The sequence below is a fragment of the Stackebrandtia soli genome, assembly GCF_965137155.1.
GTDB classification, from domain to species: domain Bacteria; phylum Actinomycetota; class Actinomycetes; order Mycobacteriales; family Micromonosporaceae; genus Stackebrandtia; species Stackebrandtia soli.
On the sequence record NZ_CBCRZX010000011.1, the window covers coordinates 1 to 57,671 of the forward strand.

49 protein-coding genes are annotated in these 57,671 nt (G+C 65.5%); 26 read left to right on the top strand and 23 right to left on the bottom strand.

The window, feature by feature from the left end; all coding sequences use genetic code 11:
* Positions 1–473 precede the first annotated feature (473 nt).
* Entirely contained in the window at positions 474–1,760 is a 1,287-nt protein-coding gene (locus ACM9NP_RS09055; RefSeq protein ID WP_415646182.1) for an MFS transporter, read from the top strand.
* Positions 1,761–1,900: 140 nt separating this feature from the next.
* On the opposite strand, the gene ACM9NP_RS09060 is transcribed toward ACM9NP_RS09055, so the two are convergent.
* From ACM9NP_RS09060 to ACM9NP_RS09070, 3 genes are all read right to left on the bottom strand, one after another.
* Positions 1,901–2,683 (bottom strand): GNAT family N-acetyltransferase, encoded by a 783-nt coding sequence (locus ACM9NP_RS09060; protein WP_415646183.1) that lies wholly within the window; start codon positions 2,681–2,683, stop codon positions 1,901–1,903.
* A 57-nt stretch (positions 2,684–2,740) separates the two neighbouring features.
* A complete protein-coding gene (locus ACM9NP_RS09065) occupies positions 2,741–4,111 on the bottom strand; it encodes an MFS transporter (protein WP_415646184.1) in 1,371 nt (456 codons plus the stop codon).
* A 78-nt stretch (positions 4,112–4,189) separates the two neighbouring features.
* Positions 4,190–4,546 carry an ArsR/SmtB family transcription factor gene (locus tag ACM9NP_RS09070; protein WP_415646185.1) on the bottom strand — a complete coding sequence of 119 codons (357 nt, stop codon included), beginning with the start codon at positions 4,544–4,546 and terminating at the stop codon, positions 4,190–4,192.
* Positions 4,547–4,765: 219 nt separating this feature from the next.
* Here ACM9NP_RS09070 and ACM9NP_RS09075 point away from each other — a divergent pair, with 219 nt between their 5' ends.
* A complete protein-coding gene (locus ACM9NP_RS09075) occupies positions 4,766–5,332 on the top strand; it encodes a DUF4291 domain-containing protein (protein WP_415646186.1) in 567 nt (188 codons plus the stop codon).
* A 37-nt stretch (positions 5,333–5,369) separates the two neighbouring features.
* Here the strand turns inward: ACM9NP_RS09075 and ACM9NP_RS09080 are convergent, their stop codons facing one another.
* Complete coding sequence (locus ACM9NP_RS09080; RefSeq protein ID WP_415646187.1) at positions 5,370–5,870, bottom strand: PH domain-containing protein; 501 nt, start codon at positions 5,868–5,870, stop codon at positions 5,370–5,372.
* Between the two features lie 297 nt (positions 5,871–6,167).
* Between ACM9NP_RS09080 and ACM9NP_RS09085 the strand changes: the two genes are divergently transcribed.
* The 3 genes from ACM9NP_RS09085 to ACM9NP_RS09095 all read left to right on the top strand — a co-directional run bounded on the left by ACM9NP_RS09085 (position 6,168) and on the right by ACM9NP_RS09095 (position 9,244).
* The gene (locus ACM9NP_RS09085; protein ID WP_415646279.1) at positions 6,168–6,554 is read left to right on the top strand and encodes a DUF1304 domain-containing protein; all 387 of its coding nucleotides are present in this window, start codon (positions 6,168–6,170) and stop codon (positions 6,552–6,554) included.
* Between the two features lie 52 nt (positions 6,555–6,606).
* Complete coding sequence (locus tag ACM9NP_RS09090) at positions 6,607–7,635, top strand: NADP-dependent oxidoreductase (RefSeq protein WP_415646188.1); 1,029 nt, start codon at positions 6,607–6,609, stop codon at positions 7,633–7,635.
* A 373-nt stretch (positions 7,636–8,008) separates the two neighbouring features.
* Positions 8,009–9,244 carry an MFS transporter gene (locus tag ACM9NP_RS09095; RefSeq protein ID WP_415646189.1) on the top strand — a complete coding sequence of 412 codons (1,236 nt, stop codon included), beginning with the start codon at positions 8,009–8,011 and terminating at the stop codon, positions 9,242–9,244.
* Positions 9,245–9,337: 93 nt separating this feature from the next.
* On the opposite strand, the gene ACM9NP_RS09100 is transcribed toward ACM9NP_RS09095, so the two are convergent.
* Complete coding sequence (locus ACM9NP_RS09100; RefSeq protein WP_415646190.1) at positions 9,338–10,126, bottom strand: peptidoglycan DD-metalloendopeptidase family protein; 789 nt, start codon at positions 10,124–10,126, stop codon at positions 9,338–9,340.
* A gap of 302 nt (positions 10,127–10,428) precedes the next feature.
* Between ACM9NP_RS09100 and ACM9NP_RS09105 the strand changes: the two genes are divergently transcribed.
* Positions 10,429–10,884, top strand: a complete 456-nt coding sequence (locus tag ACM9NP_RS09105; protein ID WP_415646191.1) for a VOC family protein — start codon at positions 10,429–10,431, stop codon at positions 10,882–10,884.
* Positions 10,885–11,048: 164 nt separating this feature from the next.
* On the opposite strand, the gene ACM9NP_RS09110 is transcribed toward ACM9NP_RS09105, so the two are convergent.
* The gene (locus tag ACM9NP_RS09110; protein ID WP_415646192.1) at positions 11,049–11,582 is read right to left on the bottom strand and encodes a hypothetical protein; all 534 of its coding nucleotides are present in this window, start codon (positions 11,580–11,582) and stop codon (positions 11,049–11,051) included.
* A 1,421-nt stretch (positions 11,583–13,003) separates the two neighbouring features.
* Positions 13,004–14,032 (bottom strand): hypothetical protein, encoded by a 1,029-nt coding sequence (locus ACM9NP_RS09115; RefSeq protein ID WP_415646193.1) that lies wholly within the window; start codon positions 14,030–14,032, stop codon positions 13,004–13,006.
* A gap of 272 nt (positions 14,033–14,304) precedes the next feature.
* Between ACM9NP_RS09115 and ACM9NP_RS09120 the strand changes: the two genes are divergently transcribed.
* The 3 genes from ACM9NP_RS09120 (at position 14,305) to ACM9NP_RS09130 (ending at position 17,942) form a co-directional block, all read left to right on the top strand.
* Positions 14,305–16,137, top strand: coding sequence for an alkyl/aryl-sulfatase (locus ACM9NP_RS09120; RefSeq protein ID WP_415646194.1), 1,833 nt, complete (start codon positions 14,305–14,307; stop codon positions 16,135–16,137).
* Between the two features lie 279 nt (positions 16,138–16,416).
* Entirely contained in the window at positions 16,417–16,875 is a 459-nt protein-coding gene (locus ACM9NP_RS09125) for a hypothetical protein (protein WP_415646195.1), read from the top strand.
* Positions 16,863–17,942: a hypothetical protein gene (locus ACM9NP_RS09130; RefSeq protein ID WP_415646196.1), complete on the top strand. Its 1,080-nt coding sequence runs from the start codon at positions 16,863–16,865 to the stop codon at positions 17,940–17,942. Before ACM9NP_RS09125 ends, ACM9NP_RS09130 begins: the two co-directional genes overlap by 13 nt.
* Before the next feature lie 54 nt (positions 17,943–17,996).
* Here ACM9NP_RS09130 and ACM9NP_RS09135 read toward each other — a convergent pair whose 3' ends face one another.
* A complete protein-coding gene (locus ACM9NP_RS09135) occupies positions 17,997–18,494 on the bottom strand; it encodes a DUF2975 domain-containing protein (RefSeq protein ID WP_415646197.1) in 498 nt (165 codons plus the stop codon).
* A 673-nt stretch (positions 18,495–19,167) separates the two neighbouring features.
* Between ACM9NP_RS09135 and ACM9NP_RS09140 the strand changes: the two genes are divergently transcribed.
* Positions 19,168–21,048, top strand: a complete 1,881-nt coding sequence (locus ACM9NP_RS09140; protein ID WP_415646198.1) for a WD40 repeat domain-containing protein — start codon at positions 19,168–19,170, stop codon at positions 21,046–21,048.
* Positions 21,049–21,264: 216 nt separating this feature from the next.
* On the opposite strand, the gene ACM9NP_RS09145 is transcribed toward ACM9NP_RS09140, so the two are convergent.
* A complete protein-coding gene (locus ACM9NP_RS09145) occupies positions 21,265–22,287 on the bottom strand; it encodes a zinc-dependent alcohol dehydrogenase family protein (protein ID WP_415646199.1) in 1,023 nt (340 codons plus the stop codon).
* A gap of 216 nt (positions 22,288–22,503) precedes the next feature.
* On the opposite strand from ACM9NP_RS09145, the gene ACM9NP_RS09150 reads away from it, so the two are divergent.
* Together ACM9NP_RS09150 and ACM9NP_RS09155 are read left to right on the top strand one after the other, a co-directional pair.
* Entirely contained in the window at positions 22,504–23,412 is a 909-nt protein-coding gene (locus ACM9NP_RS09150) for a helix-turn-helix transcriptional regulator (RefSeq protein WP_415646200.1), read from the top strand.
* Positions 23,413–23,440: 28 nt separating this feature from the next.
* Positions 23,441–24,115: a flavodoxin gene (locus tag ACM9NP_RS09155; protein ID WP_415646201.1), complete on the top strand. Its 675-nt coding sequence runs from the start codon at positions 23,441–23,443 to the stop codon at positions 24,113–24,115.
* A 246-nt stretch (positions 24,116–24,361) separates the two neighbouring features.
* Here the strand turns inward: ACM9NP_RS09155 and ACM9NP_RS09160 are convergent, their stop codons facing one another.
* Genes ACM9NP_RS09160 through ACM9NP_RS09190 form a run of 7 tightly spaced genes read right to left on the bottom strand, consistent with a single transcriptional unit; the run spans position 24,362 to position 34,303 of the window.
* Positions 24,362–25,843, bottom strand: a complete 1,482-nt coding sequence (locus tag ACM9NP_RS09160) for an ABC transporter substrate-binding protein (RefSeq protein WP_415646202.1) — start codon at positions 25,841–25,843, stop codon at positions 24,362–24,364.
* A gap of 27 nt (positions 25,844–25,870) precedes the next feature.
* Positions 25,871–27,361: an ABC transporter substrate-binding protein gene (locus tag ACM9NP_RS09165; RefSeq protein ID WP_415646203.1), complete on the bottom strand. Its 1,491-nt coding sequence runs from the start codon at positions 27,359–27,361 to the stop codon at positions 25,871–25,873.
* Positions 27,362–27,403: 42 nt separating this feature from the next.
* The gene (locus tag ACM9NP_RS09170; protein WP_415646204.1) at positions 27,404–28,288 is read right to left on the bottom strand and encodes an ATP-binding cassette domain-containing protein; all 885 of its coding nucleotides are present in this window, start codon (positions 28,286–28,288) and stop codon (positions 27,404–27,406) included.
* Positions 28,285–30,051, bottom strand: a complete 1,767-nt coding sequence (locus ACM9NP_RS09175) for a dipeptide/oligopeptide/nickel ABC transporter permease/ATP-binding protein (protein WP_415646205.1) — start codon at positions 30,049–30,051, stop codon at positions 28,285–28,287. The genes ACM9NP_RS09170 and ACM9NP_RS09175 overlap by 4 nt, the downstream gene beginning before the upstream one ends.
* The gene (locus ACM9NP_RS09180; RefSeq protein WP_415646206.1) at positions 30,041–31,024 is read right to left on the bottom strand and encodes an ABC transporter permease; all 984 of its coding nucleotides are present in this window, start codon (positions 31,022–31,024) and stop codon (positions 30,041–30,043) included. The genes ACM9NP_RS09175 and ACM9NP_RS09180 overlap by 11 nt, the downstream gene beginning before the upstream one ends.
* Before the next feature lie 39 nt (positions 31,025–31,063).
* On the bottom strand, positions 31,064–32,560 hold the full coding sequence (locus tag ACM9NP_RS09185; protein WP_415646207.1) for an ABC transporter substrate-binding protein: 1,497 nt from the start codon (positions 32,558–32,560) through the stop codon (positions 31,064–31,066).
* Positions 32,561–32,611: 51 nt separating this feature from the next.
* Positions 32,612–34,303 (bottom strand): ABC transporter family substrate-binding protein, encoded by a 1,692-nt coding sequence (locus tag ACM9NP_RS09190; protein ID WP_415646208.1) that lies wholly within the window; start codon positions 34,301–34,303, stop codon positions 32,612–32,614.
* 119 nt (positions 34,304–34,422) lie between these two features.
* Here ACM9NP_RS09190 and ACM9NP_RS09195 point away from each other — a divergent pair, with 119 nt between their 5' ends.
* The 3 genes from ACM9NP_RS09195 (at position 34,423) to ACM9NP_RS09205 (ending at position 39,020) form a co-directional block, all read left to right on the top strand.
* Positions 34,423–35,796, top strand: a complete 1,374-nt coding sequence (locus ACM9NP_RS09195) for a GntR family transcriptional regulator (protein WP_415646209.1) — start codon at positions 34,423–34,425, stop codon at positions 35,794–35,796.
* Positions 35,797–37,344: 1,548 nt separating this feature from the next.
* Entirely contained in the window at positions 37,345–38,313 is a 969-nt protein-coding gene (locus ACM9NP_RS09200; protein WP_415646210.1) for a squalene cyclase, read from the top strand.
* Positions 38,314–38,465: 152 nt separating this feature from the next.
* Positions 38,466–39,020, top strand: coding sequence for a hypothetical protein (locus tag ACM9NP_RS09205; protein ID WP_415646211.1), 555 nt, complete (start codon positions 38,466–38,468; stop codon positions 39,018–39,020).
* Between the two features lie 365 nt (positions 39,021–39,385).
* Here ACM9NP_RS09205 and ACM9NP_RS09210 read toward each other — a convergent pair whose 3' ends face one another.
* On the bottom strand, positions 39,386–39,577 hold the full coding sequence (locus tag ACM9NP_RS09210) for a hypothetical protein (protein WP_415646212.1): 192 nt from the start codon (positions 39,575–39,577) through the stop codon (positions 39,386–39,388).
* A gap of 572 nt (positions 39,578–40,149) precedes the next feature.
* On the opposite strand from ACM9NP_RS09210, the gene ACM9NP_RS09215 reads away from it, so the two are divergent.
* Positions 40,150–40,815, top strand: coding sequence for an SDR family NAD(P)-dependent oxidoreductase (locus ACM9NP_RS09215; RefSeq protein ID WP_415646213.1), 666 nt, complete (start codon positions 40,150–40,152; stop codon positions 40,813–40,815).
* Positions 40,816–40,835: 20 nt separating this feature from the next.
* A complete protein-coding gene (locus tag ACM9NP_RS09220) occupies positions 40,836–41,912 on the top strand; it encodes a PQQ-dependent sugar dehydrogenase (protein ID WP_415646214.1) in 1,077 nt (358 codons plus the stop codon).
* Between the two features lie 295 nt (positions 41,913–42,207).
* On the opposite strand, the gene ACM9NP_RS09225 is transcribed toward ACM9NP_RS09220, so the two are convergent.
* Together ACM9NP_RS09225 and ACM9NP_RS09230 are read right to left on the bottom strand one after the other, a co-directional pair.
* On the bottom strand, positions 42,208–43,038 hold the full coding sequence (locus ACM9NP_RS09225; RefSeq protein WP_415646215.1) for an NmrA family NAD(P)-binding protein: 831 nt from the start codon (positions 43,036–43,038) through the stop codon (positions 42,208–42,210).
* 452 nt (positions 43,039–43,490) lie between these two features.
* Complete coding sequence (locus tag ACM9NP_RS09230) at positions 43,491–44,285, bottom strand: hypothetical protein (RefSeq protein WP_415646216.1); 795 nt, start codon at positions 44,283–44,285, stop codon at positions 43,491–43,493.
* A gap of 197 nt (positions 44,286–44,482) precedes the next feature.
* On the opposite strand from ACM9NP_RS09230, the gene ACM9NP_RS09235 reads away from it, so the two are divergent.
* A complete protein-coding gene (locus ACM9NP_RS09235) occupies positions 44,483–45,367 on the top strand; it encodes a hypothetical protein (protein ID WP_415646217.1) in 885 nt (294 codons plus the stop codon).
* A 169-nt stretch (positions 45,368–45,536) separates the two neighbouring features.
* A complete protein-coding gene (locus tag ACM9NP_RS09240) occupies positions 45,537–46,142 on the top strand; it encodes a hypothetical protein (RefSeq protein WP_415646218.1) in 606 nt (201 codons plus the stop codon).
* A 124-nt stretch (positions 46,143–46,266) separates the two neighbouring features.
* On the opposite strand, the gene ACM9NP_RS09245 is transcribed toward ACM9NP_RS09240, so the two are convergent.
* The gene (locus ACM9NP_RS09245) at positions 46,267–47,055 is read right to left on the bottom strand and encodes a DeoR/GlpR family DNA-binding transcription regulator (protein WP_415646219.1); all 789 of its coding nucleotides are present in this window, start codon (positions 47,053–47,055) and stop codon (positions 46,267–46,269) included.
* A 161-nt stretch (positions 47,056–47,216) separates the two neighbouring features.
* Between ACM9NP_RS09245 and ACM9NP_RS09250 the strand changes: the two genes are divergently transcribed.
* From ACM9NP_RS09250 to ACM9NP_RS09270, 5 genes are read left to right on the top strand one after another with little or no spacing between them, the layout of a single operon-like run.
* Positions 47,217–48,557 carry an MFS transporter gene (locus ACM9NP_RS09250; protein ID WP_415646220.1) on the top strand — a complete coding sequence of 447 codons (1,341 nt, stop codon included), beginning with the start codon at positions 47,217–47,219 and terminating at the stop codon, positions 48,555–48,557.
* Between the two features lies 1 nt (position 48,558).
* Positions 48,559–49,443, top strand: coding sequence for an alpha/beta fold hydrolase (locus ACM9NP_RS09255; protein ID WP_415646221.1), 885 nt, complete (start codon positions 48,559–48,561; stop codon positions 49,441–49,443).
* Positions 49,440–50,729: a RuBisCO large subunit C-terminal-like domain-containing protein gene (locus tag ACM9NP_RS09260; RefSeq protein ID WP_415646222.1), complete on the top strand. Its 1,290-nt coding sequence runs from the start codon at positions 49,440–49,442 to the stop codon at positions 50,727–50,729. The genes ACM9NP_RS09255 and ACM9NP_RS09260 overlap by 4 nt, the downstream gene beginning before the upstream one ends.
* 1 nt (position 50,730) lies before the next feature.
* On the top strand, positions 50,731–52,011 hold the full coding sequence (locus tag ACM9NP_RS09265) for a four-carbon acid sugar kinase family protein (protein ID WP_415646223.1): 1,281 nt from the start codon (positions 50,731–50,733) through the stop codon (positions 52,009–52,011).
* A gap of 22 nt (positions 52,012–52,033) precedes the next feature.
* On the top strand, positions 52,034–53,074 hold the full coding sequence (locus ACM9NP_RS09270; protein ID WP_415646224.1) for a zinc-dependent alcohol dehydrogenase: 1,041 nt from the start codon (positions 52,034–52,036) through the stop codon (positions 53,072–53,074).
* 295 nt (positions 53,075–53,369) lie between these two features.
* On the opposite strand, the gene ACM9NP_RS09275 is transcribed toward ACM9NP_RS09270, so the two are convergent.
* Complete coding sequence (locus ACM9NP_RS09275) at positions 53,370–54,242, bottom strand: CPBP family glutamic-type intramembrane protease (protein ID WP_415646225.1); 873 nt, start codon at positions 54,240–54,242, stop codon at positions 53,370–53,372.
* Positions 54,243–54,703: 461 nt separating this feature from the next.
* On the opposite strand from ACM9NP_RS09275, the gene ACM9NP_RS09280 reads away from it, so the two are divergent.
* The gene (locus ACM9NP_RS09280; RefSeq protein WP_415646226.1) at positions 54,704–55,096 is read left to right on the top strand and encodes a hypothetical protein; all 393 of its coding nucleotides are present in this window, start codon (positions 54,704–54,706) and stop codon (positions 55,094–55,096) included.
* 275 nt (positions 55,097–55,371) lie between these two features.
* Here the strand turns inward: ACM9NP_RS09280 and ACM9NP_RS09285 are convergent, their stop codons facing one another.
* Entirely contained in the window at positions 55,372–55,815 is a 444-nt protein-coding gene (locus ACM9NP_RS09285) for a hypothetical protein (RefSeq protein ID WP_415646227.1), read from the bottom strand.
* A gap of 490 nt (positions 55,816–56,305) precedes the next feature.
* Entirely contained in the window at positions 56,306–56,872 is a 567-nt protein-coding gene (locus ACM9NP_RS09290; protein WP_415646228.1) for a dihydrofolate reductase family protein, read from the bottom strand.
* Between the two features lie 105 nt (positions 56,873–56,977).
* On the opposite strand from ACM9NP_RS09290, the gene ACM9NP_RS09295 reads away from it, so the two are divergent.
* Positions 56,978–57,601, top strand: coding sequence for a TetR/AcrR family transcriptional regulator (locus ACM9NP_RS09295; protein ID WP_415646229.1), 624 nt, complete (start codon positions 56,978–56,980; stop codon positions 57,599–57,601).
* The last annotated feature ends 70 nt before the right edge of the window (positions 57,602–57,671 follow it).

Genomic DNA, 57,671 nt, shown 5'->3' on the forward strand with positions numbered 1-57,671 from the left:
CCGCTTGGTTGGGCAAATTGCGAAAACGCGCCTAATTCGAACATTTGCCCAACCAAGCGGAGAGTCCAACCAACCAAGCGGGAGGCAGATCCGGTAGGGGCCCCAGTGCGAGTGGTCGGTGTTTGCGTGCGGGCGCGTGGCCGGATGATGGGGCCAGCCGAAACCGCGTTACGCCTGGTCCCACCTGACCGCATGCTCGCCGACCCTGCGGAGAAGTCGGCGAACGCGATCGCACACCGAGGGCGCCGCTGCCGTATTCTGAGCATAATGGACTTCCAGTTCTCGGCACACCCGCGTGCCAGGCCTTCTCATGCGAGCGTCCACATCGCTTTCTCTTGAAGCCCGGAGCGTCGAGGCTGGCCGGTCCACAGGATCGCCGAACTGCGAACAGCCGCAAGGCGACGGAAGCCCATCGCATCACAGGTCAGGTCCCGAATAGGACCTCCGAAAATCTCCACGATCGAGGAGGGTCAATGAGTTTGTCGAATACCGAAGAACGACACCTCAGCGTCAAGGGCCATCGCGACTTCAGTGTTCTGTGGGCTGGCAGAGCCGTCAACCAATTCGGCTCCGCGATTGGAATGGTGGCGCTGCCGATGCTCGCCGTTTCAATGCTCGGGGCGAGCGTCTTCGAGGTCTCGATACTCGCAGCCATAACGACTCTCACCGTGCTGCTCGCCTCCTTCCCGACCGGCCTGTACGTCGAGTTTCGACGTAAACGACCGATCATGATCGGTGCGGAACTCACACGGTCCGTCTTCCTGGCTGCCGTCGCCGTGCTCGGACTCTTCGGGGTACTCGAGTACTGGCATCTGTGCCTTGTGGCCTTCGCCGGCGGAATGTGCCTGATTCTGTACCAGGCCGCGGCTCAGCCTCATATCAAGGCGCTTGTCCGCCCGGAGCGGCTCGCCGACGCCCAAGGAAAACTCGAGTCCACAAACTGGCTGAGCATTTCGGTCGGGCCCACCCTCGGTGGCCTACTTCTCGGCGTGTTCGGTGTGTTGTTCGGCTACGCCGTTCACGCCGTCTCGTTCGTCTTCAGCGCCGTCGCGACGTGGCGGCTGCGCACGCCGGAACCCCCGCCGCCGGCGCGAGGTGCGACGGAGCGGAAGCGAGACGAACTGCTGGCGGGTCTTCGTTTCGTCGCGGGACACCGCATGCTTCGCAAGGTCATCATCAGTTGGATCGTGTTCGCGGGCGCGAGCGCGATGGCCTCGCCGGTGGCGGTGGTCTTCTACTTGAGAGACCTCGAGTTCGATGCTGTCCAGTTCGGACTCATCATGGGGATTCCCTCCCTCGGTGGGTTTCTCGGTGCGAGACTCGCGCGTGTCGTCGCGCAGCGGTTCGGCGCCATACGCGGACTGTGGATCGCCAGCATGCTGCGCACGCCGTGGTACTTCCTCATTCCGCTCGCGGTTCCGGGTTATTCGGGGGTGCTGGTGGCGGGATTGGGTTTCGGCGGACTCCTGCTGTTCGCCGGAATGGCCAACTCGGTCATGTCCACGTATCGACAGCTGGCGACGCCGGATCATCTTCTGACGCGAGTCGCGACGCTGTGGTCGTTCGCGACGACCTCTCTCCAACCCGCGTTCATCGTCATCGGAGGTGTTGTCGCGACGATGATCGGCGCGCGAGCGACCCTCTGCGTCGCGGCGGTGTTGATGGGTTCGGCGGTGATCTTCCTGCCACGGCGGGATCTGGCCGTCACAGGAACGCCGACGGCACTCGGTGGGGTTCGCGGGGGAGTTAGTCCCCTTTAGACGTTCTGGGCTCGCTGGGTCGGCCGACTTCGCGCAGCGGAGGGCACCTTCGCCTGGTCGACCGCGCACTATGGTCTCGCGCGTGCCTTCGGATCACCACGGCCGGAGGCGGCCGGCGAGCCTCCGTGTCCGGTTCGCGGTCAGCCCAAGGGAAGCCGATAGCAACGCTCTTGGCCGTACGAGGCGAACCCGGCGCGCTGCAGGATCGGGGAGCTCGTGGAGATGCGGCCCTGCGTGAGTGCCATCGTCGCACCCTGCTCGGCGGCGTATTCCATGCGAGCGGCGAGGAGGGCACGGTAGACGCCGCGACCCCGATACGCCTCCAACACTCCTCCGCCCCACAATCGGGCCACTCCGTCGGCGAGTTCGACACCCGCGATTCCGACCGGGGCGCCGTCGACGTAGGCGGCGATGGCTCCTCCGCCCCCCGAGTCGAACATGTCACGGCCGGACGCCGCCGCACCGGCGAGCTCGTCGTCGGAGGCCCTGCTCCCGCCGAAGATCGAGATGCCAACGGTATTGGTGTCGCGCGCGACTTCCGGCGTGGTCCGCCACCGCAGTTCGATCCCGGGGAGGTCGGGCGCGTTGACATCGGCGGGCAACGCCATGGCGAGCACGTCGGCGGTGTCGATCAGCTCGGCACCACGCGCCAGCAGTGCCTCGTCGAAGCCGTCGGGGGTGCTGAGTTTCACGCGGACCACCGCCTCCGGCAGCCCGAACCCGACGGCCCGCTCGACAAGCTCCCCGAGAACCGCCTCGGCCGGTCTGGAGGATCGCAACCACTGCACCTGCAGTCGGTCGGCGAAACGCTCGGGATAGCACGCCAGCCGATACTCCGTGGTCTCCACCACTTCCGAGCCCTCCGGCGTCCCCACCCACGCGTCGTCCGCCACCGCCACTGTCGCCAGATCGAGATCACTCATCCGGCGGAGGCTACCGTATCGGCGCTCGGGGAGGACCGGCCCACAGTGCTACGAGTCTCAAGCACCGTCTTGGACGGAATGTCCTGCGGCGGTGCGGGGCCAGCGCGGATGCTGGGGGTTGACGACGTACTCATGCCGGTGCCGCCATCCGTGCACGGTGGATTCGGCGTCGGCGAGGTGAGGATCATCGGCGGTCAGTCTCGTGTGGACGTGCTCAACGACGGACGGATCCGCTGTGGGCCAGATGATCGCCGCGGCGGCGGTCGCGCCGAGTGCGACCACCGCGAGGGTCCCGGCGGCGACCGGATTCCCGATGGTGGTCAACCAGCCCGCCAACGGGTAGGTGAGCAGCCAGCACGCGTGTGAGAGCGAGAACTGGGCGGCGAACACGGCCGGCAGCTCGCGTTCCTCGGTGGACCGTCGGATGACGCGTCCGATGGGTGTCGTCACGGCGGCGGTCGCGGCGCCGATCACGGCCCAGATCGCGAGCAGCCAGATCCACGAGGCGGCGTCGGCCTCGGCGGCGGTGATGATCGCCGCCGCCGACAAGCTGATGGGGAGGGTTCCGGCGGCGATCAGCATGACGGTCCGATCCCGTGCGTGTGCCAGGAGGCGGGACAGGAGCAGCGCCGCGAACATCGAACCGAGGCCGTAGGCCGCGAGCGCCAGTGACACCGCCCCGTTTCCCATTCCAAAGTGCTCACGGACGATGAGGACGGTGTCGACGAGGATGAGCGCTCCTGCCGAGGCGACCGCCAGATTGAGACTGAGCGCGGCCCGAAGGCGCGGGGTGGCCCACATTCGTCGCGACCCGAGCATTGCTCGGCTGCGGACACCGCCTTCGCGTGGCATCGGAACAGGTTTCGGGAGCACACAGGACGTGACGAGGATCGCGGAGGCGATGAATCCGAGCGTCGTGCCACCGAAGAGCCAGTCGTACGTCGTCATGGTCAGGAGCACGGCCGCGAGCGCCGGGCTCAACAGGCTCTCGATGTCGTACGCGAGTCGGGATAGGGTCAGGGCCTTCGTATAGTCGCGTTCGTCGGGAAGCACCTGCGGGATCGTGGACTGGAACGTCGGTGTGAAGGTGGCCGACGCCGCTTGCAACACGAAGATGAGCGCGTAGACATGCCAGATCTCGGTGGCGAAGGGGAGTGCGACCGCGACCGCCGCCCGACCGAGGTCCATTGTGACCATTAGCGTCCTGCGCGGGAGGCGATCGGCCACAGCCGTCACGAGTGGGGCGATGACGACGTTCGCGACCATCTTGATCGCCAGGGCCGTCCCGAGCACGGCGGCGGCGCCGCCTCCCGCGATGTCGTATGCCAGCAGGCCGAGTGACACGGTCGCCAAACCGGTGCCGACGAGGGCGATCACCTGCGCGATGAAGAGGTATCGATAGGTGGGGTGGCGGAGCACTGAGAGCATTCGGATCGTCCTGGGGCATCGAATCGACGAATTCCCAGACGGTATCAGACATGTGCGCGGCCATGCACATGTCGATGTTCAGTCGTGTGACGGAAGGTCTCGGATGTGGTGGTCGGCCACGCTCAACGCCTCGTCGATGAGTCGGCGCAGGTGACCGTCTCGTATGGAATAGATGACGTGCCTGCCGTCGCGGCGGGTGGTCACGAGTTTGGCGAGGCGTAGTTTCGCCAGGTGCTGACTGACGGAGGGGCGAGCCGCGTCGCACGCCGTGCACAACGTCGTCACGTCCGCGTCTCCGAGGCTCAGTCGATGCAGGAGCGCCAGCCGGGTGCGATCGGCGAGGAGGCCCAGTATCGAGACGGCCGTGTCCAACCGCTCGGTGTCGACGGTCTCGCGGACACCATGGACATCGATGGAGTGCTCGCTCGTCGTCATACCGTTCATCGTAGGCCGGGTCTGTGAGAGGCTCGCCCGTCCGATGTGGTGGTGACGGCGGCGGATCGACGAGGCGGCGTTGCGATCGCGACCCGAAACGCGCTTTGGGTAATTCGGCCCGACGGCGACCGCGACTCATCAACGACGAACCAGGCGCAACGACCCCGTTTGAACGGAATTGGCTTGCGGCGCCAATGACGTGGTGGGACCGTACGGCCCATGACACCCCAGCATCAGATTCGGGCCGACCACGACGCTTCCACGATCGTGGTCTACCAGGCGTACGCGCCGGTCATCGCCGACGCGGCGCTACGGGCCGGACGGTTCGTCGCACCGTTCTCGTTCGGGAGGATGACGTGGATCAAACCATCGTTCCTGTGGCTGATGCATCGCAGCAACTGGGGCCGAAAACCCGGCCAGGAACGGATTCTCGCGGTCCGCATGACCCGCGAAGGCTGGGAGAGAGCCCTGTCCGACGCGGTGTTGACGACCGGTGATCCGACTGCCGTCGCGAGTGCGCCCGTCCACGTCCAATGGGACCCGGAGCGTTCCGCGCGGGGAGCCGCCCTGAACCACTACAGCATCCAGGTCGGCATCGGACGCCACCTGATCCGAACCTTCGTCGAGGAGTGGATCGTCAGCCTCACCGACCTTACACCGCAGGTCCGCAAGGCGGCGGCACTGATGCGGACCGGGCACGCCACAAAAGCCTCGCGCCTGTTCCCCAGCGAACGTGTCTACCCACCGTCCCCGGCATTCGAACATCTTCTGTCCACCGGCAACTGAGTGCCCGCGATCGGTTGAGGGCCTTGAAGATCCCGCATCAGGCGATGGTGCGGCGCTCCTGGTCCTCCTGGCGCAGCCGCGCCAACACGGTGCGGACGGTGCTCACCTCCGGTACCGCGCGCCACACGATCTTGCCCTTGATCGACGTCGAACTCAAGGTCATGTCGCCGTACTTGAACATGCGGGCCAACAGGCCCTCGCCGACGTTGATGTGGTCGATCTTGGACAGCGGGATCTCGATCGTGTTGCGCGAGATCATTCCGGTTCGCCACATGATGCGAGTCGTCGTCAGCGCGTAATACGTGAAGCGCCAGATCAACATCGTCCTGATCACGTTGGCGGCGAAGAGGAACCAGACGGCCCAGGCGGTCAGGATTCCCTCACTCGGCGGGACGGTTCTCAACTGCGCCATCACGTACATGAGCGCCGCCGTGCCCACGACCGCCCAGGCGAGCGCGTTGATCAGAATCGTGGGGTGGGGCCGGAACCTGTAGGCGACCACTTCGCCCGGTGCGAGCAGATCGTCCGGGAACTCCATGAATCCTCCACAAAGAACATTGACGTTCCGACTATGGTTCCGCGCCTTGGAAAGCAGACCTCACCCTATCGATGGACTCCGACAAGGGCAATCCGGGAAACGGCCCTGATGTCGACCTTGAGGGACGCGGACAGTAGGACCGAGCACGGCCCTGGTGCCTGACATCGTTCGCCGTGATCGGCTTCGACAGGTTCGCTCATTCGCGCGGCCGCCGACCGTGGTTACGGTTTGATGGTTCGCAGGCAAGGACCGTCCTTGTCCGACACACAGTCGCGAGCGGACACCGAAGGAGCTCCCATGGTCGTCGCCGGTCTGGTACTCGCGGGCGTCGCGGCCCTCGTCCACGTATACATCTTCTACCTGGAGTCCATCGTGTGGACCGGGAGGAAGGCCCGCTCCATTTTCGGGATCTCCGCCGAGGAAGCCCAAGCCACCAAGGAACTGGCGTTCAACCAGGGCTTCTACAACCTGTTCCTCGCCGTCGTCGCGATCGTCGGAATCGTGCTCGTCGCCGTCGGTCAAACCGGTGCCGGTGCGGCGCTCGTGTTCGCGGGAACGGGTTCGATGTTCGCGGCGGCACTCGTGCTGTTCCTCTCCTCGCCGAGCAAACGCGGCGCGGCGGTCAAACAGGGCCTCGTGCCGCTGTTGGGAGTCATCGCCCTCGCCGTCGGGCTGTCGCTGTAACCGACCACGCGTCCACATCCGTCCAGATCGACCAGCCAGAAGGAGAACCACCGTGTCCGACGTCGTCAGCACCCAGATCCAACTCGCCGCCCGCCCGTACGGCTGGCCCACTCACGACGACTTTCGCGTCGTGAAAGTCGCGTACGGAGACCTTCAGCCGGGTCAGGTGCGCGTGGTCAACGAGTTCGTCTCGGTCGACCCGTACATGAGGGGCCGGATGAATGACGTCCGCAGCTACGTCGCCCCCTACGCGCTCGGTCAGGTCATCACCGGCGGCGCGGTCGGCCGGGTCGTGGAGTCCGCCGTCGAAGCCGTCCCCATCGGTGCCGTGGTCCTGCACCAACACGGCTGGAGCGACGTCGTCCAAGACGAGGCGAAGACTTTCCGGGTCGTGCCCGAGATACCCGGCGCGTCGCTCTCGCTGTACCTGGGCGTCCTCGGCATGACCGGGTTGACCGCATACGTTGGCCTGACGGCGATCGCGGGGCTCCAACGCGGTGAGACGGTGTTCGTCTCCGGCGCCGCCGGGGCCGTCGGCACCGCCGCCGGTCAGATCGCGAAGCGTCTCGGCGCGAAACACGTCATCGGCTCAGCCGGAACCCCCGAGAAGGTACGACTCCTGACCGAGAAGTACGGCTACGACGCGGCGTTCAACTACAAGGACGCACCCGTGCGAGTACAGCTCGCCGCCCTCACACCGGATGGAGTGGACGTGTTCTTCGACAACGTCGGGGGAGACCACCTCGAAGCCGGTCTCGACGTAATGAAGGACAACGGGCGCATCGCGCTGTGTGGAGCGATCACCGAATACAACGCGACCGAGAAGACCCCCGGACCGGACAACATGGCCAACCTCATCACCCGTGGCCTCACCCTCAGGGGATTCACCCTCTCCGCCTACCTGGGGCTCGCCCCGGAGTTCAACGAGAAGATGCGCAAGTGGTTCGCGGCGGGGGAGATCGCCTACGACGAGACCATTGTCGACGGAATCGAGAACACCGTCGACGCTTTCCTGGCCATGATGCGGGGCGCCAATATCGGCAAGATGCTCGTGCGCGTCACCGCACCGGCGAGCTCCTGATCCCGTACCCGACTGATGGATGTCTGGCTCAGGGGAATCGCTCCAAACCGCGCTCGGGCGCGATAAGCGGTCGACGGTTGGCGTCCCTTGCCGTAGGTTATCGAGATTGCGCGGGACTCGTTCCCGCGCAACGATCATGCGGAGGATCCGAGGACATTGGACTCATGATCCGAGTTTCATCCGCACGATTGCTCGGAGACCTCCTGCGACGCGAAGGAATCCACATTGACTTCGAGGCCGCTTCCGGGCGCGGATCGCCATGCCTTCGCGTTCGACGCGGACGGCGCGATGTCGGCGAGGCGTGACGAACCGGATTGTCGTGGTTAGGGTCGCGGACCATTCGCACGCGATCATCCTGCGTGCCAGGCGGTGGATGACCGTCGGGCTGGTGGTCTCGATCATCGGGACCCGGATCATCGAAGGCGGATCGAACGGAACCGTCGCCGCGGGAATCCTTCCCGTCGTGTGGATCGCGGTCCTGGCGACGGTGGGACAAGCGTTGACCTTCGCGGCACCGCTGTTCGCGCGGGTGTTCTCCCGCTACAACCCGGCGAACGTTCTGATCGCCTCCGACGCGACGGAGGCGTTGATGTCGCTGCTCGCCCTCGGCGCCCTGCTGCTGTATCCGTCGGCGGCGGCTCCCATCCTCATCGCCTATCTCCTGGTCGCGTCCGTCTTCCCCGCCGCCTCCGACATCGTGGAGGAGTTCTACGCGCAACAGCTGGCCCAGTTGGATTCCGAGCACGCCTTGAGGTTCAACACAGCGATCTACTCCATTATGGCGTTCATAGGCCTGGTGATCGGCATGCCGCTCGGCAGCGTCGTCGCGGGGTACTCGATCTCGTGGCTGATCGGCGTCAACATGGTGCTCTCGGCAGGAGGGACGGTGTTTCGACTGGTGTCGGCCAGGACACTCGTGGCGAAGCCGGTCGCGGACCAGGACGTGGAGGACTTCGGCGCCCTCGGCAAGAAGACGACCTTGAGGGAATTCGCCGCTGACCTGGTGCGGACCGGACCCGCCTCGCCCGCAGTCTCGTTCATCACCCAGCTCGGTGCCGTCATGGGCGGCATCTACGTCTACCTGTGGATCGCGGGAAGCACCGGATGGCCCGCGACCACCGCGTTGGGCACCGTCATCGCGGTGTTCGGTGTCGGCGCCACCATCGGCCCACACGCGGCGCCGCTGCTACGTAGACGCCTCTCGATCGAGAACGCCTTGCTGGTCGCGTACGTGTCCGCCGTCGGAATCCTGACGCTCGCGATCCTCGGCATCACATTCCTTCCGACACCCGCGAACTGGATCGCCGGACTGACATACGTACTACTCATAGCGATCACCTCGCGCGTCCGCTCCGTACTGACCACGACCCTGCGGCAGCAGTCATTCCGAGGACGCCGGTTCAGCACCGTCATGAGCTGGTCGATGGCACTGACCGCGCTCGCCGACGTCATGGGGAACTGGACGAGCGTGATCCTGGGCGTCATCCTCGTCCCGCAAATCGGACTGGGGGTCTATCTCCTGGCGATGCTCGCCGCCATCGCGGTCCTGAGTCGACGGAGGCGACCCCAGGTCGACTCCGATGACGAGCGACTCGGCAGCGGCTGCTGACCGCTTCCCGTGTGGACCTTCGTTGCTCGGTCTGACACGCCCCGAGCTCCCGCATTTGCCGGGTGCGGGAACTCGGGGGTGTGCGTCAGATCGTCAGCCGTTCTGACTCACTGGCGCGGAACCGGTGGGGTAGTTGGTGCCGGTCTCCACAGTGTTGGGTATCTCGCGGCTGATCTGGCTGTCGCAGTAGACGATGTTCCAGTGCAGGTGCGGTCCCGTCACGTTTCCGGTGCCTCCGGAGGTGCCGATCTGCTGTCCCTGAACGACCTGGTCTCCGATGTTGATGATCGTCGAGTCCAGGTGGGCGTACTGGGAGCACTGGTTGTTGCCGTGGTCCACCAAGGCCATGATGCCGCCTCCGCCGGTGGCCCATCCTTCGAAGTAGACGGTGCCGCTCGCGGATGCGACGATCGGGGTCCCGGTCGGTGTGCCGAAGTCGACGGCATGCCGGTTGTAGTCGTCGTTGTGCGAGTAGCCCTCACCCGGGGTCTGGGTCACGGTGTACGCGGCACCAGCGAGAAAGGGCAGTTTGAACTGGGCGCCACCGGCCGCACAGGCCGGCACGACCGGTCCGTTGGAACCGGTCTCCAGGTAGCCGTCGGTGACCCAACCGCCTCCGGGGAGTTTGTTCCAGACATCGGTGGCACCGCCGATGCCCTGGACGGTGTCGCCGTGGCTGTAGCAGGTGATCGTCACCTGGCTGCCGTTGGCGAGGCTGCCGACCACCTCGGCGTTCACGCTCGGCGTGGATCGCACGTTGAGCGGCAGACCGTCGGGAACGGACACGGTAACGACGGCGTCGGCGTGTGCCGGTCCAGCGGGCACCATGACCGCGAGCCCGGCGAGGAGCAAAACCAGACCGGCCCGCATGATACGACGCATGGTCGCCTCCTTATGGGGGGAGAAGGAACAGAACGAATCCCGGATTCTGCCATGGCCCGCAGCCGAAACGCACGTTCGCTAGGAATCAATGCATGTCCATACCACGAATCCAGCGGATGTGCCGCCGATCTCCGTTGGTTCTGGATGCACCGGTCCATGGTCTGCTTGTGGGCCAGAAGTTTCCGATGGCGTTGTCTTCGAAACCCCAGCTGTGCGCCCATAGCGCTCGTCGCGGAAGCGCGTCCCTTCAGTCGGCGGCTCGGTCACGCATGAATGTCAGACGTGTCTGCCAGGATCCGACGATGGAGCTGACTCTGCAACTGACGATCGACTGTGCCGACCCAGAGAGGCTGGTGGCGTTCTGGAGCGAGGCTCTGGGGTACGTACCCGAACCTCCGCCGGGGGGCCACGCCACGTGGCGGGAGTATTGGGCGGCCATGGGCGTGCCTGAGGAGGAGTTGCCCGTCGGCGTGGGTGACAACCCGGAGTCGATCGTCGATCCCGCCGGGAAGGGGCCCCGGGTGTGGTTCCAGGTGGTGCCGGAAGTCAAGGCCGGCAAGAACCGAATTCATTTCGACCTGAAGGTCGGTGGCGGGCGCGATGTTCCGCTTGCGGTACGAACGCAGCGGGTCACCACCAAGGTGGAAAGCCTGATCGAAGCCGGCGCCAAAGTCCTGCGGACAACGGATAAGCCGGACATGGCGCACTACGCCGTCTTGTTGCAGGACCCGGAGGGCAACGAATTCTGCGTCGTCTAGGAGTAGTTCGGCCATCCGTTCATAGCCACTCGTCAATGGCGTGACCAGGATGGTCGGTCCGGTCCGGTCCGGTCCGGGCGAGGTGTCGCGGAGAGCAGGGTGTGGCAGGTTTCGGTCGACCACCGGGCCCGTACGGACGTCAGGCCCGGTGGTCGAGGTGATCGTCAACTGCAGGGCAGGCTCAGGTTGTACGTCCGGTAGCCCGAGTCGATCTGCGTGTCGGTCCAGTATGGTCCGCTCAGGACGTACCGGGCCCTGAGCGTGTAGTTCCCGGGTCCGGCGCAGTTCGTTGCGTTGCCTTGGACGACGCCGTTGGGGCCGCCGCTGCCGGAGCTGGAACCGTCCAGCAGCTCCTGTCCGTTACGGGTCACGGTGTAGCTGAAGTCGAAGTTGCAGGGGTACTTCGCGTTCGCGTAGTACCAGGCCGCCCCCCAGTAGTACTGGCATTCGGAGTATTCGAGGACGGGCCATACCTGGGAGCCGTCGGTGCCGAGGCAGAAACGGGCCTCTGTATAGGTCCATCGGCCATCCGAGTAGAGCGCGAACTTGTCCCCGCACACGGTGGTCGCTTCGACCTCCTTGACCATCGTGGTCTCTCGCGGCGACTCGGCGGCCGAGGCGCTGGCGGCGGGCACCGCCACCGTCGCGACCGTCATCGCGACGGCGGCGACCGTCGTGAGGACTTGTTTGATACGCATTACCTTCTCCTAAGATCGTGGGCTGAACGGGTCCGCGGATTCCCACGCGACCACAACTGGCACCCGAGGACATCGCGACCCTTTCGCTCACAATTGTGACGAAAGGGATGTTTTAGGTCGATAAGCGACACGCAGTGCTATGTACCGGCTCCGCGCGATCGCGCTTCTAGAGGCAAAAGCCGGATGAGCGTTGGCCGGCTGTGACTCCGCCGTGGTCCGCGCCAGGTTGCCGTGCTGTCCTCAATGTCCCTATGGTGCGCAGTAGGCCGCCCGGTCTTCCTGGATAAGGGGTGACGACGTCCTGGCAAGGGCTCCGCGATGTGGGCGGCCTGGACATCGACGGGGCCATCCTCGATTACTTCCGTCGTACCTATCCCGAGACGGATTCCCACGAGTGGCGGCGACTCCGCGCCGGAGACACCGTCGAGGATCGTCGTTCCTGGCGGCAGTTGTCGGACGACGTTCGGATGGCCAAGGAGATGCAGTCGCGCGCATCCCAACCGCGCATCCACATTCCACTGCCCGATCAGGACGCTCTTCTCGGACGTGAACAACTCGACACCATCGCCATCCGTTCATCGACCGTACGGTCACCGCAGCAAGGGAGGCGATCTCATCGCAGCAGGAGGCCTGTTGGGAGGCCCAACGGCGACGCGCCGGAGACGGGCAGGTCCGTCGGGCGCGAGCAGGCCACGCCCGAGGGGAACACGAAGAGGCGCCGTACCTATCGGACTGTCGGAAGTGGGCTCTTCGCGGCCGCTGCCGCGCTCTTATCGCCTTTGGGCTGATTCCCAACGTCCTCATTCCGTTGTCGGGATCCCCGCCGTACCACGCCAACTACGGTGACTGTGTGCACTTGGGCGAGGAGGACATTGTCAGTGAGGTCGCGATCTCGAAGAACGCCGTCCAGGTCCCCTGGGACAGTTGGGTCGCCACACATCTCATCGTCGGCTGGAAGGAGTACCACCCGGATGAAGTGAATCTGGACGGTGCCGAGAATCCAATCACGATCGACGACTTCCGACGTGGAGAATCGCTGCGATGCGCGAGTCTGGGCCTTCTCGCCCCTCCATCTGTCCAGGGGAGCGACGCTCGAATCGAGATGCCTTCGCGCGCTGTGAAACTGTGGGGTCGCGGGCCTCGCCCTCCCGGGTACAAAGGGAGATTCCCGTCCGGTCATTGACCGGTTCCTGGTTCATGCAGTTCGGGATAGGCATGGTTTCAGTGAGCTCCTCGCGTTGACCTTGGATCGCGACCGACGTCCCGCCGTCCTATTCTGGGGTCGCCGCAGTCTCCCTCCTATGGATTCGGAACCCGTCGAATGATCGAAACCGAAGCGCGACAGCGGTTCTCGGCCGGTTCACCAACGACGGTGTCAATCGCGACCGTCCGGGCATCGGGACGCCGTTCGGTGGTGGCCGCTAGTGCTTCGGGACGTCCCGACGGCTGAACCAGATCAGGGTGGTGCCGATGCCTGTTACGAGGATTCCGATCGCGAGCAGTGGCCCCACCGAACCTCCGGTCGCCGGTAGGTTCGTGCCGGAGTGGGCCGTGCTTCCAGGCGGCAGTCCCGGCTGGCTCATCGAGGCGCTCGGCTCCCGCGTGGGTTCCCCTGTCGTCGGGTCCTCGGTGGGGACGTCGTCGGTCGGGTCGCCGGTGGGACCCGTGGGGTCATCGCTGGGTGTTCCGGTCACGTCCTGGCCCGTCGGGCTGGCGGTCGTCGGTGGAACGGACGGCAGACACTCGACGACGACGTGGCCAAGCTTCATGTCCACCATCGATCCGCTGTAGATCAAATCGCCGTTGTCGTCGTAGAGTTCGGCCGTGATGGTGTAGTGCAGGTACGCCTCGGCGCTGATCTGGCCCGGTTCGTTGACGACGTTCTCGACGGTCTGTTCGAGAACGGTGAGATTCGCGACGCTCACCGATGGCATGTTGAGTTCGTCCCCGGTGACGGTGATCAGGGTCGGCACCCCATTCGCGACGCCACGGCCCAGAACCTCTGCCTGTGAACCGTCGCTGCGCGCGTAGGCGAGCGCGTCACCTCGATCGATGCAGCGCGCGTACGCGTCGACCGAGCCGGCGGTCAGGAAGTCGTTGACCTCGTTGTAGTCCAGCTCGAACGACGTCGCGTTGGCACGCGCGGTCAGTTGGCCGGACGCCGAGTCCCAGGACGTCTCGACGACCTCGGTGCCGTTGACCGTCACATACGTGAGCGTTTCGTCCGGATCGCTGAAGTCGCCGAGGTCCTCGTCCGAGGTCTGCGTCGTGTCGGGTGTCGTCGCCGTGCCGTACAGCCCCGCGAAGGCGTCGACGGGAATCGGCGGTATCTCCGTAATCGACAGTTCGACGAGGGTGCTCTCGGCGCGCTGAGGTTCCGCGGCCCGAACCGCCGTCGATGTGATGAGGCCGGCGATGCCGAAGGCGACGCCGATGACGGTCAGGGCCACGCCGGTTGAGAGAAGGGCGTGAGGTCTGACTTCTGAGGGTGCCGACATGATCCGAATGCTCCCGAGCTCGCGATGGGCGGACATGACGATCGCCACCGTAGTCGACATTTCGGGCATAACCGCGCATTTGCGGCGGTCGTGTGGGCGTCGGCGGCAGGTCGGCGCCGTACGAATCGGACACAAAGCGACTCAAGGTAGTGAATATCTCGCGCTGGGTTCGGTGTCTTACTAGGCTGGCGCCACGACTTAAGCGGCGAGGGGGCGGAACCGGGATGACAGAGAACCCATACCCGAACAACGATGACCAGGACTTCACCGACGCGGATCGAGGATTCTTGGCCGCGCCGGCCACTGGGGTCGTCCGAAACGACAAGGGTGACATCGTCTGGGACAACGACGCGTACGGCTTCCTGTCAGGGGAGCCCGCCGATACCGTTCACCCCAGTCTGTGGCGTCAGTCGCGGCTGGTGTCCAAACAGGGCCTCTACGAGGTGACCGACGGCATCTACCAGGTTCGCGGGTTCGACCTGTCCAACATGACCCTGGTCGAGGGGGCGACGGGAGTCATCGTTATCGATCCGCTGATCTCCGTCGAGACCGCTGACGCGGCTCTTGCCCTCTACCGTTCCAATCGTGGGGATCGACCCGTCACCGGGGTCATTTACACGCACAGCCACGTCGACCACTTCGGCGGTGTGAAGGGCGTCGTGTCGGAACAGGACGTGGCCTCGGGTCGCGTGCCCGTGATCGCGCCGGAGGGTTTCATGGAGCACGCCATCGCCGAGAACGTCTACGCGGGAACCGCGATGGCCAGGCGCGCCGGGTACATGTACGGAGCGATGCTGCCGCGCGACCCGGGAGGCGGTGTCGGAGCCGGCCTCGGCCAGACGACCTCGACGGGCACCGTCAGCCTCATCCCGCCGACGACGGAGATCTCCCGAACGGGCCAGACCCTCACCGTTGACGGTGTGCCGATGGAGTTCCAGATGGCGCCGGGGTCGGAGGCACCCTCCGAGATGCACTTCTACTTCCCCGACGCGCGGGCGTTGTGCATCGCCGAGAACGCCACTCACACGTTGCACAACATCCTCACCCTGCGCGGCGCGCTCGTTCGGGACCCCCACGCGTGGGCGAGATACCTGACCGAGGCGATCGAGCTGTTCGGAGACCGAACCGACGTCGTCTTCGCCTCGCACCACTGGCCCACCTGGGGCACCGATCGGGTTCGCGCGTTCCTGGGCGACCAACGCGACCTGTACGCGTACATCCACGACCAGACGCTGAGGCTGCTGAACAAGGGATACACCGGCATCGAGATCGCCGAGCTGCTCAAACTGCCACCGGCGCTCGAGCTCCAATGGAGTACGCACGGCTACTACGGCTCCGTCAGCCACAACGTCAAAGCCGTCTATCAACGCTACATGGGTTGGTACGACGGAAATCCGGCTCGCCTGTGGCAGCTTCCGCCCGTCGAGGCCGCCACCCGGTACGTCGAACTGATGGGCGGCGCCGAGACGGTGATGCGGAAGGCCGAGGAGGCCCGAAACGGTGGCGAACTTCGCTGGGCGGCGCAGATCCTCGACCACGTCGTGTTCGCCGATCCGACCGACAAGAAGGCGCGAGGCCTGCTCGCCGACGTCCTCGAAGAGCTCGGGTTCGGTTCCGAGAACGGAACCTGGCGGAACAACTACCTCTCCGGCGCGATGGAGCTGCGCCAAGGCGGATTCGGTACGCCGACGGTGCCGAGTTCGCCCGACATGATCGCGCAACTCCCGCCGGAGATGTTCTTCGACGCGCTCGCGGTGCAGATCGACGGCCCCGCGGCCTGGGATCTCGACCAGGTTTTCCGGTGGATCTTCCCCGATCACGACGCCGAGTACCGGGTGAGCCTCCGCAATGGAGTCCTCACGTACGTGCGGGACGGTGCCGGGGACGTCGCCGCCACCGTGACCGTTCCTCGTTCCGCGCTCGGGGCCCTCATGGCGCGAGGTGTGGAAGCCGCCGAGGGCGACGGCCTGAGCATCGACGGCGACCGCTCCGCCATCGCGGAGTTCATGCGTGTCCTCGATCCGGGCGACCCGGACTTCGCCATCATCGAGCCGTGATGCCTTCACCTTGACGTCGACCGTCTGCGGCGTCGGCACGCCGACGGTTGAAGCCCGCATTCGTGATCGGCGTCGAACATGGGTCTCTCCGCGACAGCGTGGCCGACGCCGCTGTGATCGCGCCGTTCGAACGCCGTCACGGCCGACGACCGATGGTTTGCCGCGCCCACGCGGTGCACTTTCAGCACCTTGGAGGCAGACATATAGCACAGTGGACATTTATGGGCGGCTCACCGACTTGGGAATACGTTGTCGGTGAGCCGACCTAGAATGACGCGCGTGACCGAGGTATCCGAAGCGACCGCCGCAGGGACGCTGCTGACCACCGCGCGGACCCTGTGCGAGCTGTTGGTCGGCGGGCCGATCGAGGTCACCTCGGTGCTCGACGAGGAACACGACGCCCGCGCGCACCGAGCGCAGTTGCTGTCGTTGCTCGCAGCGGGGGTCTGGCCGGGAGCGTACTACGGAGAATGGACGCCATGGCCGGTGGATCTTCTCGACTCCGCCGCGATCGACCTTCCAGCGTGGATCGTCGACCGTCACGAGGTGTGGCCCGCGACGGACCCCGGGGGACTGTTCGAAAGCGTCGGCTTGGCGTTCTGGCTCGGTGGTACCCGACGCGACGGGTCGCGCCGGATGCCGTACCGCGAACCCCACGTCGTGATGCACGGCCGGTCGTGGGCGACGGCCACCGCCAATGAGGAACCCTGGCCGACGGAATCGGCTTGCCCGAGCTGATCGCGGCGTCCTCCGCGTTGGGCCTCCTGGTCGAGGCGTCCTGCCCGAAACGGGGCGACCATCCCGAACGGGACGAGACGACCGACACCTGGGCGTTTCCCGGCACGGTGCGTGACACCCGCGACGAACTGCGCGGATGGATCGGGCGGATGCTGCCCGATTCCGCTATGGCATCGTCGGCTATGGAGCTCGCGATCGAGGCGTGGACCGTCCTGTGCGGACGACCGCCGATCGAACCGAAGCGCCGCTCCACCCGGGCCCGACCCGACCGCGACAGCGTCGACCCCGACGACCTGACCCGCTGTGCACCATGGATAGACCTGACGGGTGAACTGTGGACACGAATCGAAGGCGGTGAGGCGATCTCGGTGGCGTCCGTCTCTCGGCATGTTCGCGATCGGGCTCCCGCCGACGAGTTCCGCTCCCTGTACGCGGTTCTGGCCGGCCTGGTCGTCGCGGGTTCCCGGCTCGACGGCATGCCGGCGGAGGGCTTCGTCTCGTGGACGTCGCTCGACGCCGTCCACGCCGCGATCGCCGCCGTACTCGCCGATCCCGGCTCGGACGCGGGGAGCATGGTCGTGCGCGACGACGCGTCCGACCCACTCGACGTCTTCCACGATCCGGCCACCCTGGTCACGGAAGAGGTGACTTCCTCCAGCCTGCTCACCAGTGTCTGGATAACCAACGCCACCGACGACGATCACCGCGCTCCCGACGAGACCACGGCGTTGACCGGACTCGTCCCCGCGACCATCGCGGTCGTGCTCTCTCACGCTCGGGGCGGGGATTGGTGGCAGCGCACCGCGTTCCGGCTCGAACGGTTCTACGACGTCGTCCATGCTCGACTCGACGGCACCGAGATCGAGGACATTCCCGTCCACCACACGCAGGTCGACTACGCGCGCACCGCCGACCTGCTCGACCGCCCCCGTGTCCCGGAGAACCTCACCGGGCTCGCGGCCTTCGCCGCGCGGGACAACCGGGGAACCCGATCCGCCGACACCATTGCCGCGCTCGCGACCCGCGTCCTTGCACAGGCGGACCACTCGGTGGCCACCGGCGGTTGAGCGCCATCGAAGGTCCGAATCGGTTCAACTCGTCGGGATCGTGCGCGCTGGTCGTCAGACGACCTGGGCCAGCTCCTCGCGCAGGTTGATGGACCGGCTCAGCAGCCCGCGCAGCACGAAGACGATCATCGCGAGACCGAGGCAGACTCCGGCACCTCCGAATCCGCTCAACATGTACCCGAGCGAGCTCATCCCGTCACCGTCGGACGCGGGCGGGACGGTCATGGCCGCGACGAATACGACGACGCACAACGCGGAGGCACCGAAGATCGCGCCGATGATGCTGTTCACCCACATGAAAGCGCGCCGCGAGAAGATCCTTCCGTCCTGCGTCATGGTGAGCAGGACGAAGGTCGACACGAGAACGACTTGGACGCAGGCGATCCCCAGGATGCCGACGGCGGTGAACTCTCCGCGGAAGTACCCGACGAACGGGTCCAATGCCGACTCTTCGGCGATCGCTCCCGGGACCACGACGACCTGAGCGAAGACGCCCGCGAGCACGGTGAATCCGATACCGACCTGCAGTAGCGCGACGACGAGGCGATTCATGCATCGATTATCAACCGATATCTATCGAATGTCAATAGATCCGCGTTGACTCTCCACAATCTTCTTCTTGGACCGCGAGTGCGGTGGTTGTGTCCGCGGGTCCATCGTGCTCACCGGCACTCATCGGCGGATTATGGAGCCGTGCAGCGATTCCGTCGTCGTGGGGTCGGGACGCCCGGAACATCCACACACGATGGACGAAGGCATCCGTGCGACAGCCCGCACACGGCGGCGGGCAACGAAGCGGGGCGCGACCCGCAAGATCACCAGGCGATGGAGGCGCTACGCCGTCGATGGGGGCTAGAGGGGTCACGCGACGGTCGCTAAGATTCGACGAACTGTGTGGACGTTGGGAGGCCGTGGTGTCCGACACCCCTCGCCTCGCGGTGGTGATGGCCGTTGGCGGGGTTGGTCAGGACGGTCCACGTGCAGCAGATGAGCCGTGGGTGGAACTTTCGGGCTGCCCAGGGCCGCAGCGGAACGCGTTGCGGCCGTCGTTCGACGACGCACGTCTCTACTCGGTGGAGCGCCTGTCCGGTCGGCGGCACGCATCGGAGCGAATCGAAACTCACTCCCGCACGGGCGTCGACGTCGACGGCACCCGGCTCGCTCGACCGCTTCGTCAAGGACCCGTCGATCAGCCCCGTCCAACAACCCTTGAGGAGCCGGCCCTATGGCCATATCGGACGATTACGTTGGCGCCGTCGGACAAGGCACCCATCCACATCCGAAACACCATGCCGCCGGTCGGGCGCGCTGGGCTACGCGGTCAACCTTTGATCCGGCCCTCCTTGAGGCGCTCACCGGGCACTCGGATGCGGTTCGGGCCGTGGCGTCCGCCGAGCTGGAGGGTCGAGCCGTCGCCGTCACTGGCGGCGATGACGGAACCGTACGGGTCTGGGGGCTGGCGACCGGCACCGAACTCACCACATTGGCCAGCCACAATGGCTCGGTACTGGCCGTGGCGTGTGCTGAACTGGAGGGCCGATCGTCCGCCGTCACCGGCGGCGACGACGGAACCGTACGAGTCTGGGATCTGGCGACCGGCGCCGAACTCACCACATTCACCGGGCACAGTGGTCGCGTACGAGCGGTGGCTTGTGCCGAGCTCGACGGCGATCCGGTCGCAGTCGCAGGCGGTGACGATGGGGTCGTACGGGTCTGGGGGCTGGCGACCGGCACCGAACTCACCACATTCACCGGGCACAGTGGGCACGTGCGAGCGGTGGAGTGCGTCGAGCTGAACGGCGATCCAGTTGCCGTTACCGGCGGCGATGACGGCACCGTACGGGTTTGGGATCTGGCGACGGGCGACGAACTCGCGGTGTTGAACGGCCACACGGGTGGAGTGTGGGCCGTGGCGTGCGTCGAGCTGAACGGCGATCCGGTCGCCGTCACCGGCGACGTCGACGGCACCGTACGAGTCTGGGACTTGGCCACCGGTACCGAACGAGCGGTGATGACCGGCCACGACGACGAGGTCGAAGCTGTCGCGTGCGTCGAACTCGATGGCCGACCGGTCGCGGTCACCGGTGGCTACGACCGGATCGTCCGGGTCTGGGATCTCATCACGGGCATCGACCTGGGTGGACTCTCCGGTCCCGAGCTGGATGCCGTCGCGTGTACTGAACTCGACGGCAGTCCGGTCGCCGTCACTGGTGGCGGCGACGGAGTCGTTAGGGTCTGGGACCTTGCCTCCGGCACCGAACTCGCCGCGATGACCGGACACTACGAGGCGGTGTTGGGCGTGGCGTGCTGTGAGTTGGAAGGCAGACCGATAGCCGTTACCGGCAGCGAGGATCAGACGGTGCGAGTGTGGGATCTCGGCACCGGAACCGAGTTCAACACGATCACCGGTCATCGTGGCAGCGTGAACGCCGTGGTGTGCGCCGAAATCGACGGTAGGCCGGTCGCGGTCACCGGGGGCGGTGATGGAACGACGCGGGTCTGGGATCTGACCACAGGTGCCGAGCTGGCTGCGCTAACTGGCCACAATGGTGGAGTCGAGGCGGTGGCGTTCGCTGAGTTCGACGGAGCGAAGGTCGTGGTCACCGGCAGCAGTGGCGGAACGGTCCAGGTGTGGAACCTTGTTACCGGGGTCGATCGGACGACGATGACCGGGCACAACGGCGCGGTTCGGGCCGTCGCATGCATCGAATTGGACGGTCGGCCCGTCGTCGTCTCCGGCGGTGAGGATCGGACGGTGCGGATGTGGGACCTCGCCACCGGAACCGAACTGACCACAATGATCGGACACCTCGACGGGGTACTGGCCGTGACTTGCGTCGACCTCGACGGCTGGCCGATCGCCGTCACCGGCGGCGATGATCGATCGGTGCGGATGTGGGACCTTACTACCGGAACGGAACTCGCGTTGCTGGCCGGTTACGACCGTTGGGTTCGGGCCGTCGCGTGCGTCGAAATGGACGGCATGACGGTCGCCGTCACCGGAAGCGATCGGACGATTCGGATATGGGATCTGGCGGGACGCGGGTTGCACCGGGAGATCACCGTCCCGCTGTCCGTCGACGGGCGGAGCCCGGTTTCTTCCTGACGGCGCGAGGTCCCGCGCTTCGACGTACGTCCCATGAGCGTCGCCGGTCGCCGTCCGTCGTCGGGGAGCCTCGAATGACCACATCAGACGACGGCGACGCCGCAGTCGAGGTAGTCGCGTCGAGCACGAAGCCGGGATGGGCCGGCGGCACACCGAGTCGCCCCCGGAACGGCGCGCCGCCGAGCACTCAGCCTCTCGATGGTGTTCGTTCGATCGTCACGGCGTGAGCAGCACCTTGATCGCACGTCGTTCGTCCATCGCCCGGTAGCCGTCGGCCACCTGGTCGAGTGGCAGTCGAAGGTCGAAGACCTTCCCCGGATCGATCTCGCGTCTCCAAATGAGATCGATCAGCTGAGGCAGGAAGCGTCGCACCGGCGCTGGGCCACCGTGAAGGTTCACGCCGGAGAAGAACAGTTCTTCGCCGGGCACCGCGACACCGTGGGCCACACCGACATAGCCGACGTGTCCTCCGGGGCGCGTCGAGCGGATGGCCTGCATCATGGACTCCTGTGTTCCGACCGCTTCGATGATGGAGTGCGCTCCCAACCCGTCGGTGAGGTCCTTCACTCGCGCGACCCCCTCGTCCCCGCGTTCGGTGACGATGTCGGTGGCTCCGAACTCCAGGGCCAGCTTTTGCCGGGACTCATGGCGGCTCATGGCGATGATGTGCTCGGCCCCCAACTGTTTCGCCGCGAGAATCGCCAGCAGGCCGACGGCTCCGTCGCCCACGACCGCGGCCGTCTTGCCGGGCCCGACGGCCGCGGCCACCGCGCCGAACCATCCGGTGCCGAGTACGTCGGACGCGGCCAGAAGGCTCGGGATCAGCTCGGCGGGGGGCGTTTCGGGAGTCGCCACCAGCGTGCCGTCCGCCAGCGGCACCCGCAGCAGTTCCGCCTGCGCGCCGCCCGGCCCTATCCATTCGCGATGGACGCAGTGCGTCTGGTAACCGGCACGGCAGAACTGGCAGGTGTTGTCGGAAGCGGCGAACGAACCGACGACGAACTGGCCCGGCTTGACGGTGGCGACATCGGCGCCGATCGCCTCGACGACGCCGACGTACTCGTGGCCCATCGGGGTCGGCTGGTTCACCGGGTTGACACCGCGAAAGTCCCACAGATCGGATCCGCACACGCACGTGGCGGTCAGACGGACGATCGCGTCGGTGGATTTGAGAATGGTCGGGTCCGCGCGTTGTTCGAGGCGCACGTCGCCGGGGGAGTGTAGGACTGCTCCACGCATGAAAGGTCACTTCCTGTCGCGGCCGCCGTGGACGGCCGGGCGCGTCGCGTTCACCGGGCGACACGCGCATCACGAATGTTCTCGTCGATCGGGCCGACCGTCGGCCGCCCGCTCAACATCAATCAGAGCGCGCGTCGGGGTGCCTTGGAACGCACCGTCGAGACGTGTACCGCCAATACACCCTTCAGGCTCCGGGCGCGACGTAACGTCGAGGTCGTGGACAACCGGGACGAAGTGCGCGAGTTCCTGACCTCGCGCCGCGCCAAGATCACCCCCGAACAAGCGGGTCTGCCGCCCGGGTCGAAGCGACGTGTTCCGGGGCTACGTCGCGGTGAGGTCGCGCTGCTGGCCAATATGAGCGTCGAGTACTACTCGCGGCTCGAACGCGGCAGCCTCGGTGGCGTCTCCGAGAGCGTGATCGACGCCGTCGCCAAGGCACTCCAACTCGACGAGGCCGAACGCACCTACCTGTTCGACCTCGCCCGCGCCGCGAACCGTTCGCCCGAGGCACGGCCGCGTCGAAAGACCTCCGCACAGTGGACGCCTCGACCGAGCCTGCGACACACCCTCGACGCCATCTCTGCTCCAGCGTTCGTGCGCAACGGACGCATGGACATCCTGGCCGCCAACCAATTCGGCCACGCCTTCTACTCCGACGCCTTCGCGGCCCCCGAGCGACCCGCCAACCTCGCGCGGTTCGCCTTCCTCGACGTCGAACGAGCCGGCCGTTTCTACCCGAACTGGGAGGCCACGGCCGATATCACGGTGGCGATCCTGCGTACCGAAGCCGGCCGCGACCCGCACGACAAGGCCCTCCACGATCTCATCGGTGAACTGTCGACCCGTTCTGATGAGTTCCGCATCCGCTGGGCGGGGCACAACGTCCGACTCCACGGCAGCGGCGTCAAACGCTTCCACCACGCCGTCGTCGGTGAACTCGACCTCGCCTACGAGTCGATGGAACTGACCACCGAACCCGGACTGACCCTGACGGTCTACACCGCCGAACCCGCGTCACCTTCGGACGAACGCCTTCGCCTGCTGGCCAGTTGGTCCACCGCCGAACAGGCAAACCGCCGGTCATCGGAGTCGAACACCACCGGGCCCACCCGTGACGTTCCTTGATACGGCGTCGACCACGGCGGTTCGGGCCATGACAACGGTGTTCACTCGCAGGGCCGTCCTCTTCGCCAGCCTCATGGGCGCCCTTGGACTCACGTCCGCGCTGACCGGATGCGCGTCTCGACAGCGACCGCCAGGAAATCGATCCACAGAAGAGGAACCCGCTATCAGCACGAATCCGGACGCCACAACGCTGCTCGTGTTCTTCTCGCGCGCGGGCGAGAACTACCACAACGGCGGTCGTCGTCTCCTCGACGTGGGCAACACCGAAGTGCTCGCCGATCTCATCCGCGAGCGCGTGGAATGCGACGTCTACGAGATCGAACCCTCCGATCCCTACCCCGAGTCCTATGACGAGACCGTGGAACGCAACAGCGAGGAACAGGACGTCGACGCTCGACCCGCAATCGCGAACCCGTTGCCGGACGTCGGTCGGTACGACACGGTGCTGATCGGCAGTCCGGTGTGGAACACGCGCGCCCCGATGATCATGTCCACCTTCGTCGAGGGCGTCGACCTCGCCGGTAAGACGATCCTGCCCTTCGTCACCTTCGCCGTCAGCGGGATGAGCGGGATCGACGACGACTACCGTGAGGCGCTTCCGGCATCCACGGTCGCCACCGGACTCGCCATCCGCGGCGAGGAGGTCGACGAAGCCGGTTCGGATCTCGACGTGTGGCTTCGCGACGCCGGACTGATTCGATAGGTGCGCTTCGCGCATGCCGCGCAGTCGGCGGATCATCCTATCGACGCGCGGGGCCGTCTCGCGACGACGAGCCCCGGCTCTGGCCACAAGGTGGACGGTGGCCGCGGGGGGAGCGAAAGTGTGTGCCACTATGGACCAATGGGGCCGTCGCATACCCGCAGGTTCGGACGCTGTGCGCGCTTCGGGCGGTCACACAGGCGAGAACCTGTGTGACCGCCCGAAGTGTTGGGTCAGCCGACGGTCGGGCTAGTTGACCGGGCGCACGCGACCCCAGTGCCACCACGGGACGGACCAGCCGAGCTGGTCGGAGAATCCGAAGTGGTTGGTGGTGCGAGGGAAGTACATGCCGTACCAGAACAGGGGTACCCATTCGGTGTCCCGAGCCCAAACGTGCTGCAGCTGCTTGTAGTGCTTGCCGCGTTCCGCGAGGGTGGTGGCACTCCTGGCGGCGGCGTAAGCGGCGTCGACGTCGGGGTTGTTGTGTCCGGCCATGTTGTTCTTGCCGCCGCTGGAGTACTTGGTGCGGGTGATCTCCGGGTCGGGGGCCATGGACCCGCCCACGATGATCAGGTCGAAGTCGTGGGCGTCCCGGACCTGAGCGGCCCAGTCCACTGAAGTCAGACCTTCGAAGGTGACCTCGAAGCCGAGCTGACCGAGTGAGTCGGAGATGATCTGCGCCAACGGGCGGTGGCCGTGGAACGTGTCCATGTAGAACATCTTCAGGGCGCCACGCTGACCGGAGGCATCGCGGGTCACGCCGGCCTCGTTCAGCAGTTCCTCGGCCTTGTCCATGTCGTGCGCGGGTGCCTTGGCGTCGGGGTTGAACGCCCATTCGGTCGAACCGAGCAGGTAGTGGTCCCAGGCGCGGGAGATGCCAGGGTCCGCCAGGGCCTCGATCGGGGTGCGGTCGACGGCGTGCGCGATGGCGCGGCGAACTCGCTCGTCCTTCCACAACTCGCGCGAGTGGTTGAAGTCCAGCAGCGCCATGCCCGGGCCTTCGAAGGTCACCAGTTCGGCGTGGGTGGCACCGTCCAACAGGTGGAGTCGGTCCTTGGTGAGGGTGTCCTGCGGCACCACGTGGGCTTCACCGCGGGCGACCATGCGCACGCATTCGTCGCGGTCCGGAACGATCTTGAGGATGAGTCGGTCGAATTCCGGCTTGGGTCCCCAGTGGTCCTTGACGGCCTCCATGACGACCTTGTCGCCGGGAATCCAGTCGACCAGCCGGAAAGGGCCGGAGCCGACGGGCTTGAAGTTGTGCGGGTTGGTGGCCCAGTCGGTGCCCTCGTACAGGTGGGCGGGGAGGATGTGCGCGAAGATGAAGTTGCCGAGCATCACGAGGAAACCGGAGTTCGGTGCGGACAGGTGGTAGTCCACTGTGTGCTTGTCCACCTCGACGATCTGCTCCACATCGTCCAGGAACATGGACCCCGTGTAGCCCATCTTCTTGGCGTGGCTGTGGGTGTACGCCACGTCGTGTGCGGTGACCGGGACGCCGTCCTGCCAGCGTGCCGCGTGGTTGAGGTGGAAGCGCCAGCGGCGGGCACCGTCGAGGCATTCCCAATGGGTAGCCAGATCGGCGTGCGGATTGATGTCATACCACTCGTTCAACACGACCCGGTTGTAGATGTTGTTACACGCCATGTAACCGGCGCTACCGGTGGTGTTGCGGTAGACGTCGTTGAACTCCACCGCGTCGACGGGGGTTGCTACGACCAGTTCTCGCATCGTCATCACTTTCGTTTCGGGGGACTACTACTGGGAAAGGCCGGCATCGGTGGTCACGGGGCGGATACGGCCCCAGTGCCACCACGGAATCGAATAGCCGAGTTGATCGGCCCAGCCGAAGAAGCGGGTGCTGCGCGGGTAGTAGGTGCCGTACCAGAACAGGGGTACCCATTCGGTGTCCCTGGCCCAGATCTCCTGCAGCTGCTTGTAGTGCTTGCCGCGTTCCGCGAGGGTGGTGGCGCTGCGGGCGGCGGTGTAGGCGGCGTCGACGTCCGGGTTGTGGTGTCCGGCCATGTTGTTCTTGCCGCCGGTGGAGTACTTGGTGCGGGTGATCTCGGGGTCGGGGGCCATGGCCCCGCCCACCACGATGAGGTCGAAGTCCCCATCGGTGCGGATCCGCCGCGCCCAATCCACCGAGGACAGTCCTTCGAAGGTGACCTCGAAGCCGAGTCGACCGAGTGAGTCGGAGACGATCTGCGCCAACGGGCGGTGCCCGTGGAACGTGTCCATGTAGAACAGTCGCAATGGCCCCCGCGTGCCATTGGCGTCCCGGGTGCGACCTGCCTCGTTCAGCAGCTCCTCGGCTTTGTCCACATCGTGCGCGGGCGCCTTGGCGTCGGGGTTGAACGCCCATTCGGTCGAACCGAGCAGGTAGTGATTCCACGCCTGGGAAACGCCGGGGTCGCCCAGCTTCTCGATGGCCGAGCGGTCGACGGCGTGCGCGACGGCGCGACGAACCCGCTCGTCCCGCCACGATTCGTGGGAGTGGTTGAAGTCCAACAGCGCCATGCCGGGGCCGGGGCGTTTGAGGACCTCGGCGTCCACCGCGTCGTCCATCAGGGACATACGGTCACGCGTCAAGGTGTCCTGGGTGACGATGTGCGCCTCGCCGCGGGCGACCATGCGCACGCATTCGTCGCGGTCCGGAACGATCTTGAGGATGAGTCGGTCGATCTCCGGCTTGGGTCCCCAGTGGTCCTTGACGGCCTCCATGACGACCTTGTCGCCGGGAATCCAGTCCACCAGGCGGAACGGCCCCGAGCCGACCGGCTTGAAGTTGTGCGGGTTGGTGGCCCAGTCGGTGCCCTCGTACAGATGCGCGGGCAGGATGTGCGCGAAGATGAAGTTCCCCAACATGAGCAGGAAACCCGAGTTCGGTGCGGACAGGTGGTAGTCCACTGTGTGCTTGTCCACCTCGACGATCTGCTCCACGTCCCCGAGGAACATCCCGCCGGTGTAGCCCATCTTCTTGGCGTGGCTGTGGGTGTACGCCACGTCGTGCGCCGTCAGTGGCGTACCGTCCTGCCAGCGTGCCGCGTGGTTGAGGTGGAAGCGCCAGCGGCGGGCACCGTCCAGGCATTCCCAATGCGTCGCCAGATCGGCATGGGGGTTGATGTCATACCACTCGTTCAACACGACCCGGTTGTAGATGTTGTTACACGCCAGGTATCCGGCACTACCGGTCGTGTTTCGGTAAACATCATTGAACTCAACAGCGTCGTGGGGGGTAGCCACCACGAATTCGATGGTCATCACAGACCTTTCCGACACCAGACGGTGTCACCGATGTTTGAGCAGACTTCCGTGCGGGCAGGGCTTGGGTTGATCGTCCTCTGTGGGCCACAACGGCCGCAGGAACGGCGGTTTCGCCCGTTCGATCCGAGGGTCCGGCACCGGGACTGCGGCCAACAGCGCCTTCGTGTAGGGGTGCGTCGGGTTGTACAACACCTGCGAAGTCGGTCCGTGCTCGACCATCTGCCCGCCGTACATGACCCCGACCTCGTGCGAGAGGTCGGCCACGACGGCCAGATCGTGCGCCACGAACAGGTAGGAGACGTCCCGCTCCGCCTGAAGCTCGCGAAGCAGTGCCACGATCTCGGCCTGAACGGACACGTCCAACGCCGACACCGGCTCATCCAGCACGATCAAGTTCGGTTCCAGGGCGAGCGCCCTCGCGATGGCGATGCGCTGGCGCTGCCCGCCCGAGAACTCGTGCGGGAACTTCGAGGCGCTCGTCCGTGGCAGCTTCACCTGGTCGAGCAGGTCGAAGACCCGAGTGGCCGGGAAACGTTGCCTCTGGATCTTGGCCGGCTGGCTGAGCAGGTCCGAGACGGTCATCCGCGGATCGAGGGAGGTGTACGGGTCCTGGAACACCACCGAGACGTTGGCGCGGAACATCCGTCCCGAGGCACCGCGCATGGTGGTTACGTCCTTCCCGGCGTACTCCACCGTGCCGGACGTCGCCCGCTCCAAGCCGAGCAGAGTCCGCAGCAGCGTCGTCTTGCCCGAACCGGACTCTCCGACCACACCCAGGGTGCGACCCTGCTCGATCTGGATGCTCACCCCGCACAGCGCGTGGATGACTTCCTGGCCACGGCGGCGAGCGCTGCGGGGAGGGCGGAAGTGCTTCACCAGGTTCGTGGTGCGCAGCAGTGGTTCACTCATGAGTCCTCCTCAAGATCGGCGGCCGCCGACTGAGACGCCGGGGCCAGCGCGAGGCTGGGCGCGAGGGAGAGCAGGGTGCGGGTGTACTCGTGGCTGGGATTGTCGAAAATGGTGTACACGTCCGCGTGCTCGACGACCTGACCGGCGCGCATGACCGCGACCTTGTCCGCGATACCGGCCACAAGGGACAGGTCGTGGGTGATGAACAGCATGGCCGCTCCGGTGCGCTCCCGAGCCAGGGCCAGGGTCGACATCACCTGCGCTTGCACGGTGACGTCCAGGGCCGTGGTGGGTTCGTCGGCGATGATCAGGTCCGGATCGTGCACCATCGCGAGCGCGATCGCGATCCGTTGCCGCATGCCGCCCGAGAGCTGGTGCGGGTAGGAGTCGAGCAGTCGTGCCGGGTCCTTGATCGCCACGCCGTCGAGCAGGTCGATGATCCGCTGGCGGTGATCGCGTGGGAGTGGACCGGCCAGCCGCATCGAGTCCTTGAACTGTGCCGCGATGGTCAGTACCGGGTTCAGCGTGGTCGAGGGATCTTGCAGGATCACCGCGATGCGTCGACCCCGGTAGGCACGCCATTGCTGGAAGTTCAGCCCCGTCAGTTCCTGGCCGTCGAAGCGGACGGACCCGCCGCCGACGGCGCTGGGCGGCAGTAGCCCGACCACGGACAGCGCGGCGACCGACTTTCCGGATCCGGACTCGCCGACCAGGGCCAGCACTTCGCCGTTGCCGATGCTCAGATCGATGCCCTTGACGGCTTGCTGATCCCCGAAGTCCACGGTCAGGTCACGCACGTCCAGCAACCCGCGTTGGATGTCGGTGGGCAGCGCGCCTTGGTCGCGGCGGCGTCGGGCCGCCTGCAACGGGTTCACCAGGGAGGCCTTCGGGTTGACCGAATCACGCAACCCTTCCCCCGCGTAGTTCACGGCGAGCACGATCAGCACGATCAGCAGGCCGGGGAAGTAGAACAGCCAGGGGCGGGTGAGCACGGCCGACTGGGCGTTCGAGACCAGTAGACCAAGGGAGGTGTCCGGCGGCTGCACCCCGAAACCGAGGAAGGACAGACCGGACTCGGCCAGGATCGCCGTACCGAACATCAGGGTGGCGGCCACGATGATGTGATCGGCGACGTTGGGGATCAGGTGCCGCGTCATGATCTGCAGGTTTCCCGCTCCCATGACCCGTGCGGCGTCGACGAACGGCAGTTCCCGAAGGCTGAGCACGATACCGCGCACCAGCCGCGACACTGGAGTCCACATGAGAACACCGAGCACCAGGGCCAGGGCGATCCAGTTGACCCCGCCTGCGGGCACCACGGAGCCGAGGAACGCGGCGATGGCGATGGTGGGCAGGGTCAGGGTCAGGTCCACCAGACGCATCACCGAGGCGTCCACGAACCGGCCGAAGTAGCCGGCGACGACGCCGAGGGTGACGCCGATGAAGCAGGCCACCACGGTGACGCTGGTGGCGATCAACAGGGACTGCTGCAAACCACGCAGCGTCTGGGCGAACAGGTCGCGCCCCAGCGTGTCGGTGCCCATCGGGTGGGCCGCCGACGGCGCTTGGGAAAGGTCCGGGGTGATGTCACCGTGGCCGTAGGGCCACAGCATCGGCACGACGATGGCGATGAGCGCCAGCAGTACGAGCACTCCGAGCCCGGCGACTCCGAGCTTGTGACGGCGGAACCGACGCAGGATGACCCGGCCGCGGCCGTTGCCGCTGACCTTCGGTTCGGCGGCGGAGATGGTGTTAGTTGCCATAACGCACCCTCGGATCCACGATCGCGTACAGCAGGTCGGCGATCAGGTTGAACACGACGACGGCGATCGCGGCGATGAGCAGCCACGCGAGTACCGCATTGCTATCGCGCAGGTTGATCGATTCCAGTAGGAATCCGCCCATCCCGCGCCATTGGAAGACCGTCTCGGTGATCACGGCTCCGGACAGCAGGACCGGAAGATCCAGCGCCACCACGGTGATGATCGGGACCAGCGCGGGGCGGACCACGTAACTGCGGACCACTCGACCCCTGGACAGTCCTTTGAGTACGGCGAATCGTACGTGGTCGCCGGCCAGGGACTCGCTGATCGCGGTCCGCTGATACCGACTCCAGGTCGCGAAGTGCACCAGGGTGAGGACCAGAGTGGGCAACACCAGGTGCGCCGCCGAGTCCAGCATGAACGGCATGAACCCCTGTGGAGGTGGTACCGAGTTCGCTCCGACGGTGGCGAAGACGGAGTCCCCGACCTGTTCGTTGAAGTAGATGCCCCCCTGCTTGAACAGCACCGCCATCCAGAACGAGGGCAGGGCCAGCATGATGAAGGTCATCGGGGTCAGCACCACGTCGGGGAACCGACGCTGGCGCAGACCGGAGATGGTTCCGGCGACCAGAGCCAGCACCAAGGCGATCACGACGGCCACGAGGACGAGCCGCAAGGTCACACCGATGCGGCTGCCGAGTTCGGCGGCGATGTCGCGGGTGGCGATGGTGGACGGTCCCAGGTCGCCCTGGAACAGTCCACCGATCCAGTTCAAGTAGCGCTCGTGCAGTGGCAGGTCCAGGCCGAGGCGTGCTTCCTCGGCCTGGATCACCGCTTCCGGCACAGGAGGTTGCCTGTCACGCAGTTCGGCCAGGGGGTCGCCCGAGACGGCGATCACCACGAAGATGACGATTGAGGCGAGTAGGAGCACGCCCACTGCACTCAGCAGTCTGCGCAGGATCATCCCCGTCATCGAGGCCTCCTATGGGTCAAAGTGTGAAGAGGATGTTGACTAGTTCGCCGGGTGCCCGGCGACACGACGGATCCGGCCCCAGTGCCACCACGGCACCGTGTAAGCGACCTGATCCGACCAACCGAAGAAGTCGGCGCTGCGGGCGAAGTACGTGCCGTACCACAGGAGCGGCACCCACTCGGTGTCCCGAGCCCAGACTTCCTGGAGCCGTCGGTAGTGCGCGCCCCGCTCGGCCAGCGTGGTGACACTGCGCGCTGCCTGGTAGGCGGCGTCGACGTCGGGGTTGTTGTGCCCGGCGAAGTTGCCGTCTCCGTCCGAGGCGTACTTCGGCGAAGTGATCTCCGGGTCCGGTGTGAGCGCTCCACCGACGATGACCAGGTCGAAGGCGTGCTCACGGCCGACCTTGGCCGCCCAGTCCGGGGAGGAGAGGCCCTCGACGGTGGTCGTGATTCCGACGGCCGCCAACTGCTCGGCGATCATCGCGGCCAGCGGCCGGTGCCCGTCGAAGAGTTCCAGGTAGTACAGCGTCAGCGTGCGTCCGGCGAGGTCGTCCGCCACTCCCGCTTCGGCCAGGAGAGCCTTGGCCCGTTCCACATCGTGGTCGGGAGCCTTGGCGTCGGGGTTGAAAGCCCACTCGGTGGAGCCGAGCAGGTAGTGCGGCCAGGCCTGGGAGACACCCGGGTCCGCGAGGGTGGCGATCTCCTCGCGATTGACGGCGTGCGCCAGGGCCTGTCGGACACGAAGGTCCTGCCAGAGCGGGTCGCGGTGGTTGAAGTCCAGCAGAGCCATGCCCGGTCCGGGGTCCTTCATCACCTCGATGTTCGCCGTGGCGCCGTCCAACAGGTGCAGGCGATCCTTGGTGAGGGTGTCCTGCGGGAAGTAGTGCGCCTCGCCCCGGGCGACCATCCGGACGCATTCCTCGCGATCGGGAACGATCTTGAGGATGAGCCGATCGATCTCCGGTTGCGGGCCCCAGTGGTCCTTGACCGCTTCCATGACGATGCGGTCACCGGGGATCCATTCGGCGAACCGGAACGGACCCGAACCGACGGGCTTCAGGTTGTGCGGGTTGGTCGCCCAGTCGGTGCCTTCGAACAGGTGCGCCGGCAGGATGTGGGTGAAGATGAAGTTGCCGAGCAGCACCAGGAAACCGGAGTTCGGTTTGGACAGGTGATAGTCCACAGTGTGCTTGTTGACTTCGACGATCTGCTCCACATCGCGCATGAAGCGGCCACCGGTGTAACCCATTTCCTTGGCGTGGGTGTGGGTGTAGACCACATCGTGCGCGGTGACGGGGACGCCGTCGTGCCAGCGGGCCGCCTGGTTCAGGTGGAACCGCCACCGGCGAGCGCCGTCCAGGCACTCCCAGTGCGTGGCCAGGTCCGGGATCGCGTTGATCTCGTTCCACTCGTTGAGCACCACGCGGTTGAAGATGTTGTTGCACGCCAGGTAGCCGGCGCTACCCGTGGTGTTGCGGTACACATCGTTGAATTCGAGCGCATCGTGCGGGGTGACGACGATGAATTCTTCAGTCACAGAGAATCTTGTCCTTTATCCGATGTTTCGAGACCTGTATCCGGGGTTCGACTACGCGCCGGGTTCGACCAGCAGGCCCCATTGCTCGATGTTCATCGTGGTTCCGTACTTGCTCGGGTTGATGAAGATGTTCCCGTAGGTGTTCGGGTACACGGCCATCATCGGAGTTCCGAACAGCGGCAACACCACACCGTCGCCCAGCAGGACTCGGTCGAGTTCGTTCATCAACTCGATCTGAGCCTTCGGCTCGAGTTCCTCGCCGGCGGCCTTGAACAGGCGGTCGGCATCCTCGTTGGAGTAACCGAAGGAGCGAGGAGCGTCGGTGCCGTACCACTGCTGCATCGACAGCGGACCAAGGTCCAGAGCGGTACCGGTCGCCATGATGTCGAAGTCGCCCTCCCGCAGCGCGGGGCTGTAACGGGCGCCGTCGGCGGCGTCGATGGTGATGGTGATGCCGAGCGGCAGCAGCTGCTGCTGCGCGATCTGCGCGAGTTCCATCCGCAGCACGTCGGTGCCGAGGGTCAGGAAGCTCAGGTCCCGCAGCGGGGTGCCGTCGGGCTGGATCAGCTGCTCGTTGGTGATCTTGTAGCCGGCTTCCTCGAGGATCTTGATGGCGCCGTCGACGTCTCCTCCGCCGATGCCCAGGTCGGACATGTTGTCCTGGTAGGCCTCTTCGCCGGCGATCTTCTGACCGGGGACGTACACCGAGCTCTTCATCTGCGGAACGTCGGACGCGAACTGACCGATGGTGCGATCACGCATGTCACCGAGGTCGAGGGCCGTGGCGATCGCGGTGCGCAGCGCGTCGTCGCTCATGACGTCACCGGTGGTCTTCATGCCCAGGTGGTAGTACGTGAGCGTGGAGCCGGTCTGGATGGTCATGTTCTGCAGCTGCTTGGCCTGGTCCATCGTGTCCACGGTGGGGGTGGAGTAGACCAACTGCACTTCACCGTTCTGCAGGGCGGTGAGCTGTTCACCCTGGCCGGTGATGTACCGGGTGGTGACGGTTTCGAGGTTCGGGCCCTCGCCGTACCACTTCGGGTTGGGCACCATCGTCATCGAGATGCCGTCGGTGTAGTCCTTGATGATGTAGGGGCCACCGGAGAACTCCGGCACGTTCTTCGAGAAGCCCTCGTTGAAGCTGGTGGCCAGGTCGCCGTAGCCATCGGCGATGTGCGCCGGGAGGATGTAGTTGAACAGGGCGCGCCACTCCGAGAACGGCTCGGCGTAGACCATGGTGATGGTCTTGCCGTCGTCACTCGCCTCGATGGAGGAGATGTCGCTGTAGCCCTCGGTGAACGCCGCCAGGCATTCACTGCACTTGGAGGGGTCCTGCACGGCCTGCGTGTAGACGAAGTCGTCAACGCTGATCGGCGTGCCGTCCGACCACTGAACACCGTCCTGGAGCACGTACTCCACGGTCATCGGGTCGGCCTCGACGACTTCGGCCTTCTCCAGCAGGGCTTCGTTGACCACCACGGTGGTGTCGGGGTTGGTCAGGAACGGGTGCGGGTACAACGGCCACTGCTGCTGGCGCTGACCGGTGGTGTCACCGTTGGCGGAAATCGGGTTCCAGTCGGTGATGGGGCTCGTGGCGGCGATGGTGATCTCGCCACCGGGTGCCACGTCCTGGATCTCGGCGCTGTTCTTGGCGTCGTTTTTCGGCGCTTCGGATGTGCAGGCCGCTGTCACGAACAATGCGGCGGCTGCAGCGACCAAGGAGAGACGACGAGTCTTCGTCATTGTTTCCTCCGGAAGGTATGAATCGGCCGGTGCGGCCCAACGCCACATCGCCTGATTGGATGCGACTATAGCTAGACTTATCCCGGTAATAGAGTCATTATGTCCATGGACATATACCCATGAGGAAGGCACGTACTGCGAGCATGGAGACGGAACGCGCGATCCTCACGACCATCAGGCAAGCGGTCACCCTCCGCACCGCCGCGGCGCTCACCAGAGCGGTCGCGGACCTCATCAGCACCGGCGGTATTCCGGCGCAGGCACGGCTGCCCACCATTCGTGCCGTCTCCGACTCCCTGGGCATGAGCCGCTCCGCGGTCGGGCAGGCCTGGCGTCAGTTGCAGACCCAGGGATTGGTGGAGAGCAAGCGCCGTGGCGGCACCACGGTGATCGCTCAACCCACGCCGCCCCATGCGAAGCGGTTCGAGTCGATGATCCGTGCATCCATCGACATGCCGACGGACCTCGGAAATCTCTGGTGCGGAGACATGCCGCCGATCAACCTGGGCGGCGCCTTCGAATACGCCGTGGCTCAGCCGGGCGTCGGGCATCAGTTCGCCCATCAGATCACTCCCGAACTAAAACAGGCGGTCTCGGCAAGCTGGCCGTTCCACACCGATTCCTTTCTCGCGATGCACGGCGCCGTGGACGCCTTGGAAATGTCCCTCGCCGCGCTGGTGCGACCCGGGGATCGGGTCGCGGTCGCGGTCCCGACGATCGCCAGGGTCTTCGACATCCTCGAATCCCTCAGCGCCACCCCGGTGCCCATCCCGTGGCAAGGCGCCGGGCCGGATTTGGAGGACCTGCGTCGGGCCCTGGTCGGCCGACCGGCGGCATTCGTCTACCAGCCCAGCCGCGCTCTGCCCAACGGGAAGTCGGTCACCCCGGAATGGGTCACCACTGCCGCCGAGGTCCTCGCCGGGACTATCCCGATCCTGGAAATGGACCAGACCTGGCCACTCCAAGGTACCCCGAATTCCCTGGGTACCAAGCTGCCTGACCAGGTACTTCACACCCGATCGTTCAACTACGTCTTCGGTGCCGACATGCGCATGGCCGTGGTCGGCGGCAATTCTCGGCTCACCGACGTGCTGTGGAATCGCCTGTCCTACTCCTCCCGGTATGTCTCCCGGATCATGCAGCTCGCGCACGCCTACTTGTTGACCGATCCGGACACGCTGACGATGCTGAAGTCCTGGAACGCCGAAATCCACCGCCGCCACGAGGCCTTCGCCGACGCGCTGCGCCGCCGGGGACACGAGTCGGAGCTCGGGTCTCCGCCGATGATCTGGCTGCCTGTCCCGGACGAGCATTCGGTCTGTACCCGTCTGAGCAACCAGGGCATCGTGGTGCATCCAGGGGCCTTCTTCCAGCCCGGCACGCACTGGGACCAACGCATCAGCATCAACGCCGCGGCGTTCAGCAGCGGTTTCGAAAACCTCGCCGAGGAGATCGCCGTAGCTTGCGACCCTCGTCTGGGCGGCGGCGCCTGAGGACGGGACCGTCGGCCATCCACGGAGACGTGGTCATCGACAGTATGCTGCGTTAGTCCTCATTGGATATGACCGGGACGGCGTCCTGTCGCTCCGAGAGTGGGGCGGCGGGGCAAACGCTCGGCCATCGGCCGATGTTCTGTCGGTTGGCGTCGGCGCCTTGTCGGCCGAATACCCGTGATCGTTTACTGGCAATACCTTGGCAGGAGTGGCGACGTTAGTCAGATGTTAACGTCCACTTCGGATTTCTTTAGTCCATTGACCAGCGAAAACGTTCTGAGGAGGCCGTAGGGCGCCGAACTCGCGTCGATGGATACCGAGGTAAGGGTTGATTCGCTCATTCGTGGCCGCGTCGCTGGCCTCGAACGTCCCGACGGTCGCTACGTGGGGACGATCGACCGGGGCCAGTGTCGCCTACGTGGCGTTCGGTTCGGTGTCGAGGAGTGGGCGGGGTCTCGCGGTTCCATCTCGGGCCGGTTCGGGAATGCGCGCCGAGCAAGGACTCGGGGGGCTTCGTTTCTCGCGGGTAGGGGGCAGCCCGGCTGGGCGGAGTTTCGATCGACACGACTGCATCCAGCGCATCGCGGAAACGAAGGTGGATGAACGGAAGCCGGCCTGGCGGCGGTCCCGCTCGGGCTTGCGTTGCTGCGGTCGCGAAGTTCGCGGATTCACCACGGCCGTGCCTGCTCGGCGATCCGACGGTGTGCTCCGAACGCCGCTTCGACTCGGCCGCCATGTCGGCCGCCGCTGGGTGGAGAACGTCCATGCCCCCGAGTCGCACGGCAGCCATCGCACCGGGCGCGTGGGCGATCGATGGCGGGACGATGGCAGGATTCCAACTCATATGCTGCGCACCCAACTCCATAGGAGATAGTTTCTGAGTCGACTATGGATGAGTCAATGGAAGGCGCGTGAATCCGAAGTCCTTCGGGTGTCGGCCGTTGTTCGGCCGAGTGGGAATTCGTCAGGGTCCCAAGCGGAACCTCTCAAGGTATGGACGTTTGTCGTGGTGAAGCGCTCGTGACCGCCACTGCGCCACTTCGTGGATTCATTGTCGACAGAACGCCGTCGTGTCGGGAGCGAATTCCAATGGTGTCAGGGCACATCACGAATCGTGCGGAGGATTGGAGGCAACAGCCTGTTTGTCCAGTGCCTCGGTCTCCAACCAGGTAGGACTGGGGGAGTGGTCCTCGTCGCCATCGGAATCCTCCCAATCGGTTCTCGAATTCCTCGCCATTGAGGAACTCGGCCAATGCCCGTCCTCCCGTCGACTCGTCAATAGGAGAGCGGGATTCGTGATCATCCGGATGCTCCTTGGGTGCCTGACGAAGCCGATGCACACCGGGCCACGAGTTCTAGCCGCAAACCGATGACGAACGGCACCAGCCCAAGTTCACCGCTGACAATTGACACAGGACCCGAGATCCCCGGATCGTCCGTCCGAGTGAGGCGCCGCACCCGGCGTCCAGGAGAGAACGTCCAGGACGCCACCATGACGAACCGGCGAGCGCCGTTGGTTCCAAACCGGGTCGGCGGTAGCGTTCTGGCATGGCGATCGATCCTCGTGTGCTCGACTGGTTGTTCGACTCGGATCCCGCTCTGCGTTGGCAGGTCGAGCGGGACCTCACGTCCGCCCCGGCCGAGATATGGCAGGCGACTTGCGCCCGGGTGGCGACGGACGGACACGGCGCGGAGCTGCTGTCGAGACAGGACGCGGACGGTCAATGGGCCGGTGGCGCGTACTTCCCTGCGGGATTCTTCGGCAGCCCCGAAGCCGAACAGCCCGGACAACCGTGGACCGCGACCACATGGACGTTGAAAGACCTGCGCGATTGGGGTCGTGACGCCGAGACCCTCGCCGGTACCGCCGAGAAGCTCGCGATGAACAGCCGCTGGGAGTATGACGACCTCCCGTACTGGGGCGGCGAGGTCGACGTCTGCATCAACGCGTGCACGCTCGCGACCGGCGCCTGGCTCGGCGCCGACGTCACCCGGCTCGCCGCGTGGTTCCCCGCGCACCGACTCGCCGACGGCGGTTGGAACTGCGAAGCGGAGGAGGGAAACTCGACGCGCTCGTCATTCCACTCCACCCTCAACGCACTACGCGGGATGCTCGCCTACGAGCGCATCACCGGCGACCCAAGCCTTCGCGAAGCCCGACATGGAGGCGAGGAATACCTACTCGAACGGCGCCTTCTGTACCGAGCGACGACGGGTGAACCTGTCGGCGACTTCGCCACGCGGTTCGTGTATCCCAACCGTCACCGCTACAGCGCGCTCGTCGCGCTCGACCACTTCCGGGATGTCGCACTGCTCGACGGGACGCCACCGGATGCCCGGCTCGCCGACGCGGTCGAGGTCGTGCGTGCCGCTCGACGGCCGGACGGCACCTGGCTCCAAGGCGCTCCCCTCGCGGGAAGGACCTGGTTCGACGTCGACGCTCCCGAAGGCGAACCGTCGAAGTGGCTCACCTTGATCGGAACGCGCGTCCTGGATTGGTGGACGGCTTCGCGCTGACAGCTCGACCAAGGGTCCTGGTTCGTCGGTCCGCGCTCGGGTTGGGTCGTCCCCGCGCAGCGTGGGTCGAGCCAGCGGGCACCGGTATCACGGCATTCCGGTGTTTGCCCGGTGCCGGTACGCTCACCGCGACTGCGTCGGAGGTTGCGGGAATGAATGCTTGGACCGAACCGCTGCGCGAACTCGCGGCGCTGACGGGGATGCGGGCGAACGCGGGCGAGCCCGTCGAATGGGAGACGGTCGCGAGCGAGTTCGGCTTCGTCCCACCGGACGACTACCGCGCACTCATCGACCGACACGGGTCCGGCGCCTTCGGCTGTTACTTCGATGTCCACGGACCGGACGACCACCTCTATCCGCTCGAGCGCGACCTCTGGAACGAGTACTTCAAGGACGAGTGGGAGGCCGAACCCGAACACGCGCCGAAACGGGCGGGCGCGCGGAACGCGACAGTCGTCCGCTGGGGCGGGACCGAGGATGCCCACGTCCTGGTCTGGTTGGTCGAGCCCGGCAGGCCCTCACGCGAATGGCTCATCGGCCTGCAGGGACACGATGGGCCCGAGTGCGAGTACTTTGAGATGAGCACAGTGGAGTTTCTGTTGGCGTTCGTCAAGGGCGAACTGAGGAGCAAGCTGCTGCACCCGTTCGACAGTGTCGAGGATGCCGCCTATCTCCAGTGGTCGGCGATCAGATCTCGTCAGGTGTGAGCCTCCCAAGGGGCCGATGCGATGGACCTCCAAGGGTCATCCTGTAATCGGTGAAGGCTCGCGGAGCCTGCCACATCGGTCTGGCCGACGCATCCAGAGTGGATCAAACCGTCCGATCATTTGTCGTGCAAGCGGTTGGACAGATCCGCGTCGATTGAGAGAGCGTGACCGAAGCACTCGGGTCACTCGCAGGGTCGTCTAGCCCTTGCTCGCCATGGAGGACTTCCCTCGGGTCGAGTGGACCGAGGGAAGTCCTCCCGCGAGTATCCGCAATGGAGTCGGTTCGTCAGGTCAGCCTGCGTCGTGGTCCGCGCACGACGTCGAAAGCCTCCCACCACCGTCATGTTCGTATCCGAATCGTAGAGTCATCGATCGACGATGATCTCTCCAGCGTTGGTCCACAGTGTTGATTTGCTCTCGGGCGAGGCCTCGGCGCACGGCCCGAGGTCGGTGGTCGCCGCCGCCTCACCGAGAACGGTTGGCGGGGTGTGGACTTGGACGATGGCGGCTTCCGTGTGCCTCTCGGCGAGGTTCGAGATCGGGCGAGCGTAAACCACAACGGACGTGTTAGCTGTGGGAGTTGGCTTGCCTCGCGCGAAGGCCGTGGATCCTTCCCGTCGAACTGGTTGCGTTCGGCCGTCGGCGGGCACGCGGAGCATTCGACCCGCCTCACCGCGGGGAGTTCCCGCCGAGGGTGGCACGGACAGGGCACCCCCAATCCTCGCCGCACCCGCGATCCTGCCGTTAGCGTGAAACGGAGCACGAAGAAGAGGCGACGTGAGGATCGAGCCCACGATCGGTGGGGGCTCGGGTCGGCGGCGAGCTGTTCGATCATCCGGTCGCGAGAGCTCGCCGAGGGACTTTGAACAGGTGGAGAAGGCCGCGCGTCTGGCGCGGCCACTCGACGGCGCCCCGGGCGCGGATGCCCCACCTCCGGAGAGATCGGACAGTACGCTCCGACGCAAGGGCTCGTCTGGTACTACGGGCGGGGCAGGTGGCCGGGTCCGGCCAGGCGCGGTTCGGCTCGACCCAAGCTTCGGAAGACCTGCCCGGCGGCTGAACCATCGCGGCCCAATCGACGAAGGAGGTCATCGCGTGTCGATGACCGTCACCATGGAGAGGGGAAGTCATGACGACGATCGCGATAATCGGTGCCGGCCAGGGCCTGGGTGCGGCCGTGGCTCGCAGGTTCGGACGCGAGGGGTTCCCCGTCGCGCTCATCGCACGCACGCGTGAGAAACTCGCACGCCTGAGTGACGACCTTCGGTCACAAGGGATCAACGCGCGCGGGTACGTCGCCGACGTCCAGGACAGGACGTCCCTCATCAGGGCATTGGAATCGGCGGCCGACGAACTAGGATCGATCGAGGTACTTCAATACAGTCCCGTTCCTCGGAAGGAGTTCATGCACCCCGTCCTGGAGACGACCGTTGACGAGCTCTCCTCCGCGATCGAGTTCTCCGTCCTCGGCCCCGTTACGGCGGTCCAACAGGTGCTTCCCGGCATGGTGGAACACGGACGCGGCACGATCCTGTTCGTCAACGGGTCCAGCGCCGCGACTCCCAACGGCGACGTCGCGGGGACGTCGATCGCGTTCGCGGGGGAATCGGCGTACGGGTCCATGCTGCACGAGGCACTCGCGCCCCGCGACATCCACGTAGGTCAACTCATCATCCCCGGCGCGATCGGCGGCGGCGATCCGCTTTACGCCCCCGACTCCCTGGCTGATCGACTGTGGACCATCCACACCGATCGCGGGCCGTTTCGCGTCACCGTCGGCATCTCCGACCAGTGAACACGAAGGACGAAGGTTTCATGACGAGAATCCGATGGTCTGGCCGACTTGCCGCAGTCGTGATCACTCTGGTCGCGGCGACATCGTGCACGAGCGGTCCAGGGGGCGAGCCGTCGCCCGAGGAGAGCGCTCCGGCGTCGTCGCTCGGAACGGTCGACGTCGTCACCGACGGCCTCGACGCGCCGTGGTCGCTCGCGTTCCACGGCGAGACGCCGTTGCTCAGCGAACGCGACACCGCCCGCGTCCTCGAACTCGATGACGACGGGAACGCACGCGAGCTGGGAGTCATCGACGCGGCCGCTCCGATGGGGGAGGGCGGGCTGCTCGGAATCGCCGTCCACGACGACCACCTGTACGTGTACCTCACGGCGACCGGCGAGAACCGGATCGAACGGTACGCGCTCGACGGTGAGGCGGGCTCGTTGACGCTCGGGCGCCCCGAGACCATCCTCGACGGCATCCCCGCCGCCAGTTATCACAACGGCGGTCGGATCGCCTTTGGGCCGGACGGAATGCTGTACGCCACGACCGGTGACGCAGGCGACCCGGACGAAGCCCAGAACCGAGACGCGCTCGCGGGCAAGATCCTGCGGATGACGCCGGACGGTCGCGTACCCGAAGACAACCCCTTCCCCGGCTCACTCGTCTACAGCTATGGGCACCGCAACGCACAGGGCATCGCCTGGGCTGACGACGGCACCCTGTACGCCAGCGAGTTCGGGCAGAACACCTGGGATGAGCTCAACGTCATCGAGCCCGGCGGCAACTACGGCTGGCCCGAGGTCGAGGGCATCGCGGGTGAGGACGGGTTCACCGATCCCGTGCAACAGTGGACTACGGACGAGGCGAGTCCCAGTGGCATGACGATCATCGGCGACTCCATCTACATCGCGAACCTGCGGGGCGAACGACTCCGAGAGATCCCGTTGTCCGATCCGTCGACATCGACCGGGATCCTCATGGGGGAGTACGGGAGGCTGCGAGACGTGGCCGCCGCCCCCGATGGGTCGCTGTGGGTCCTGACCAATAACACCGACGGGCGCGGCGATCCCGGCCCGGACGACGACCGCGTACTTCGGTTCGACCTCGACGAGTGATCCATTCCCGATATCGTCCATTATGTAAGAAGAACTGTCGACCCGCCTCGGCGGCGCGCGTCGGTTCGCGGTCGATGTCCGGCGCGAGAACGGCTGGTCGAGGCTCGGTCCGGGCCCGGTGCTGATGTGGCCGAGAGCGTCTCGGCGTCGGGCACGCGTCCGTCTCGCCACTCCCAGTCCACGCGCCGAACGCGGCCGACTATCGGCCGCGTTCAGCGCGAGCGCGTGTCACGCATCGGGCGATCCTCTTATATCCAATAAGGATCATCTAATGTCGACACGTCGCGTGGTCCTGTCAACCGATCCCGCCGAAGACCTCCGCGTTCTCGTGGACCCACTCGGCGTATGCGCGGGCGGGTCTCCCGGTGACCTCTCGCACCGTCGGCTGCGGCGTGTGACCGGCCTCAGGGGTGTTCGTACGCATCATGACGAAGAACTCGATGTCCTCTTCGGAATATCCCTGTTCGCGCCATTGGGCGACCACCTCGTCCTGTGTCTGCTCCACGAGCCGGATGTCGCGCCGCAGAACCTCGGACAGAACGGCCACCTTTTGTCGGACGTCGAGAGCCTCAGGCCCGGTCAGCCAGTAGGTCCGTCCGGAGTGGCCGGTTCCGGTCAGCACGGCCGCCGCGACCGCGGCGATGTCGGCGTCGTGAATCATCGCGCTCTTGGACTCCACGAAGGGTTCCCGGACCTCCCCGTTCTCCCGGATGCCGTCGGCCCATTCCAAGGTGTTCGACATGAACTCGACCGGTGCCAGGAAGGTGTGCTCAATGCTCTCCGCAGCCTCGATCGCCTGGTCGAGCCCGGTCTTGTCGAGGTCGCCCTTGAGGATCGTGACCTTGCGGACTCCGGCCGCCGTCGCCAACGCGGCGATGTCGCCGCCGTTGTCGAGCGGCGCGTAGTCATCTCCGAAACTGATGAGGTGCGCGGCACTGACGCCGTCGAAGGCGTCCTTCAACGACGCGGTGTCGGAGAGGTTGCCCTTGAACAGTTCGACTCCTTCGGGCAGGCTCGCGGTGGTGGGATTTCGGGTCAGCGCCCGGACACGGTGCCCCGCTCGCAGCAGTTGTTCGACCAGGGGACGACCGACGTTGCCCGTTGCTCCGGAAATCAGGATGGTCATGGAATTCCTTTCGCCTCAATAGGTGCCGGAACGGTACCGAGGAAAGCGGACACTTCATGTCCGCTTTCGGCGAGACTTCGGAACTCGTTTTCGTGAGGGTCGATACGGTCGCCCATCGGTCTCTGATCCACCCGAGCGAACGCCGAGTCCCGCCGTGGCGGTCACAGGTCGGAGTAGTGCGTCGGTGTGGCGAGGTGTGAACGAGCATCGGCGCTTTCGGCGACGTCCCCGATCTGCCGACGGAGCTGGTCGCACACGTGGCGCGGGAGGTTTCGATGATCGCAGATCGCAGGGTGCGTTCGTGAAGTCCGACCACACGTCGCAGCGGGCGACAATGGACAATCCATTATCGATGGGCACGCGTGGTCGTGTCGATTGGGATCACGGAACCGGATCAGGGTGGATCATCGGCTGACTTGCAATGCGGCGTCCGACCTACTGCGAATCGTTCGTCAGGTCGGTTCGGTGGCGCCCACGGAGCGCAGCGCGGCGCACAGAACCTGACGGGTGTCGTCGGTCAACGACTGAATGTACTTGCCCTCTTTTAGCGACAGTCGGCGACCGTCGTACAGTTCGAGCTCGCCGGCGACGGGGACGTTTGTGATGATCCTGGCGTCAACGATCTGCTCGTACCAGACCATCCAGTTGCGTCCCACGATCTCGAACACCGGGTTGTTCTCGACCAAACTGGCCAGTCGCTGTTCGCCGTGCTGGAACCCGCCGGGGTCGGCGACGAACACGAGGCCGGTGTCGAGGATGACCAAGTCGTAGTCGACGTCGTTCACTTTGACATTGGACATGGCGTCCAGCACCATCGCGTCCTCCGCCCAGGTTCGTGCCGCTTCCGCGGCGGCTGCCTCAGGCAGCGGACCGGTGTATCGCAGGTTTCGCACCAGGTCCTGGAACATCGTGCCGTCGTCCTTGCCGAGCGACTCGCCCGTCCAGCGATCGGCGATCTCCAGCTGCTCCCCACCGGCGAGGTCGAACGCGACCTTGAACTTGACGCCCGGCTTCACGACCTTCGCGTGGGTGACATCGGCGAAGTTGACGAACCGATGCCGTCGGATCAGGTCTTCTACCGGCACCGACGCCAACAGTCGACGCAGGTCTTTCGGGTTGGAGGCGGAGTGGGTCGCCATCAGCAGCAAACCGGACTGATAGACCACCACGTCATTCCGGACACCGTCTACTGTGACGCCAGTGAATCCGCCGAGCAACGGTCCGACACCCGAATCATGTTCCGACACAAGGGGAAGCTACCACCCATCGGTCGTCGAGCCATGATCAGTATTGTGTTCCGAGATCGATGCACACCCTCGCGGTGGCGGATTCTCGGAGGAAGAACATGGTGAGGTTTTTCAAGCGGCGCAGCCAGGAACCTTCCAAAGTCCTGGTAATCGATCCAACACTTGGTGACCCACACGCCGCCATGTTGATGTCCGATATGGCTCGACGTGACTGGCGATCGGTCCACAATTTCCTGAGCGGCATTCAAGACCCCGACGAACTGCAGCACTACCTCAATCTCTGCGCCAACCAGAACGGTGTGCAGGCCTGGATCGACGACTGGATCGAGGCGGAACCGCGCTCGTTCCTGCCGTTCCTGGTGGGTGGCGCGCACGCGATCAAGTGGGCCTGGCTTGGGCGCGGTACCGCGCTCGCGAAGAACACCCTTCCGGCCCAGTTCAGGATCTTCGAACGGCGACTTCGCAAGGCGCACGAGTTCCTGACCGAGGCGATCTCCCGCAATCCCGACGACCCGACGGCGTGGTCGGAGCTGATCATCTGCGGACGAGGCATGGGGCTTGGAATCGATGAGGCCGTGCTTCGGTTCAATCAGGCGTTGATCCGGCACCGGTGGCACCTGGACGCACACAAGAACCTGCTGAACCAGCTGTTGGCCAAGTGGGGCGGTTCGCATGAACTCTCGTGCCAGTTCGTGGAGGAGGCCACCGTGGACGCCCCGCCGTCCAGCGGTGTGTCGACCGTGGTCGTCACGGCGCATTTGGAGCATTGGGTACGGCTCGAATCCGGTAAGGACACTGAGTACCTGAACAGCGCCTCGACCATCGCCAGCCTGCGCGCTGCCGCCGACCGTTCGGTGCTTCACCCCGACTATCGACGTCGACTCGGCTGGCAGCACGACTTCAACATGTTCGCGATGCCGTTCTACCAGACAGAACAGTGGGACTTGGCAGGGGAGATGTTCGACGAGATCGGCGACCAGATCACCGAATGGCCGTGGTCGTTCTTCTGGAATCCACCCGGAGCGTTCGTCAAGGCTCAAGACGTCGTCAAGGCGAACAGGACGCCCCGAACGGCTTCCTGATCGGCCGGCCACGACCTGAAGCGAACGGCCTCGGCGTGACGGTCACTCCCGCATCTGACCATAGTGGTCGGGTCGCCGAACGCCTCGGCGGCAGATCGATGGCCACCGGCGGGTCGCAGCGCGGTGGGCACGGAGCACCTTGCGTCGAGTCCGGCTTTCGCGTTCGGGTGTGCTGGAATCCAGCTCCTACGATCGGGTCCTGCTCGGCGATCTTGGCGTCGACTTCCCGGTCACCTGCCGTGAAAGGAACCGCGTGTCGATTCGGCCGTTCGACGCCGCCGCCGTCGCGGTGAACGCTTGGCTGCGTCCAGACGAACGGCCGATCTGGATCAGTCCGGGTGCGCGGGTCCACTATGACGTGAGGGGCCGCAGGTCGAACGGCAAGCTGGAGTGGACGTCCCGGTTGTGGCGGATCACGCGGATCGTGTTGTTCCCGATCACCGTGGTTCTGTACTTCCTCGAACTCGAGGATTTCACGAACGACCGCAAAGACGTGATCGCGAAGGGATCCCATGCGCACTGTCAGGCCGCCCAGCTGGCCGATGTCCGAGCAGATCGGTCGTGGTGGGTGCTGACGGAGCACCGGTTCGCGTTCGTGACCGTCGATCAGGACGGTCGACCTCGTACGGTGTGGGAACTGACGGCCGACCAGTACGCCCATCGTGAGCAGCCGCGCAAGTGGGTTCGCTACACGTACGACAGCATCGTGTTCGCCGACGCGTCGAGTCTCGCCTTCGTTCGAGACCGCCGCTTTTGGCCCGAGCCGTTGACCTGATCCGACACACTGACGTTCCTTCTACGAAGAGCCTGCCATTCCCATGCTTCGCATGACTTCTCGTTCGCTGTGACGCTGCGGCCGTCGCGGCATCCGGTCAGGGCCCTGATTCCCTGGACGGCCGCTATTCCGCGACGACGAGGTCGAGGTGGGCGCTCGCGCTTTCGCGTGTCTCCTCGCTGATCCCGGCATCCGTCACGGCGGTGGCGAACATCGATAGTGGACCGAGAACGTAGGTGGAGTGTTGACCCCATTTCTCGTGATCGGCGGCGAGGACGAGGCGATCGGCCCTGGCGGACATGGCCCGGCGGACCTCGACTTCACCGGCGCCGAAATAGGAGACTCCCCATTGCGGTGATGCTCCGGCGCAACCGGCGACGAAGGTGTTCAGGGCCAGGTGAGCGGTCAGGTCGACGACTCCTCCGTTGACGAGTGTCAGTTCCTCGGTCATCTCTCCACCGAGGACGATGACGCGTGACCGCGATCCGCGGAATGCCATCGCGACGTGCAGTGAGTAGGTGACGATGGTGAGGTCGTCGCGTTTGGCGAGCTCGGTCGCGACGGCGTGGCAGGTGGTTCCCATATCGATCCCGACGGTTTCGCCTTCGGTGATCAGGGTGCTCACCGCTCGGGCGATCGTGGTCTTGGCGGAGGCGTTGATCGTTGCCCGGGTCTCGTAGACGACGGGTCGTGGGGGGAGGGCGCCGCCGTGGACGCGGGTCACTCGACCTTGGCCGTCGAGCGCGGCGAGGTCCCGTCGCACGGTCATCTCGGTGACGCCGAAGCGTTTGGCCAGCTGGGCGACGTCGATCCTGTCGTTGGCGCGCAGGTGATCGACGATGGCCTCCTGCCGCTCGTCCCTGGAGTACCGGGCCGGTGGGTCGTTGTCCCGGTCTCGCGATTCTGTCGCCATGCCAATCACCCTAACAAGCAGATTCATGTTCGTTCAAACATTCATAGTATTCAGCTTATCGGTCTCCATCAGGCACTTGTGGTGACATCATTGTTAATATATGTTTGCTCGAACATTGCTCGCGAGTGAGGTTCATCTCGCGCCACCGAGTGGAGAAACTGATGAGCAGTACCACGGCGTCGCCGTCGGCGCCAAGCAAACACATGCGACGGGTGGTGGGTGCCAGTGTTTTCGGCACCGCGCTTGAGACCTACGACCTGTATCTGTACGGCACGGCCGCGGCGCTGGTCTTCGGGCCGCTGTTCTTCCCCGACTCCGACCCGACCGCCGCCACCCTTCTCTCCCTGTCGACGTTCGCGGTGTCGTTCGTCGCCCGCCCGCTCGGAGCCATCGTCTTCGGGCACTTCGGCGACCGCCTCGGGCGCAAGCAAATGCTTTACTTCACCTACCTGATCATGGGAATCAGCACCTTCCTGATCGGCCTGCTCCCCACCTTCGACACGATCGGGGTACTCGCGCCGATCCTGTTGGTCGCGATGCGGTTCTCCCAGGGCTTCGGGTTCGGAGGCGAATACTCCGGCGCGGTGCTGATGCTCACCGAACACGCGCCGCCCGCGAAACGCGGCTTCTACGCGGGCTTGAACAACCTCGGGCCCGTGGCCGGCTTCGTCGCCTCGTCCGGACTGTTCCTCCTGATGAACACGGTTCTGACCGAGCAGGCGTTCATGGCCTGGGGTTGGAGAGTCCCGTTCCTCGTGAGCATCCTCCTCGTCGGTGCCGGGCTCTACGTGCGGACCAAGGTCACCGAGTCCCCGGTGTTCAAGGAGCAGCAGGCCAAAGCCGTCACCACGAAACCGGGTCTGCCCATCGCCGCGGTGCTCCGCCACCACTGGAAGCCACTGCTCATCGCGACCGGGGCGAACATCTCCCAGTTCGCCGTGTTCTATCTCTTCTCGGTCTACACGCTCACCTACGGGGTCGACGAACTCGGACTTACCCGCTCCACCGTGTTGTGGGCCGTCATCATCGCGATCCTCACGAACATCATCGCCATCCCGTACGCGTCGGCGTTGTCCGACCGCATCGGACGACGCAAAGTCCTCCTCACTGGATTCGCCATCACCGTGGTCTGGGCGTTCCCGTTCTTCGCCCTCTTCAACACGAAGAACTTCGGCCTGATCCTCGTCGCGTTCATCGTGTTGATGATCAGCTACTCGTTCGTCTACGGCCCCGTCGCGTCATTCATGAGCGAGCTGTTCCCGACCTCCGTCCGATTCACCGGCTCCGCCGTCGCCTACAACCTCGCCGGAATTCTCGGCGCCGCCTTCGCCCCGATCATCGCGACCCTGCTCATGGCCACTTACCAGAGCTCGTCGGCCATCTCGATCTTCATGATCGGCATAACGCTCATCTCGGCGGTCGCGGTCCTCCTGTCACGGGAAACCCGTGATCTCGACTTGAACCACACCGACGAACCACGAGCCACGAAGGGACGACCCTGACATGACCGACGACGCGCACATCACTCAACGACGTGTTCGCTGCGGAGGCATCCAGCTCAACGTCATGACCGCTGGAAGCGGCGACGAGGAACCCGTTCTCCTCCTGCACGGCTGGCCCGAGACCGCACTGGCGTGGCGAAAGCTCGTTCCCCTGCTGGCGCGACACCGGCTGATCATGCCCGACCTTCGCGGACTCGGCGGATCGGACACCGTCGACGCGTCCTACGACAAACTGAGCGTCGCCGAGGACATGGCCACGCTCATCGCGGACGTGTTCGATCTTCGTGATGTGTTCGTCGTCGGTCACGACTGGGGCGGCGTGGCGGCCTTCTACACCGCTTGGCTCCTAGCGGAAAGAGCCAAGGGACTCGCCGTCCTCGACGTGACCATCCCCAACGATCTCGGAGCGGGACCGGACATATCCCAAGGCGGCCAACGCTGGCACCACGCGTTCCACCGGTCGGGACTCGCCGAAACCCTCATCGTCGGGAAGGAGAAGGAGTACTACACCTGGTTCTACGAGACGCTCGGCGCCACACCGGGAGTCATCGACCCCGAGACGATCACCTCCTATATCGACGCCTATCGAGGTGTCGAACGCACCCGAGCGGGCCTCGGCTACTACCACTCCATACCGGACGACATCGCCAACGCCCGCAAAGTCGGCGCCGGCGGACTCGCCATCCCGGTACTCGCCCTCGGCGGCGATTCCTCATGGGGCAGAGGCGACGAACCCCGCCAATCGCTCAGCTACTTCGCCGAGGACGTCACCGGTGGCCCCATCACCAATTGTGGACACTGGATTCCCGAAGAGCAGCCACACGAACTTGCGCGCCGCCTCACCGAGTTCTTCGCCCATTGTCGAGCCGGGGAGCAGTCGCCATGACGATTCCCGAAGGCGACGACGTACGTGACACACGCGCGATCCTGTGCACGTACTACATCGAGTCGAACCTTGAACCGAGAAGGGCCGCGGAACTACTGTCCGGTGAGCAATCCAGCGGAACGTTCATCGCGGTCCCCGGCGAGACCGACCGCATCCGGACCAGGCACGCCGCACGAGTGGTCAGCGTTCGCCATCTCGGCGAACGCCCCCCGTCGCTGCCGTCGCGATTGTCGGCCGACACGGTCGAATGCGCCGAAGTGGTCATCGAATACCCCATGGAGAACGTCTCCACCGACATCACGACCCTGATGACCACGATCGCCGGGAACCTGTTCGAACTCGCTCCGCTGTTCGCGTGTCGGCTTCGCTCACTGACATTGCCCACCGACTTCATCGCCGCCCACCCCGGCCCGGCATACGGGATCGACGGAACCCGTCGACTCCTCAACCAGCCGACCGGCGCCCTGATCGGCACCATCGTCAAACCCAACGTCGGGCTCAACCACGACGAATTCCGTGACGCGGTCCGCGCCCTCGTCCGCACCGGAATCGACCTCATCAAAGACGACGAGCTCATGACCAGCCCGGCCTATCTGCCGTTGCCGGACCGCATCGCCATCGCGACCGAGGAGATCCGTGCCTCAGAAGAACAGACGGGCCATCGCGTGATGTACGCCTTCAACATCTCAGGCGACCTCGCGGGTCTTCGACAACGCCACGACCTTGTCGTGGAGGCGGGCGGCACCTGCGTCATGATCAACGCCCCCATCATGGGCCTTCCCGCCCTCCAATGGCTCCGGACCTTCGCCGAAGTACCGATCCACGGCCACCGCGTCGGACTCGCCGCCTCCACGCGTCACCCCGCGCTCGGCGTCGACTTCACCGTCTGGCAACAACTCGCCCGACTCGCCGGCGCGGACCACATCCACGCCAGTGGGCTCGGCGGGAAGTTCTATGAGACCGATGCTGAGGTCACCGCGAACATCAACAGCCTCAGGCAATCCCTGGGAGACACCATTCCACCGTTGCCGACCCTGTCGTCGGGCCAGAGCGTCCACACTCCAGGACGCACGTACCAGGCGATACAGTCAGAAGACGTGCTGATGCTCGCCGGCGGAGGCATCGCCGCCCACCCGTCCGGCCCGGAAGCCGGCGTCCGCAGCCTGCGGCAGGCCTGGGAGGCAGCCGTCGCCGACAAAGACGTCGACGAGAGGGCCGCGAGCCTCGCCGACGAAGGCGACGCCGCGCTGGCCGAGGCGCTCGGCCACTTTCCGAAAGGGAACTGATGTGACGGCATTCGGATTCGTCGCCGATGACCTGACCGGCGCCAGCGACGTACTCGCCCAGGCTCACCTCGGCGGCCTGGAAGCGGTCCTCGTGCTTCATCCGCGCCGCGGACTCCCGAACGCCGATGTCGTCGGAGTGGCCGGGCCCGCCCGATCCCTGTCCGGCGCCGCCCTGGACGCGGCGATCCGGGAAGGGATCGCGCCGTTTCGCGAACGAGAAGTCCAAGTCCTGCTGTACAAGGTCTGTTCCACATTCGATTCGTCCCCGACCGTCGGCAGCATCGGCCGGGCGATCGAACTCCTCCACGAGGCATTCCCCGCACACGGACCGATCCCGGTGGCACCCGCCCAACCGGACTTCGGTCGCTACACGGCGTTCAGCCAACACTTCGGCGTGTACGAACAGCACACGTATCGGCTCGACCGACACCCGGTGATGTCAAGGCATCCATCGACCCCCATGACCGAGGCCGACCTGCGCCTCATCCTCTCCGCGCAGCTCGATTCCGGGGACGTTCCCAACTCGATCCACCTGCCGTCCTTCGGCGACGGTTCGTTCCGGTCTCGCTGGCGGGAAAGCCGACAACGGACGGAATCGGCCTTCGTCGTCGACGCGGTCGAGAACGCGCACCTCGACCAGATCGCCGCGGCACTCCTCGAAACCCGCCCGGACGTCGGGCCGACGATTGTGGTCGGTTCGGGCGGCATCATGGCCGCCCTGGCCCGCACGATGAAACGGACCGTCCCCACGCCGTCGGGCGTCGACCGTGCCTCCGGACCAGTCCTGGCGGTCAGCGCGTCCGCTTCGGCGGCCACCGGCAACCAGATCACCGACGCGATCACCCGTGGCTGGATCGACATCCCCATCGACGGCGCTGCGCTGAACGAAGACGACGCATTCGACGAGCTGCTCGACAGGATCACGGGGGAGCTCGCCGACGGACACGACGTCATCGCCCACACCGCACGCGGACCGGAGGACCCCCGCCTGGTGCCGGACGTTGGGCTGTCCGCCGCCCATATCGGTGCCAGGATCGGCCGAATCGCGGCCACCACCGCCGAACGACGCCTGACACGTGACATCGCCATCTGCGGCGGCGACACCTCAAGCCACGCGCTCCTGGCCGCCGACGTCAACGAGCTCAGGGTGATATCGCAATTCGTCACCGCCGGACCCGTCTGTGCCACCGACCCGGACTCCGCTCTGGCCGACTGCCGGGTGCTTCTCAAAGGCGGCCAGGTCGGACCGGTCGACGTACTTCACCGTTTCGCCGGCCGTTGAACCGGTCATAGAGGAGACCACCATGAAAGCGATCGTCAAATCCGCCGCCGGCAAGGGAATCGAAGTCCAGGACATCCCCGTGCCGACTCCCGGGCCCAACGACGTGGTCGTTGACGTCGCGGCCGCGTCGCTGTGCGGTACCGACCGGGAGCTCTACGAGTGGACACCGGCGGCCCAAGCCTTCGGCCTGACCCTTCCCGTCGTACTCGGACACGAAGGAGCCGGCACCGTCACCCAAGTCGGCGCCGACGTCACCGACCTCGCTCCCGGCGACCGGGTCGCGCTCGAAAGTCACCTCGCCTGTGGACGGTGCTACCCCTGCCGCACCGGAAACGCGCACACATGCGACAACACCAAGATCCTCGGAATGCACTTCGACGGCGTCTTCGCCGAAACCGTCGCCGTCCCACGCGAGATCTGCGTACGCCTCCCCGACAGCGTGTCCCTGGAAACCGGTGCCCTGCTCGAATCCGCGGGTGTCGGCGTCCACGCGATCCAACGCACCGGCCACGCCGTCGCTGGCCGCACCGTGCTCGTCAACGGTTGCGGTCCAATCGGACTCGTCATCATCCAACTGTCGATGCTCATGGGGGCGGCCCACGTCGTCGCCGTCGAACCCAACCCCTTCCGCCGCCAACTCGCCGAAGAACTCGGAGCACGAGCCATCCCACCCACGGCCGAACTTCCGCAACTGTGCAGAGAACTGACGGGCGCTCGCGGAGGCTTCGATGTGGCGTTCGAAGTCTCCGGCGTCAACGGCGTCCTGTCCGGCCTCTTCGAGTCACTGCGCAGGGAAGCGACGCTGGTGACGATCGGACACCCCGGCGTTCAGCCGACAGTGGACGTCGCCGCGTACATCAACAAGAAGGGCATCACCTGGCGGGGCATTTTCGGTCGTAGGCTCTGGGACACCTGGGAGGACCTGCTCCTGCTCATCGACTCAGGTCGATTGAACCTGGACTGGCTCGTGACGCATCGCCTGAGTCTCGACTCCGCCGAAGAAGCGATCGGGCTTCTCACCGGCGACGCCAACAAGGTGCTGCTCGTGCCGGGCCTTCGATAGGCACCGTCATTCTCGGGCTCTGGCCCGATGCCATGACGGCGTGCGAAACGGCCAATGGCGACCGGCCACTGAGAACCAACGGTCTGTCGGGCGGCCACGGAGCAACGGGATCATGGCGATGGCGAACATACATCCCGGTATCGAGATCGCCCCAGGGGCCGTGGACAGTCTTCGTTTCCTGCTCTCCCAAGCCTTACGGTCACCGAGGTGGCCGCGCCGCCACCCACCCTGGGAGTGGGAATGGCACACCGTCGTGATCAGAGGGTGACGGATTTCGTCCCTCGGGTCCGGGTGATCAGAGGCCGGCCCCGAGGGTGCTCTCGGACCGACCAGGGCGGACCGGGTCGTCGATCGGCGCTTGCCGGGTCAGTGTGCGGCTGCTTGTGAGAAGGACGACGGCGGCTGCCGCTGCGGCGTAGAGGAACGCGACGGCCCAGGCAACGGTGTCCGTGCCGATCACCTGCGTCGGCATGAGGTTTATCGCGACGTTGTGCGCCGCATGCGCCACCAGCACCACCGGAAGCGCGCCGCCCGTGCCGTTATACAGCCAGGCGTAGATCACGGCAGTGGAGACGAGGCGGACGAAGGTCTGCACGATGTCCGCCATCGACAACTCCGCGAATCCGACCGGAGTGAGGATCGGCCAGAGGTGCCAGAGCGACCAGATGACGCCGATGACGATCGCAGCGACGAGCGCCGCGAACCGGCGCTGCAATTGGGGTTGCGCGAAGCCGCGCCAGCCGAGTTCCTCGCCGAGGCAGCCTGCGATGACCGGTCCGAGGAGCGTGGGCACCATGGCGAGAGACGGTAGGACGAGCCAGTTCGTCGGCGCCGTCCGGCCGAGCGCGACGAACAGAGCGGTGGCCGCCAGTACCAGCAGTAGCGGACCGAGGAGCGCGATCGCGTACCAGCGGGCTCCCGCCTTCCAATGTAGAAGTCGCGCGAGCAGGGCGCGGACGCCGCCGCGAACGAAGCTGACGGCGACGAGCGCGGCGATCGTTGGTGCGTAAGCGATGACGAGGACCGCCGGCGACAAGTCCCGATGGCTACCGCCCTCTACGTTCAACCAGAGCGCGCCGCCGACGGTCAACGCGGCCAGTAGAAACACCCAGGTGAGCATTGCTCGCAGCGCGATTCCCGGCCTGCGGTTCGCAACCTGTTCGTTCATTCAGTCCTCACTTACCACTTGCGTCCGGCGTCGCCGCGCGTTCGACGTTCTGTTGGCTGTCAAAGGGAGAAGGCTGCCGGCTGTCGACGCTCGCCCCTCGCGGACTCCAGTGAGTACTGTCCAATAGCGACCCGTGTTGCGGTCTACGCGGTTCCCGAAGGGCATCAAGTGGGGTCCGATCGACGGGTTGCCAGGAGTCCACGAAGTCGCGGCCGGACGGGAGGAGTTCGACTCCCGGCCTGCGAGTGACGCGGCCAGGACGAGGAACCGACTCCGGTGCGCACAATCCGTCCCATATCGAGACCGTAACCACCTTTTCGCGGGTCGGCGATGGCCCTTTCTCCCTGCCCGCTTGGGGGGTTACCTCCCTTCGGGCACAAGCGAACGCACGATCGACCGTGTGCCCGTCCGCTCCGGATCTGTCCACTTTCATGTGTGGCGGTCGTGAGTATGATCTCGCGGTGAAGATCTGGACGGAGCACCCCGCCAAGAATGACGTCGAAGCGGTCTTGCGCGGCTACTTCAGCCTGCTTCAAGCCGCGAAGATCCCTGAAGCCGAACAGCTCATTGACCACATGCCGGTCCGGCATGTGGTCAAGGCGCTGTGGAATGGCTCAGTCGGAACGAGCGCCGATGCGGACGAGTCGAGCTGCGAGCTTTCTGACGACCAGTGGGAGCAGAATCTGCCCTGGCTCCGCGAACTTGAGTTTGGGAAGTTTGTCTGGGGACTCACTGACAGTCACGTCAGCATCCATATCGCCTATCACGCGAAGATCATCGAGGTGTCATTGGCCTTCTGGATTAAGCCGACCGACGCGGGCTGGGTCATCTCGGGACCGGCCACCCTCTGGTGAAGCCGTTGGGGCGCAAAAGGGTTCAGTCGGGGCCGCGCTGGGCGGGTGTCGGTTTTTCGCCGAGTCCGAGGAAGCAGCCCTCCATCAGGCCATTCTGGAGTTCACCCCTGGCCTCGCAAGCGACGAGACACTGTAGATCGATGCGCGCTACGGCAGGCCACGTTGGCTTGATGACCCGGATGCCTGCCCTATCCAAGGCCGCCCGTCCGGCGCTCTCGTCGGGAGAGTTGGTCGGTGCCCGCAACGAGAACGCGCGCTGCGCTGGCGTCGCGCCGTCAGTCCGTCATCGCCTTCATCGGAGCCCGCAAAGCGGTGGCCGTGCGGGCGAGATCCCGCAGCGCGGACGCGAACGCGCCGTCGACGTGGGGACGGAGCGCGTCGGCGAACGCGGCGAGATCATCGGGGGTCACCGCAGACCCGAAGTGCTCGTCGATTCCGCACCATCCCTTGTCCTCGTTCCAGTCCCGGACCAGCTTCGGCAATGTCTCATATCCACCCGTCGGAGTCTCATCAATGAGTTCGTCGATCGCCCAGTTCAAGCGGATCCGATCCACGTCGACGGTGAAGAGTGATTCGCCGTGCTCGTACCAGAACCGGTACCGGCCCATGCACGAACTGCCGCAGGTGCAGGCGGGATCCGGGAACGCGGCCACCGTCACGACGTCCACCACCCGTTCGACGGCTCGCCCGTTCACGAAGACGGTCCATCGTTCTTCCATCGGGGCACGATAATGCGCCAGGTCGCAGGAACACCACGCCGATTCGCTGAGTCCGGCATGCGCTGCCCCGACCTACTCGGGCAGTTCATCGCCGTGGGGACCTTCGCGCTTTCGTTGTGGCGCAGAGTATTTCGGATGACGGGCGTCGTTTGACGCTAAGCGTGCGACGGTTCCGAGCGACGCGGCGCCGATGGTCTTGTCCCATGTGGATGAGGCAGACGGTTGAGCGAGTATTCGAAAAAGGACAGTGCTTCCAGTTTTCTTGGGTCGCCTGACTCGGCGCAAGCGCCCTGATCCCCGCTGACATCTGATGTGGGAGTGCTGCATCAGATGTCAGCGAAGCATCGGCTTGTTGAGCGGCAATGGCAAGTCATCGCTGCGCTCGACTTCCCATCGTGCTGAGGTGTGTCGCCCAGTCTGGACAAACGTCTGTGTCAGGGTCGGGTGCCCGGCGGCGCATATCAGGGTTGGAGATCGGCGGGTCGGGCTTTCACTCGTCCGCGCGGTCGCTTGCTCGATAGCGGAGGTTGATCTCCTCGGCAGGGTCGCCATTGACGAACTTCAGCGGCACCGGAGGCCCGCCCGGGTTGTCGTACAGCCGCACCCCCTCGCCGAGCAGCACTGGCAGGACGTGCAGGTCGATCTCGTCGAGCAGGCCGCGTTCGAGGAGTTGACGGCCGATTGTGGGGGACAAGACCTCGACGTTCTTGCCGCCTGCGGCACGCCGGGCGATCTGCGCTGCCTCGGCGACGTCGCAGCTGAGGAACGTCACCCCCTCGGCGGGCTCGGCGTCCTCGGGGTGGTGAGTGAGCACGAAGATCGGTCCACTCCAAGCACCGCCGTAGACGGCACCCGGGTCCGGGAACGCATCCCATCCGTCGCGGCCGCCCAAGACCGCCCCGGTCGTCTCGATGTACTCCTCGACCAGCCCCGGCCGGTTGGTCGCCTCGGGCATCCAGTCCATGCTGTGACCGGGGCCGGCGACGAATCCGTCCAGCGACATCGAGAAGTGCCAGATCACCTTGCCGGCGGCCGTTTGGGGAGTGGTGTCGTGCATGAGGTCGCTCCTTCGCTACGAGGTGAGTCCATCAACTCACCTCATGGAGACTAAGGGTAAGCAAGCTGTGAGTCAAGCGTCTCACCTCTATGGCAGACTGGAATCATGTCTCGCGAGCTCCCCGAGTACCACCAGCGAGTGGCCGATCAGAATCGCACGACGATCCTCGCCGCGGCCACGGCCTTGTTCCTTGAAGGCGGTTACGACAGGACGTCGCTCGCACGTGTCGCCACGAACGCGGGAGTGTCCAAGGCGACGCTGTTCAAGCAGTTCCCGACGAAGGCCTCACTGTTCGAGGCGAGCGTTCTCGCCGTGGGCCAGGTGCCGGGTAGGGCCGTAACCGTTCCTCCTCCCGGCAACCTCCACGCCGGACTCTTGGCCTTGGGCCGGGAGTACGCCGAGTTGCTGACCCATCCTTCGACGGCCGATCTGATCCGACTCGTGATCGCCGAGGCCCCCCGCTTCCCCGAGCTGCGCGAGCGAACCTTCGACTTCGGGACGCTCCCCGCCCTCGATGCCCTCGGTCGCTACCTCCGGGCCGAGCATGCCGCAGGATCTGTGAAGGTGGATTCCTTCGAGATCGCCACCGCGCAGTTTCTCGGAATGATCGCCACCGCGATCTTCTGGCCCCGGCTGGTCCACGCCAACTGGTCGATCGATGAAGAGGAAGCGCGCCGAGCGGTCGAAGAGGCGGTGCGGACGATCGTCGCACGCTATGGCGCCCAGTGAACAGGCTCGGAGGGTCGGTGTCTTCGAACCGGTCCCGCTGCGCGGGTTGTACCAGGAGCTTTCGTACAGT

Bases quoted from the DNA above. Each gene is read 5' to 3' on its own strand.
- ACM9NP_RS09105 (WP_415646191.1), top strand. From the start codon at position 10,429: ATGGAGCTGACTCTGCAACTGACGATCGACTGTGCCGACCCAGAGAGG.
- ACM9NP_RS09135 (WP_415646197.1), bottom strand. From the start codon at position 18,494: ATGAATCGCCTCGTCGTCGCGCTACTGCAGGTCGGTATCGGATTCACC.
- ACM9NP_RS09075 (WP_415646186.1), top strand. From the start codon at position 4,766: ATGACACCCCAGCATCAGATTCGGGCCGACCACGACGCTTCCACGATC.
- ACM9NP_RS09145 (WP_415646199.1), bottom strand. From the start codon at position 22,287: ATGCGTGGAGCAGTCCTACACTCCCCCGGCGACGTGCGCCTCGAACAA.
- ACM9NP_RS09080 (WP_415646187.1), bottom strand. From the start codon at position 5,870: ATGGAGTTCCCGGACGATCTGCTCGCACCGGGCGAAGTGGTCGCCTAC.
- ACM9NP_RS09160 (WP_415646202.1), bottom strand. From the start codon at position 25,843: ATGCGAGAACTGGTCGTAGCAACCCCCGTCGACGCGGTGGAGTTCAAC.
- ACM9NP_RS09250 (WP_415646220.1), top strand. From the start codon at position 47,217: ATGAGCAGTACCACGGCGTCGCCGTCGGCGCCAAGCAAACACATGCGA.
- ACM9NP_RS09155 (WP_415646201.1), top strand. From the start codon at position 23,441: ATGACAACGGTGTTCACTCGCAGGGCCGTCCTCTTCGCCAGCCTCATG.
- ACM9NP_RS09180 (WP_415646206.1), bottom strand. From the start codon at position 31,024: ATGACGGGGATGATCCTGCGCAGACTGCTGAGTGCAGTGGGCGTGCTC.
- ACM9NP_RS09085 (WP_415646279.1), top strand. From the start codon at position 6,168: ATGGTCGTCGCCGGTCTGGTACTCGCGGGCGTCGCGGCCCTCGTCCAC.
- ACM9NP_RS09205 (WP_415646211.1), top strand. From the start codon at position 38,466: ATGAATGCTTGGACCGAACCGCTGCGCGAACTCGCGGCGCTGACGGGG.
- ACM9NP_RS09290 (WP_415646228.1), bottom strand. From the start codon at position 56,872: ATGCACGACACCACTCCCCAAACGGCCGCCGGCAAGGTGATCTGGCAC.
- ACM9NP_RS09255 (WP_415646221.1), top strand. From the start codon at position 48,559: ATGACCGACGACGCGCACATCACTCAACGACGTGTTCGCTGCGGAGGC.
- ACM9NP_RS09065 (WP_415646184.1), bottom strand. From the start codon at position 4,111: ATGCTCTCAGTGCTCCGCCACCCCACCTATCGATACCTCTTCATCGCG.
- ACM9NP_RS09100 (WP_415646190.1), bottom strand. From the start codon at position 10,126: ATGCGTCGTATCATGCGGGCCGGTCTGGTTTTGCTCCTCGCCGGGCTC.
- ACM9NP_RS09095 (WP_415646189.1), top strand. From the start codon at position 8,009: ATGACCGTCGGGCTGGTGGTCTCGATCATCGGGACCCGGATCATCGAA.
- ACM9NP_RS09295 (WP_415646229.1), top strand. From the start codon at position 56,978: ATGTCTCGCGAGCTCCCCGAGTACCACCAGCGAGTGGCCGATCAGAAT.
- ACM9NP_RS09110 (WP_415646192.1), bottom strand. From the start codon at position 11,582: ATGCGTATCAAACAAGTCCTCACGACGGTCGCCGCCGTCGCGATGACG.
- ACM9NP_RS09195 (WP_415646209.1), top strand. From the start codon at position 34,423: ATGAGGAAGGCACGTACTGCGAGCATGGAGACGGAACGCGCGATCCTC.
- ACM9NP_RS09070 (WP_415646185.1), bottom strand. From the start codon at position 4,546: ATGACGACGAGCGAGCACTCCATCGATGTCCATGGTGTCCGCGAGACC.
- ACM9NP_RS09190 (WP_415646208.1), bottom strand. From the start codon at position 34,303: ATGACGAAGACTCGTCGTCTCTCCTTGGTCGCTGCAGCCGCCGCATTG.
- ACM9NP_RS09215 (WP_415646213.1), top strand. From the start codon at position 40,150: ATGACGACGATCGCGATAATCGGTGCCGGCCAGGGCCTGGGTGCGGCC.
- ACM9NP_RS09120 (WP_415646194.1), top strand. From the start codon at position 14,305: ATGACAGAGAACCCATACCCGAACAACGATGACCAGGACTTCACCGAC.
- ACM9NP_RS09060 (WP_415646183.1), bottom strand. From the start codon at position 2,683: ATGAGTGATCTCGATCTGGCGACAGTGGCGGTGGCGGACGACGCGTGG.
- ACM9NP_RS09225 (WP_415646215.1), bottom strand. From the start codon at position 43,038: ATGACCATCCTGATTTCCGGAGCAACGGGCAACGTCGGTCGTCCCCTG.
- ACM9NP_RS09055 (WP_415646182.1), top strand. From the start codon at position 474: ATGAGTTTGTCGAATACCGAAGAACGACACCTCAGCGTCAAGGGCCAT.
- ACM9NP_RS09200 (WP_415646210.1), top strand. From the start codon at position 37,345: ATGGCGATCGATCCTCGTGTGCTCGACTGGTTGTTCGACTCGGATCCC.
- ACM9NP_RS09170 (WP_415646204.1), bottom strand. From the start codon at position 28,288: ATGAGTGAACCACTGCTGCGCACCACGAACCTGGTGAAGCACTTCCGC.
- ACM9NP_RS09245 (WP_415646219.1), bottom strand. From the start codon at position 47,055: ATGGCGACAGAATCGCGAGACCGGGACAACGACCCACCGGCCCGGTAC.
- ACM9NP_RS09260 (WP_415646222.1), top strand. From the start codon at position 49,440: ATGACGATTCCCGAAGGCGACGACGTACGTGACACACGCGCGATCCTG.
- ACM9NP_RS09270 (WP_415646224.1), top strand. From the start codon at position 52,034: ATGAAAGCGATCGTCAAATCCGCCGCCGGCAAGGGAATCGAAGTCCAG.
- ACM9NP_RS09235 (WP_415646217.1), top strand. From the start codon at position 44,483: ATGGCTCGACGTGACTGGCGATCGGTCCACAATTTCCTGAGCGGCATT.
- ACM9NP_RS09220 (WP_415646214.1), top strand. From the start codon at position 40,836: ATGACGAGAATCCGATGGTCTGGCCGACTTGCCGCAGTCGTGATCACT.
- ACM9NP_RS09275 (WP_415646225.1), bottom strand. From the start codon at position 54,242: ATGAACGAACAGGTTGCGAACCGCAGGCCGGGAATCGCGCTGCGAGCA.
- ACM9NP_RS09175 (WP_415646205.1), bottom strand. From the start codon at position 30,051: ATGGCAACTAACACCATCTCCGCCGCCGAACCGAAGGTCAGCGGCAAC.
- ACM9NP_RS09140 (WP_415646198.1), top strand. From the start codon at position 19,168: ATGGCCATATCGGACGATTACGTTGGCGCCGTCGGACAAGGCACCCAT.
- ACM9NP_RS09285 (WP_415646227.1), bottom strand. From the start codon at position 55,815: ATGGAAGAACGATGGACCGTCTTCGTGAACGGGCGAGCCGTCGAACGG.